General features: G+C 62.7%; 56 protein-coding genes and 1 tRNA gene (1 of these 57 cut by a window edge). 21 read left to right on the forward strand and 36 right to left on the reverse strand.

Annotation, left to right across the window (positions count from 1 at the left end; all coding sequences use genetic code 11):
• On the reverse strand, positions 1 to 462 hold a 462-nt coding region (locus VIM98_RS14275; RefSeq protein WP_331993775.1), incomplete at its 3' end, for a CcdC protein domain-containing protein.
• Between the two features lie 149 nt (positions 463 to 611).
• Complete coding sequence (gene gpmA / locus VIM98_RS14280) at positions 612 to 1358, reverse strand: 2,3-diphosphoglycerate-dependent phosphoglycerate mutase (RefSeq protein ID WP_331993776.1); 747 nt, start codon at positions 1356 to 1358, stop codon at positions 612 to 614.
• A 171-nt stretch (positions 1359 to 1529) separates the two neighbouring features.
• On the opposite strand from gpmA, the gene VIM98_RS14285 reads away from it, so the two are divergent.
• On the forward strand, positions 1530 to 2177 hold the full coding sequence (locus VIM98_RS14285) for a hypothetical protein (protein WP_331993777.1): 648 nt from the start codon (positions 1530 to 1532) through the stop codon (positions 2175 to 2177).
• A gap of 122 nt (positions 2178 to 2299) precedes the next feature.
• On the opposite strand, the gene hemF is transcribed toward VIM98_RS14285, so the two are convergent.
• A complete protein-coding gene (gene hemF, locus VIM98_RS14290) occupies positions 2300 to 3208 on the reverse strand; it encodes an oxygen-dependent coproporphyrinogen oxidase (protein ID WP_331993778.1) in 909 nt (302 codons plus the stop codon).
• A 196-nt stretch (positions 3209 to 3404) separates the two neighbouring features.
• On the opposite strand from hemF, the gene VIM98_RS14295 reads away from it, so the two are divergent.
• From VIM98_RS14295 to VIM98_RS14305, 3 genes are read left to right on the forward strand one after another with little or no spacing between them, the layout of a single operon-like run.
• Positions 3405 to 4610, forward strand: a complete 1206-nt coding sequence (locus VIM98_RS14295; protein WP_331993779.1) for a beta-ketoacyl-ACP synthase — start codon at positions 3405 to 3407, stop codon at positions 4608 to 4610.
• Complete coding sequence (locus tag VIM98_RS14300; RefSeq protein ID WP_331993780.1) at positions 4607 to 5404, forward strand: beta-ketoacyl synthase chain length factor; 798 nt, start codon at positions 4607 to 4609, stop codon at positions 5402 to 5404. The genes VIM98_RS14295 and VIM98_RS14300 overlap by 4 nt, the downstream gene beginning before the upstream one ends.
• Complete coding sequence (locus tag VIM98_RS14305) at positions 5401 to 6189, forward strand: glycosyltransferase family 2 protein (RefSeq protein ID WP_331993781.1); 789 nt, start codon at positions 5401 to 5403, stop codon at positions 6187 to 6189. Before VIM98_RS14300 ends, VIM98_RS14305 begins: the two co-directional genes overlap by 4 nt.
• On the opposite strand, the gene VIM98_RS14310 is transcribed toward VIM98_RS14305, so the two are convergent.
• The 19 genes from VIM98_RS14310 to queD all read right to left on the reverse strand — a co-directional run bounded on the left by VIM98_RS14310 (position 6170) and on the right by queD (position 25078).
• Entirely contained in the window at positions 6170 to 6610 is a 441-nt protein-coding gene (locus VIM98_RS14310) for a phosphotransferase (protein WP_331993782.1), read from the reverse strand. The genes VIM98_RS14305 and VIM98_RS14310 overlap by 20 nt on opposite strands.
• Positions 6603 to 7553: an acyltransferase gene (locus VIM98_RS14315; protein WP_331993783.1), complete on the reverse strand. Its 951-nt coding sequence runs from the start codon at positions 7551 to 7553 to the stop codon at positions 6603 to 6605. The genes VIM98_RS14310 and VIM98_RS14315 overlap by 8 nt, the downstream gene beginning before the upstream one ends.
• On the reverse strand, positions 7550 to 7849 hold the full coding sequence (locus tag VIM98_RS14320) for a hydroxymyristoyl-ACP dehydratase (RefSeq protein ID WP_331993784.1): 300 nt from the start codon (positions 7847 to 7849) through the stop codon (positions 7550 to 7552). The genes VIM98_RS14315 and VIM98_RS14320 overlap by 4 nt, the downstream gene beginning before the upstream one ends.
• Before the next feature lie 21 nt (positions 7850 to 7870).
• Positions 7871 to 8140, reverse strand: a complete 270-nt coding sequence (locus tag VIM98_RS14325) for a phosphopantetheine-binding protein (RefSeq protein ID WP_331993834.1) — start codon at positions 8138 to 8140, stop codon at positions 7871 to 7873.
• 553 nt (positions 8141 to 8693) lie between these two features.
• A complete protein-coding gene (locus VIM98_RS14330; RefSeq protein WP_331993785.1) occupies positions 8694 to 10010 on the reverse strand; it encodes a glycosyltransferase in 1317 nt (438 codons plus the stop codon).
• Complete coding sequence (locus VIM98_RS14335; RefSeq protein ID WP_331993786.1) at positions 10003 to 14004, reverse strand: amino acid adenylation domain-containing protein; 4002 nt, start codon at positions 14002 to 14004, stop codon at positions 10003 to 10005. Before VIM98_RS14335 ends, VIM98_RS14330 begins: the two co-directional genes overlap by 8 nt.
• A gap of 402 nt (positions 14005 to 14406) precedes the next feature.
• Entirely contained in the window at positions 14407 to 15774 is a 1368-nt protein-coding gene (gene glmU / locus VIM98_RS14340) for a bifunctional UDP-N-acetylglucosamine diphosphorylase/glucosamine-1-phosphate N-acetyltransferase GlmU (RefSeq protein WP_331993787.1), read from the reverse strand.
• 44 nt (positions 15775 to 15818) lie between these two features.
• Positions 15819 to 16355 (reverse strand): hypothetical protein, encoded by a 537-nt coding sequence (locus VIM98_RS14345; RefSeq protein ID WP_331993788.1) that lies wholly within the window; start codon positions 16353 to 16355, stop codon positions 15819 to 15821.
• Positions 16356 to 16621: 266 nt separating this feature from the next.
• The gene (locus VIM98_RS14350) at positions 16622 to 17047 is read right to left on the reverse strand and encodes a F0F1 ATP synthase subunit epsilon (RefSeq protein WP_331993789.1); all 426 of its coding nucleotides are present in this window, start codon (positions 17045 to 17047) and stop codon (positions 16622 to 16624) included.
• Positions 17048 to 17125: 78 nt separating this feature from the next.
• Positions 17126 to 18559, reverse strand: a complete 1434-nt coding sequence (gene atpD, locus VIM98_RS14355; RefSeq protein WP_331993790.1) for a F0F1 ATP synthase subunit beta — start codon at positions 18557 to 18559, stop codon at positions 17126 to 17128.
• Positions 18560 to 18642: 83 nt separating this feature from the next.
• Positions 18643 to 19572: a F0F1 ATP synthase subunit gamma gene (gene atpG, locus VIM98_RS14360; RefSeq protein WP_331993791.1), complete on the reverse strand. Its 930-nt coding sequence runs from the start codon at positions 19570 to 19572 to the stop codon at positions 18643 to 18645.
• Between the two features lie 132 nt (positions 19573 to 19704).
• Entirely contained in the window at positions 19705 to 21255 is a 1551-nt protein-coding gene (gene atpA / locus VIM98_RS14365; RefSeq protein ID WP_331993792.1) for a F0F1 ATP synthase subunit alpha, read from the reverse strand.
• Between the two features lie 59 nt (positions 21256 to 21314).
• A complete protein-coding gene (locus tag VIM98_RS14370) occupies positions 21315 to 21848 on the reverse strand; it encodes a F0F1 ATP synthase subunit delta (protein WP_331993793.1) in 534 nt (177 codons plus the stop codon).
• A gap of 3 nt (positions 21849 to 21851) precedes the next feature.
• The gene (locus tag VIM98_RS14375; protein ID WP_331993794.1) at positions 21852 to 22322 is read right to left on the reverse strand and encodes a F0F1 ATP synthase subunit B; all 471 of its coding nucleotides are present in this window, start codon (positions 22320 to 22322) and stop codon (positions 21852 to 21854) included.
• An 88-nt stretch (positions 22323 to 22410) separates the two neighbouring features.
• Entirely contained in the window at positions 22411 to 22698 is a 288-nt protein-coding gene (atpE, locus tag VIM98_RS14380; RefSeq protein WP_281850727.1) for a F0F1 ATP synthase subunit C, read from the reverse strand.
• A 68-nt stretch (positions 22699 to 22766) separates the two neighbouring features.
• Positions 22767 to 23600, reverse strand: coding sequence for a F0F1 ATP synthase subunit A (atpB, locus tag VIM98_RS14385; protein ID WP_331993795.1), 834 nt, complete (start codon positions 23598 to 23600; stop codon positions 22767 to 22769).
• 3 nt (positions 23601 to 23603) lie between these two features.
• The gene (locus VIM98_RS14390; protein ID WP_331993796.1) at positions 23604 to 23969 is read right to left on the reverse strand and encodes a hypothetical protein; all 366 of its coding nucleotides are present in this window, start codon (positions 23967 to 23969) and stop codon (positions 23604 to 23606) included.
• Between the two features lie 195 nt (positions 23970 to 24164).
• On the reverse strand, positions 24165 to 24563 hold the full coding sequence (locus VIM98_RS14395; protein WP_331993797.1) for a phasin family protein: 399 nt from the start codon (positions 24561 to 24563) through the stop codon (positions 24165 to 24167).
• Between the two features lie 152 nt (positions 24564 to 24715).
• Complete coding sequence (gene queD / locus VIM98_RS14400) at positions 24716 to 25078, reverse strand: 6-carboxytetrahydropterin synthase QueD (protein WP_331993798.1); 363 nt, start codon at positions 25076 to 25078, stop codon at positions 24716 to 24718.
• 114 nt (positions 25079 to 25192) lie between these two features.
• Here queD and VIM98_RS14405 point away from each other — a divergent pair, with 114 nt between their 5' ends.
• The gene (locus VIM98_RS14405) at positions 25193 to 25867 is read left to right on the forward strand and encodes a hypothetical protein (RefSeq protein WP_331993799.1); all 675 of its coding nucleotides are present in this window, start codon (positions 25193 to 25195) and stop codon (positions 25865 to 25867) included.
• Here VIM98_RS14405 and VIM98_RS14410 read toward each other — a convergent pair.
• Positions 25868 to 25944, reverse strand: a tRNA-Met gene (locus VIM98_RS14410). It abuts the gene before it with no gap.
• A gap of 178 nt (positions 25945 to 26122) precedes the next feature.
• Between VIM98_RS14410 and VIM98_RS14415 the strand changes: the two genes are divergently transcribed.
• The 8 genes from VIM98_RS14415 to ampE all read left to right on the forward strand — a co-directional run bounded on the left by VIM98_RS14415 (position 26123) and on the right by ampE (position 31211).
• Complete coding sequence (locus VIM98_RS14415) at positions 26123 to 26689, forward strand: RNA pyrophosphohydrolase (protein WP_331993800.1); 567 nt, start codon at positions 26123 to 26125, stop codon at positions 26687 to 26689.
• A gap of 68 nt (positions 26690 to 26757) precedes the next feature.
• Positions 26758 to 26967 carry a (2Fe-2S)-binding protein gene (locus VIM98_RS14420; RefSeq protein WP_414650223.1) on the forward strand — a complete coding sequence of 70 codons (210 nt, stop codon included), beginning with the start codon at positions 26758 to 26760 and terminating at the stop codon, positions 26965 to 26967.
• A gap of 151 nt (positions 26968 to 27118) precedes the next feature.
• Entirely contained in the window at positions 27119 to 27589 is a 471-nt protein-coding gene (gene bfr / locus VIM98_RS14425) for a bacterioferritin (protein ID WP_331993801.1), read from the forward strand.
• A gap of 124 nt (positions 27590 to 27713) precedes the next feature.
• The gene (locus VIM98_RS14430) at positions 27714 to 28469 is read left to right on the forward strand and encodes a DUF6776 family protein (RefSeq protein ID WP_331993802.1); all 756 of its coding nucleotides are present in this window, start codon (positions 27714 to 27716) and stop codon (positions 28467 to 28469) included.
• Positions 28456 to 28899 carry a polymer-forming cytoskeletal protein gene (locus VIM98_RS14435; RefSeq protein ID WP_331993803.1) on the forward strand — a complete coding sequence of 148 codons (444 nt, stop codon included), beginning with the start codon at positions 28456 to 28458 and terminating at the stop codon, positions 28897 to 28899. The genes VIM98_RS14430 and VIM98_RS14435 overlap by 14 nt, the downstream gene beginning before the upstream one ends.
• Positions 28900 to 28945: 46 nt before the next feature.
• Positions 28946 to 29314, forward strand: coding sequence for an iron-sulfur cluster insertion protein ErpA (gene erpA / locus VIM98_RS14440; RefSeq protein WP_331993804.1), 369 nt, complete (start codon positions 28946 to 28948; stop codon positions 29312 to 29314).
• A 17-nt stretch (positions 29315 to 29331) separates the two neighbouring features.
• A complete protein-coding gene (nudC, locus tag VIM98_RS14445) occupies positions 29332 to 30276 on the forward strand; it encodes an NAD(+) diphosphatase (RefSeq protein WP_331993805.1) in 945 nt (314 codons plus the stop codon).
• Positions 30277 to 30341: 65 nt separating this feature from the next.
• Positions 30342 to 31211, forward strand: a complete 870-nt coding sequence (gene ampE, locus VIM98_RS14450) for a regulatory signaling modulator protein AmpE (RefSeq protein ID WP_331993806.1) — start codon at positions 30342 to 30344, stop codon at positions 31209 to 31211.
• A 79-nt stretch (positions 31212 to 31290) separates the two neighbouring features.
• Here ampE and VIM98_RS14455 read toward each other — a convergent pair whose 3' ends face one another.
• Positions 31291 to 33153: an MFS transporter gene (locus tag VIM98_RS14455; RefSeq protein ID WP_331993807.1), complete on the reverse strand. Its 1863-nt coding sequence runs from the start codon at positions 33151 to 33153 to the stop codon at positions 31291 to 31293.
• Between the two features lie 106 nt (positions 33154 to 33259).
• Positions 33260 to 34546, reverse strand: a complete 1287-nt coding sequence (purD, locus tag VIM98_RS14460; RefSeq protein ID WP_331993808.1) for a phosphoribosylamine--glycine ligase — start codon at positions 34544 to 34546, stop codon at positions 33260 to 33262.
• A gap of 171 nt (positions 34547 to 34717) precedes the next feature.
• Between purD and VIM98_RS14465 the strand changes: the two genes are divergently transcribed.
• Complete coding sequence (locus tag VIM98_RS14465; protein ID WP_331993809.1) at positions 34718 to 35341, forward strand: homoserine/threonine efflux transporter; 624 nt, start codon at positions 34718 to 34720, stop codon at positions 35339 to 35341.
• A gap of 2 nt (positions 35342 to 35343) precedes the next feature.
• On the opposite strand, the gene VIM98_RS14470 is transcribed toward VIM98_RS14465, so the two are convergent.
• Positions 35344 to 36501 (reverse strand): murein transglycosylase A, encoded by a 1158-nt coding sequence (locus VIM98_RS14470; protein WP_414650224.1) that lies wholly within the window; start codon positions 36499 to 36501, stop codon positions 35344 to 35346.
• A 365-nt stretch (positions 36502 to 36866) separates the two neighbouring features.
• Here VIM98_RS14470 and VIM98_RS14475 point away from each other — a divergent pair, with 365 nt between their 5' ends.
• The gene (locus tag VIM98_RS14475; RefSeq protein WP_331993811.1) at positions 36867 to 37544 is read left to right on the forward strand and encodes a hypothetical protein; all 678 of its coding nucleotides are present in this window, start codon (positions 36867 to 36869) and stop codon (positions 37542 to 37544) included.
• Between the two features lie 132 nt (positions 37545 to 37676).
• On the opposite strand, the gene VIM98_RS14480 is transcribed toward VIM98_RS14475, so the two are convergent.
• The 6 genes from VIM98_RS14480 to VIM98_RS14505 all read right to left on the reverse strand — a co-directional run bounded on the left by VIM98_RS14480 (position 37677) and on the right by VIM98_RS14505 (position 46081).
• Complete coding sequence (locus VIM98_RS14480; RefSeq protein ID WP_331993812.1) at positions 37677 to 38672, reverse strand: hypothetical protein; 996 nt, start codon at positions 38670 to 38672, stop codon at positions 37677 to 37679.
• A 360-nt stretch (positions 38673 to 39032) separates the two neighbouring features.
• Entirely contained in the window at positions 39033 to 40400 is a 1368-nt protein-coding gene (locus tag VIM98_RS14485; protein ID WP_331993813.1) for an AMP-binding protein, read from the reverse strand.
• Between the two features lie 116 nt (positions 40401 to 40516).
• The gene (locus VIM98_RS14490) at positions 40517 to 41089 is read right to left on the reverse strand and encodes an L-threonylcarbamoyladenylate synthase (protein ID WP_331993814.1); all 573 of its coding nucleotides are present in this window, start codon (positions 41087 to 41089) and stop codon (positions 40517 to 40519) included.
• Positions 41086 to 43587 (reverse strand): DNA topoisomerase I, encoded by a 2502-nt coding sequence (locus VIM98_RS14495; protein WP_331993815.1) that lies wholly within the window; start codon positions 43585 to 43587, stop codon positions 41086 to 41088. The genes VIM98_RS14490 and VIM98_RS14495 overlap by 4 nt, the downstream gene beginning before the upstream one ends.
• A gap of 130 nt (positions 43588 to 43717) precedes the next feature.
• Positions 43718 to 44860 (reverse strand): DNA-processing protein DprA, encoded by a 1143-nt coding sequence (gene dprA, locus VIM98_RS14500; protein WP_331993816.1) that lies wholly within the window; start codon positions 44858 to 44860, stop codon positions 43718 to 43720.
• A 78-nt stretch (positions 44861 to 44938) separates the two neighbouring features.
• Positions 44939 to 46081 carry a LysM peptidoglycan-binding domain-containing protein gene (locus VIM98_RS14505; RefSeq protein ID WP_331993817.1) on the reverse strand — a complete coding sequence of 381 codons (1143 nt, stop codon included), beginning with the start codon at positions 46079 to 46081 and terminating at the stop codon, positions 44939 to 44941.
• A gap of 202 nt (positions 46082 to 46283) precedes the next feature.
• Here VIM98_RS14505 and def point away from each other — a divergent pair, with 202 nt between their 5' ends.
• The 5 genes from def (at position 46284) to VIM98_RS14530 (ending at position 51896) form a co-directional block, all read left to right on the forward strand.
• A complete protein-coding gene (gene def / locus VIM98_RS14510) occupies positions 46284 to 46793 on the forward strand; it encodes a peptide deformylase (RefSeq protein WP_331993818.1) in 510 nt (169 codons plus the stop codon).
• The gene (gene fmt, locus VIM98_RS14515; RefSeq protein ID WP_331993819.1) at positions 46790 to 47731 is read left to right on the forward strand and encodes a methionyl-tRNA formyltransferase; all 942 of its coding nucleotides are present in this window, start codon (positions 46790 to 46792) and stop codon (positions 47729 to 47731) included. Before def ends, fmt begins: the two co-directional genes overlap by 4 nt.
• A complete protein-coding gene (gene rsmB, locus VIM98_RS14520; RefSeq protein WP_331993820.1) occupies positions 47728 to 49023 on the forward strand; it encodes a 16S rRNA (cytosine(967)-C(5))-methyltransferase RsmB in 1296 nt (431 codons plus the stop codon). Before fmt ends, rsmB begins: the two co-directional genes overlap by 4 nt.
• Before the next feature lie 151 nt (positions 49024 to 49174).
• Positions 49175 to 50896: a glycosyltransferase family 39 protein gene (locus tag VIM98_RS14525; protein ID WP_331993821.1), complete on the forward strand. Its 1722-nt coding sequence runs from the start codon at positions 49175 to 49177 to the stop codon at positions 50894 to 50896.
• On the forward strand, positions 50883 to 51896 hold the full coding sequence (locus VIM98_RS14530; RefSeq protein ID WP_331993822.1) for a glycosyltransferase: 1014 nt from the start codon (positions 50883 to 50885) through the stop codon (positions 51894 to 51896). Before VIM98_RS14525 ends, VIM98_RS14530 begins: the two co-directional genes overlap by 14 nt.
• Before the next feature lie 130 nt (positions 51897 to 52026).
• Here VIM98_RS14530 and VIM98_RS14535 read toward each other — a convergent pair whose 3' ends face one another.
• Genes VIM98_RS14535 through VIM98_RS14550 form a run of 4 tightly spaced genes read right to left on the reverse strand, consistent with a single transcriptional unit; the run spans position 52027 to position 56086 of the window.
• Complete coding sequence (locus tag VIM98_RS14535) at positions 52027 to 52893, reverse strand: glycosyltransferase family 2 protein (RefSeq protein WP_331993823.1); 867 nt, start codon at positions 52891 to 52893, stop codon at positions 52027 to 52029.
• A gap of 5 nt (positions 52894 to 52898) precedes the next feature.
• On the reverse strand, positions 52899 to 53816 hold the full coding sequence (locus tag VIM98_RS14540) for a glycosyltransferase family 2 protein (RefSeq protein WP_331993824.1): 918 nt from the start codon (positions 53814 to 53816) through the stop codon (positions 52899 to 52901).
• A gap of 1 nt (position 53817) precedes the next feature.
• Positions 53818 to 54756: a UDP-glucuronic acid decarboxylase family protein gene (locus VIM98_RS14545; protein WP_331993825.1), complete on the reverse strand. Its 939-nt coding sequence runs from the start codon at positions 54754 to 54756 to the stop codon at positions 53818 to 53820.
• Positions 54757 to 54793: 37 nt separating this feature from the next.
• Positions 54794 to 56086: an O-antigen ligase family protein gene (locus VIM98_RS14550; protein WP_331993826.1), complete on the reverse strand. Its 1293-nt coding sequence runs from the start codon at positions 56084 to 56086 to the stop codon at positions 54794 to 54796.
• A gap of 185 nt (positions 56087 to 56271) precedes the next feature.
• Between VIM98_RS14550 and VIM98_RS14555 the strand changes: the two genes are divergently transcribed.
• Positions 56272 to 57073 carry the 5' portion of a glycosyltransferase family 2 protein gene (locus tag VIM98_RS14555; protein ID WP_331993827.1) on the forward strand. Its footprint extends 14 nt past the window's final position, so the window shows 802 of its 816 coding nt (coding positions 1-802); its start codon is at positions 56272 to 56274; the stop codon falls past the right edge of the window.

The raw sequence follows: 57073 nt of genomic DNA on the forward strand, positions 1-57073 counted from the left end.
GCCGACGTAGTAGCCGATGGTCAGACCGAAGATCAGCAGGGTCAGCGGACTATTGCCCCACTGCGGCGCATTAGGTGCGGCCGCAGCGCCCATCTGCGTTTCCACCGCCATGAAGCGCCAGACCAGTCGGCCTACCAGCAAGGCCGTTAACAGGCCTCCGATCCAGGGGCTGGGGATGTAGATATCCTCTCCCTTGGCGTTGCGGTCGAACCGGGTGAGCTTGAGGCCAACGGTCGCCAGCACTACGCCGATCAGGACTCCGCCCAACATGCCTTCCAGCACGCTCGGGTTATGCCAGCCGGTGGCTGCAATCAACAAGCCGAGCGCGCCAAGGACAACCATCCGCAAGATCATCCGATTGCGCTGAATCGGCTGCGGTCCGAATGTCCGGCGAATCCGCCGATAAACCAAGAACCCCATTACCGCCGCCATGATCATGGGAGTCAGCATTTGCGGGGTCATGGGAGTACTCGCCGTGGGAATCCAGCGAAGACTAGTGGCGGCGCGGTCACGCCGCCAGTGACGAGTGTCATTGGTAGAGGTGAGTGACGAGGAGCGAGTGCGGAGCAAGCCTTCTTTGACTCCTCACTCCTCTGCACTCACCTGGCCCCTCAGGCTTTCGCCTTGCCCTGATTGGCCACCGCGGCCATCTTCGCCTCGATCGCGGCGGCGTCGCCCAGGTAGTAGTGCTTTACCGGTTTGAGGTCGGCGTCGAATTCATAGACCAGCGGCACGCCGTTGGGAATATTGAGCTCGACGATCTCGTCGTCGGAAATGTTATCCAGGTATTTGACCAACGCACGCAACGAGTTGCCGTGTGCAGCCACAACGACGCGCTGACCCGCGCGGATGGCAGGCGCCAGCACTTCATGCCAGTACGGCAAAACGCGGGCAACCGTGTCCTTCAAGCATTCAGTGTCCGGGATGTCCTTCGGATCGAGTCCCGCATAACGGGGATCGTGCACCGATTCGTTCTTGTCGCGTTCCAGCGGCGGCGGTGGAATGTCGTAGCTACGCCGCCAGATCTTGACCTGGTCCTCGCCGTATCTGGCTGCTGTCTCGGCCTTGTTGAGGCCGGTGAGACCCCCATAGTGGCGTTCGTTGAGGCGCCAATCGGTGACCACCGGAATCCACATCAGATCCATCGCGTCCTGCACGTGCCACAGGGTACGTACTGCGCGCTTGAGCACCGACGTATGTGCGATGTCGAAACTGAAGCCGGCGTCCTTGAGCAGTTGCCCTGCCTCCTGCGCCTCGGCGATACCTTGGGCGGTAAGGTCCACGTCCGCCCAGCCGCTGAAGCGGTTGTCGAGATTCCACTGGGATTGGCCGTGACGGATAAGTACGAGTTTGTGCATGGGATGTCCGGGTGGTGAGGCGGCGGCCCGCTGGGTAAAGGGGGAAGTATACGGCGGCCGGCTGCCGCGTCCCCGCCCGATCCCGCGGGGACGGCTCCCCCATTAGTCATGCTAAACCCGAGGCCGCGTCCAGGCATCCTAGAGGGCACTCATCGAATCTGGAGCCCGCTCATGCGTCGTACCCTGCTTGTCCTCGCCCTTTCGTTCTCTCTGGTCGCGGCCGCCTACGCCAGCGACGACATCAGCAAGGTCAACGGCTCGGTCAACGTTGCCTCGGGTCAACATGCCGGCAACGTCAGCACGGTCAATGGCGAGGTCAATGTCGCCAGCGGCGCCACCGTGGACAAGGCCAGCACCGTGAACGGCAGCGTCGAGCTGGACGACCGCTCCACCGCTCGCGAAGTCGGTACCGTCAACGGCTCCATCACCCTGGGCGCGGGCGTCAAAGTGTCGGGGGCGATCGAGGCCACCAACGGCGCGATTTCGATCGGCCACAACAGCGAAGTGCTCGGCGGCGTCTCGAACGTCAACGGTTCGCTGGAGCTGAACCAGGCACATGTCGCAGGCGGCCTGCGCACGGTCAACGGCGACATCACCGTGGGCGCCGACTCGCATGTCGAAGGCGGCATCCTCGTCGAGAAGCCGAGCGGCTGGCACTTCGGCAGCAGCCGCGTGCCGCATATCGTTATCGGACCGCATGCCGTGGTGCAGGGCACCCTGGAGTTCCGCCGCGAAGTGGAGCTGCATGTGAGCGATTCGGCGCAAATCGGCCAGGTTGTCGGCGCGACGGCGCAGAAGTTCAGTGGCGCGAGACCGTAAGGTATGAGGGCGGCCGCAAAGCGGCCTGTGAGGAGAGGTGGAGCAAGCTCGCTTTGCTTGCTCTCCTGACGCCTTACAGCGAGCGTCGAGAGCGACCTCACAGACGCCGCAAGGCACCGGCCTTACTCAGATAGCCACTCGCGCGGTTGCAGGTAATCGGCTAACCGCGCCTCCGGCGAACCTGGCTCCGGCTGATAGGCATATTCGTAACGTACGCGAGGCGGCAGACTCATCAGAATCGATTCGGTGCGTCCGCCCGATTGCAAACCGAACAAAGTCCCGCGGTCGTAGACCAGGTTGAACTCGACATAGCGTCCTCGCCGATACAACTGGAACTCCCGCTCGCGCTCGCCATAAGGCATATCGCGACGACGCTCGGCAATCGGCAAGTACGCATCGAGGAAACCTTCGCCCACCGCGCGGGTGAAAGCGAAACATCGGTCGAAACCGCCTTCGTTCAGGTCATCGAAGAACAAGCCGCCGACGCCACGGGTTTCCTTGCGGTGCTTCAGGTAGAAGTACTCATCGCACCATTGCTTGTAGCGTGGATAAACGTCGGCGCCATAAGTCGCGCATAGGTCGCTCGCTACCCGGTGCCAGTGCTTGACATCCTCGTCGAATGGGTAAAAAGGTGTCAGGTCGAAGCCGCCGCCAAACCACCACACGGGCTCGATTCCGGGCTTGCTCGCTTCGAAATAGCGTACGTTGGCGTGCGTGGTCGGCAGATAGGGGTTGTGCGGGTGCAGCACCAGCGATACGCCCGTGGCGATGAAGCTGCCGCCCGCCAGCTCGGGCCGATGCGCGGTGGCGCTGGGTGGCAATGTGTGACCGTGCACCCGGGAGAAATTCACTCCGGCCTGTTCGAATACGCCACCGCCGCGCAGAACGCGCGTCCGGCCGCCTCCGCCGCCCTCGCGGACCCAGGCATCTTCCGCGAATGTCGCCTGGCCATCGACGCGCTCCACGGCAGCACAGATACGATCCTGCAGACTACGCAGGAAGTGTTCGACAAGATCGGCTTGTTGGCTCATGAAAAACCTGAGGTAGCAGGCGGGAGGATCGCTGCAGCTTAACAAGTCGTACCGACGACGCCGATGCGGCGCGGCGTCGCGACGCACTCCAAAAGTATTCACGGTTTCTAGGCAAGCCTACATGCAGGCTCAGCCATGTCACATCATCGACATAGAGGTCTGCCCTGGGCGGCCTAAACCTGTCAGGCTCATGGCCATGCTCCAACCCGTGCCACCCCTCGCCATCACTGCCTTTACCGTGACCTCGGCGCTGGGACCGGGCCTGGATGCGCATCGCTCCGCCCTGAACGCCATGCGCAGCGGCCTGCGACGGAACGATTTCAGTAGCCAGCCCCTGGATTGCTGGATCGGCCGCGTGGATCGGATCGAACGTACACCCTTGCCGGAGACACTAAGTTCCTGGGAATGCCGCAATAACCGGCTGGCTTGGCTCGGCCTGAGCCAGGACGATTTTCTTCAAGCGGTGGAAGCGGCCAGGACGCGCTACGGTCCGGGCAGGATCGCCCTGGTGCTGGGTACATCCACTGCCAGTGTCAACGCCACCGAAGAGGCGTACCGGCGGCTGGATGCTGACGGCCACATCCCGCCGGACTTGCGACGTGCCCAGATTCACTCGCCACATTCGCTCAGCGCTTTCGTCGCCGACGCGCTGGGATTGAACGGGCCGGCACTGACTGTTTCGACCGCATGTTCCTCCAGCGCCAAGGTTTTCGCACACGCCGAACGGATGATTCGCCTGGGTCTGGTCGATGCGGCCGTGGTCGGCGGCGTCGATAGCCTGTGCGACAGCACGCTGTTCGGCTTCAATGCGCTGGAATTGCTCTCCGTCGAGCCCTGCCGGCCTTTCGATCGCGCACGGCGTGGCATCTCCATCGGCGAAGCGGCCGGCTTCGCGATGCTTGAACGCATCGAGTGCGCGGCCGGTGCGCCTCGCCTGCTCGGCTATGGCGAATCCAGCGATGCGCACCATATGTCGGCGCCGCATCCCCAAGGGCTCGGCGCCGAACTGGCCATGCGCGATGCACTGGCGCGCGCAGGCTTGGTGCATGCCGATGTCGACTACATCCATTTGCATGGCACCGCATCGCTCAAGAACGACGAAGTCGAGGCACAGCTGATCGTCCGCAGCTTTCCCGTCACTACCCGAGTCAGCTCCACCAAGGCGCTGACCGGCCATACGCTCGGCGCGGCTGGCATCGTCGGCGCCGCGATAGCCCTGCTCGCCATCGTCGACGGTCGCGTGCCTGGCAATGCCGGCTGCAACGAACCGGATACCAGTTGCGGGCCCCAGTGGGCCTGGCGGACCGAACGGCAGCGTGTCGGAGTCGCACTGAGCAACGCCTTCGGTTTCGGCGGCAACAACAGCTGCCTGGCATTCGGCAGCGCGGAGCACACGGCATGAAGCCTTGGCACGCTTATGTCGAAGGTATCGGCCTATGGTCCGCGCACTGGCCCGATTTCGCAGCGCTGCGCACGCAGGTTCGCGGCGGCAACATCGAGGCATCCGCAACACGCCCACCCGCGAACCGCCTGCCGGCGAACGAGCGTCGACGCGCACCGGAAAGCGTGCTGCTCGCGGTGGAAGTCGCCGGTCAGGCCGTCGATATGAGCGCGGCCGATCCGGCACAACTGGTTTGCGTATTCGCGTCCGCGCATGGCGATCATGTCATCACCGACTACATGTGCACCACGCTGGCACGCGCGCCGACCGAACTTTCACCGACCCGCTTTCATAATTCGGTCCACAATGCACCCGCCGGTTATTGGACCATCGTCAGCGCATGCCACGCGCCCACCACTGCGATATGCGCCGGCGCCGCAAGTTTCGCTCACGCGCTATTGGAAGCGACCATGCAGGCTATGGCCGATCGCCGCAAGGTCTTGCTCGTGTGCAGCGATATCGCCGGTACGGGTCCCTTGAACGAACTGACCGACTGCAGGCAATCGTTCGGCACGGCACTGCTGTTGGCTCCGGCAGCCAGCGAACGAAGTCTGGCCAGATTGGACCTGTACGTGACTGCCGGCGAAATGCCCGCAGCGTCCGCTTCGCCGGCTTCACCGTGCAAGTGGTATACCGATAACGCAAGCGCAAACTCCCTGCCCTTGCTGGCCGCGTTGGCTGGCAGCGGTGGAAAGGTCGCGCTGGCATTGACGCCGTCGATGTATCTGGACGTGCATACGGAGATCATCCCTTGAACGCTTCCGCCTGCCGCTGGTGTGTACTCATTCCCTGTCTGAACGAGGAGGCGGCGATTGCCCGGGTGATCGCTTCGGTACTTGCCCTGCGTGTGCCGGTCATTGTGGTGGACGATGGCTCGGACGATCGAACCGTCGATATTGTCCGCTCCTATCCAGTCACCTTGTTGCGGCACGAACACCGCATGGGCAAGGGCGAAGCGTTGCGTACCGGTTTTCGCGAAGCCTTGCGGCAGGGCTTTGACGCAGTAGTAACAATGGATGGCGACGGCCAGCATCTGGCTGCGGATATCCCACGCATCGTGCGCGCAGCACAGCGCTATCCCGACCACATCGTAATCGGAGCACGCATGCTCGATCGCGAACAACAGCCCAAAGGACGGCGCTTCGCCAATGCATTCGCTGATTGGGGCATTTCCTGGGCATGTGCACAACCGGTGGCCGATACGCAGAGCGGGCAACGTTGGTATCCTCGCCGTGCGCTCGACCTAGTCGACCTGCCGGCGCAGAACTTCGTCTTCGAAGCGGCCATCCTCATCGCCGCATCACGGGACAAACACATCGGCGTGGTCTCCGTGCCCATCGCTTCGCGCTATGCCGGACAATTCCGCATCAGCCATTTCAGCCCGGTACGCGATGTCATGCGCATCACCAGCTACACCGTCGGCCAAGTGCTCCACTACGGTGGCATCAGGCATGCTTATCGTCGCTCGCGCGCGGCACCGACGATTGTGGGCGATGTATCCAGCGGCTTGCTCGGCAGCGCTAAAGCCGCGGGTGGATAACCGCCACGCGCCCGCTAGCCAGCGGTTGACCTCCGCACTCAACAGCAAACGTGTATTGCGCGCCGCTATCGTCGGCGTAGAGGCACTGGGCGGTCACGCATATCTCTCCGTGCAGGCGATCGACGGTTCCCACGTGCAGGGTGCAATCGCGCACGCTGACCAAGCGCCCGGCGCGCACCGTTTCATCGCCGCGCTCACGCGCCGTCAGCGCCGCATGGACAGCGGCGGCCTGTGCGCCATATTCGATCAGATGCACCGCATGCAGGCCGTGCTCGCCACGCAACGGATGATCGGCGCTGGCGTGCCGTGTACTCACAGCCCATATCGTTTCGGCGTCGAAACGACGCACGGCATCGAGCAGGCACATGGCTCCGGCATGCGGTATCAGGTGCGCCCAATCGCTGCGCAGCAGGTCAGGCATCGGCATGTTCCGGGCGAACGCTCGTCACCAGCGTCTCGCCGAGATTTTCTTCCTGCCAGAAATCGTAAAAGTTGAACCAGTTGTAAGGTTCGGTCCGCGCGTAATGCTCCACGCGCGCGGCATAACGCGCCAGTACGGCATCCAGATCGTTCGCGCGGCGATCGCGTGGAATATCGATGAACTCTGCGAAGGGCTCAAAGACCAGGCGATAGCGGTTGCCGCCCTGATATAAACCAAAACAAAGCACCACGGGCACCTTCAGACTGTGCGCAAGCAACCAAGGCCCAATAGGGAACCCGGCCGGCTGTCCGAGGAACGGCACATAGCGCGACGCTTCATTTGCGCGCGCCCGATCCGCAAGCAAGGCGACCATAGCGCCCTCGTTGCAGGCTTCGGCCGCGGCAAGCGTCACCGAGGTACCGCCACGCGCTGCATCGATAACGCAGGCGCCAACGTGTGGCGCAAGCTCTTCCAACAGTGCCGTCATCTCAGGCGTTTTCTGCTTGTCGAGCACCACACGCAAGGCCAGGTCCGGACGACGCGAACCAAGCACGCGTAAGGCCTCGAAGCTTCCCTGGTGCGATCCGATCAGCAACACGCCGCGGCCACGTTCGATATAACGCTCAAGCATGGGCAGGCCTTCGGCCTGGATGTCGAACCCTTGCTCGCCACGGGCAAGGAGAAAGATACGATCCAGCTGCGTGACACCATACATGCGCACATGTCGGAACACCTCTCCGAATCGTGCCGGGCGCCCAAATACTCTCGTCAGGAAATCCCGCGATGCACGCCGTTCCGGGCCTCGACGCAAAACGAAATACAGCGTGATCGGCCACAGCAGCACATGCACGAAGCTGCGCCCACCCCATAACGCAAGTGCGCGAATGGTCCATATCGCCGCGCGGCTACCGCCTTCGGGACGGCTTTGCCAATGCGCGCTCATGGTTCGCCTCGCACGGTACCGCGGGCGAGGCAGCGGTCCTCAAAGCGGATTTCGAAGAGCACACGCCCGCCGTGATCGGTCAACCGAAGTTCCGCTACTTGCTCGGGCAGCAATGGCGACAGGAATTTCGCTTCGACCACCTGTGTCAGCCGATGTCCGCGCGATGTGTACAATGCTTCGGCGACGGCATCGAGCAGCAGAACTCCAGGCACGATCGGCTGCCCCGGAAAATGCCCCGGCAAACTGGGATGATCCGCTGGGATCCTCAATGGGAAAACAGCATTGGCGATCGTCATCGCGACTCCCCCGACTTGCCGTCAGACCATGCGATATTGCTCGACATGCTCGGACAAACTGCGCAAAGACGCGAAGATACGGCCGTTGTCCGGGTTGTCCGAGCGCAATTGGAATCCATAACGCTTGGATACCGCCAATGCGATTTCCAAGGCATCGATCGAATCCAGTCCCAATTCCCCGCCGAATAGCGGCGCATCGGCCTCGATCTGCTCGGGCTTGATCGTCTCCAGATTGAGAGAATCGACGATCAAGGCTGCCAATTCGCGCTGCATCGGGTTCTGTACGATCATATGCTCGGGCACCGAAAGTCTGCTACGCCGTCAAGATGGCCGCGAAGTCTAGCATGGGGTTACCGCCTGCTAGGCGCTGTGAAGCCGCCGCCGTCGGAAGCATTGTCCAACGCGCAGGCTGAACGGAGGCGACTGCGAGTTCGCCATTGACGTGGCATCCACATCGGCTTCTCCCGAAAAGGAGCAAGACCACAAAGCCACTCATTCTTCTGCGGAAAAAGTAAAACTTTTTCTGCGGTGAGTCCCGGTTGCAAAGCCTGTCGTGGGTTATCGGTGGCGGCGGATTCGCCCGGATTTATATCGTGTTTACCCGGCCATGGCGCGCATGCCCCGTGCACGACTCGGCCTGGGCAGCCTTCGCGCTGTCGATTCATGGGCTCTGCTTCAGTAATGCAGGCTTACCGCCTCGTGCATGCTGCGGTACGGGTAAAATCGCATGCCCTCATGGAGGAAACTGTTCCTCAACTCGTATAGATAGCCCTGGCGTTTAGCAACCGGGGGTGTGGCTGCGGAGAGCCTGCCATTCCAGTGGGACGCCATCCGTATCGGGACTTTATGGCCCGGCTTCGGATCGCACCGGTTCGATCATGCCCCAGGCGCGCAATAGCGTCAGTGCCGTACCGATGCCATCCTCCGCGCGTACCGTGCGCCCCAACTGCGTGGCCGCCGCCTGCATCGAGGGCCGCTGAGTGGCGAGCAGTGCCTCGGCCAGTCGAACAGCGTCCAGATTCCTTCGTTGTAGCGCCGGGGGCGCAACGCCACGGTGCTGGAGGCAGCGCGCCCAGAACGGCTGATCGCCGTAGAACGGTATCACGACCGAAGGGATACCGGCCCGCACCGCTGCCGCTGTGGTGCCGGCGCCGCCATGATGCACCGCTGCGCACATATGCGGAAACAGGGCATCGTGGGGTGCGTCTCGCAAAAAAAAGGTACGTGCACTGCGTGCACCCACGGCACCATCGAGCCCACCCCAGCCGGTAGCGAGGACTGCACGCAGGCCGCTGCGCTCGACGGCGTCGAGCACCACCCTGGTGAAACCCGCGGCATCGCTGTTGACCATGCTACCGAAGCCGACGTAGACCGGCTTATCATCGTTATCGAGGAAACGCTGCAAGGCATCGCTGGGTTGCCACGAGCTCGGTCGCCCGAACCAGTAACCGGTGACCTGCGAACCCTCCGGCCAGTCGGCAGGCCTTGGCAGCAAGGCTGCGCTGTAGCCATGAATGATCTTCTCCTGTTGGGCTTCACGGCCCAGCGCTGGGCCGTACCAGGGATAGCGCCGCAGGCCCAGCTGCGGTCGTACTAGGTCGTTGATCGCTGGCTTCACGACGTACCAGATCAGCAGATGGATCAACTTGTACAGGCCCAGGCTCATGACGACCGGCACGCGTTCCCGCGCACCAGCCAATACCATCGGAGGTAACACGCGCGAAGGTGTCAGCGGTTGCAGGCGAGCGATCACGAATGGCAGACCGCTTGCTTCGGACAAGGCTTTGGCTAGCTGGGTGGCGTTACTGGCACCGATCAGCAAGCCCGCGCCTTGGCAGGCGGACAGGCCTTCTGCGGCCCAACTGCCAGCCCATTGCGTGAAGCGTTTGCGGAAGATGCGCGCCATGGCAAGCAGGTTCAAGCCATGATTGGCGATGCCGCGATCCGCCTCGAGCATGGCTTGGAAATCCCCACTCAATGGCCGGTGCTCGAGTCCGGCATCGCGCACCCGTGCGGCAAAGTTGGAGCTTGTAGCGATGCGCACGGGATAGCCCGCGCGCTGCAAACCTTGGCCCAACGCAATGCAGGGCAATACGTCCCCGAGTGTGCCGATCGTGAAGATCACAATGGGGCGCGCGACCATCGGAAGCGGCTCAGGCATATGCCACCAGGCACGCCTGCATGTCGGTGTCAGGCATGCCTGGCGCTGGCTGTTGTGCGAGGTCCAGACGTTGGCTCAACACATGGCCGATGCGCGCTGCCGGCAAGGCATCGAGCACCTCCTCATGGTGGCAATCCAGCGCATGAAGTTCGAACCGACCGTCGATATAGGAACGCCAGACTTCCGGATCGTGCTGGACCACCGCAGAAGGATCGCCGAGGTGCCGGGTAGCGTGGAAATACACCAGATCCAAATCGAGCTTGCGTGGCACATGCCGGCGTGCCAGCGCAAGATTGTTGCGCATTACCTCAAAGACACGCTCCACGAAATGCGGCTGGTCGCGCGCAATTTCGTTTAGCAATGGCATCGAGCGTGTGTTGTATGCGAGTAGCGTCGGCGCCAGTTCGTCCAGGCTACCGGGCATCGCATCGCCTTCGGTAGCGATGCCGAGGAAATCCATCGCGGCACGCACTTCATCGGCTGGATCGTGTACGGAGTCCTGCACAAACAGATAGCTATCGATCATGGCCAGCAGTTCGACACGTTCGCCTTGCTCGCTCAACTGTGCGGCGATGGTGTGGGCAATCACCCCTCCTAGCGAACGGCCGAGCAAGCGGTAAGGTCCCTCGGGCTGAATACGACGCATCTGTGCAAGGTAGTCGGCCGCTATCTCATCGATGCCGTCGGGCAGCGGCTCATTGCCACGCAGCCCACGTGCCTGCAGGCCATAGACCGGCAGCGACGGGTCGAGGTGGCGCAACAGGCTTGAATATCCAAGGCTAAGCCCGGCGATGGGATGGATGCAGAACAACGGCCGCAGCGACAGCGCGTCCGAGCGTGTCGGCTTACGCAGCGGCAGAACTGCGGCCAATGGATCGCCCTGCTCGCGCGCGCCATGTTCGAACAGCGCAGCGAGGCCGGCAATGGTCGAGACCTCAAAGAGGCTCGCCACCGGCAAGCGTTTGCCATAGCGATCCGCCAAGCGCGCGATCAACTGGGCGGCGACGAGCGAATTTCCGCCGACTTCAAAGAAGTTATCGTGTATTCCGACGCGTGACAGGCCTAGCAGATCCTTCCAGATTGTCTCGATTTCACGCTCCGTCGCTGTGCCCGGTGCCACGTAATCGCCGCGCTCGCCGAGTTCCACCGCAGGCAATGCCTTGCGATCGAGCTTGCCGTTGGGCGTCAGCGGCAATGCGGGTACCGGCACCAGAGCGCTGGGAATCATGTAAGCGGGGAGCTTATCAGCCAAGTGGCGACGCACCGCCTCGACCTGCAGCACCGCCCCGTCGACAGGCACCAGGTAAGCACTGAGGCGCACATCGCCTTCACTGCCAGCGGGATTGGCTGTCACCGCGGCATCCGCAATGTCGGCGCACTCCAGCAGCCTGGCCTCGATCTCGCCAGGCTCGACCCGATGGCCACGAATCTTGATCTGTTGATCGGTGCGTCCGAGATATTCCAGCACACCGTCCTCGCGCCAACGCACTACGTCGCCCGTGCGATACATGCGGCCACCGCCGGGATAGAAAGGATCGGGCAGGAAGCGCTGCGCCGTCAGCTCGGGGCGTTGCAGATAGCCCTTGGCCACACACGCGCCAGCGATATAAAGCTCGCCTGGGCAACCTGTGGGAACCGGGCCACCGCTGGCATCGAGCACGTATACACGGGTATTGAGTAGGGGGCGTCCAATCGGCGGTGCCGGCAGGTCTACACGCGACAGCTCGATTGCCGTGGCATAGACGCTGGTTTCGGTCGGACCATAGAGATTGGTAACCTTGTCTGCCTGCTGTGCCAAGCGCAGGGCGAGTTCACCGGGCAGCGCTTCGCCCGCGGCCAATGCGTGCACCCCGGAGAGATCGGTTTCGCCATAAGACAGCAACATGCGCCACAGCGATGGGGTCGCCTGCATGTAATCGATACCCTGTTCGCAGACTAAGGTAGCCAGGCGTGACGGGTCGCGCACGATGTCGTCGCTGGCGATCACGGTCTGTGCGCCGACGATCAATGGCAGGAACAGCTCCAGTGCGGCGATGTCGAAGATCACAGTGGTCGTCGCCAGAAAGCGTTCGCTTGCGATCGGGACTAGCAAGCGGCGCGTCGCTTCGAGCATATTACTCAGATTGCTGTGGCTGACCTCAACCCCTTTGGGCAGGCCGGTCGAGCCGGAAGTGTAGAGCACGTATGCGGAAGTCTCCGGCGTAGATAAATCGAACGATTGCGGATCCGTCAGCGCTTGGACCGTGTCGGCCCGTGCGAGCATTGCCAATGGCGTGCCCAAGTGCTCCAGTCGCGGTGCGAATGCCTGCGACGTCAACAACAGCGTCGGCCCGGCATCCCCGAGCAGGTTCGCCAGACGTTCGTCGGGCGCACCCAGATCGAGTGGCAGATAGGCAGCGCCCGCCAGGCCAATAGCCAACATTGCAACCAGAAGGTTCTCGTCGCGTGGCAACGCCATGGCCATGATCTGACCAGGAGCAACACCGCGCTCGACCAGCCGGTGCGCCTCGTGCAGGCAACGCACGTACAGTTCGCGATAGCTCAGGCAACGATCGCCGCATCGGACTGCGATGGCTGAAGGACTGCGACGAGCCTGTTCGACAAACAACGCAGGCAAGGTCGCGTCGCGCACTGGCGCACAAGTATCGTTCCAATGTCGGAGCAGACGATGACGCTCGTCGTCGCCAAGCACATCGATGTCGCATAGGGTTGCCTCGGGGTTGGCGAGCACCGCTTCGATCAACTGCCGCAAGCGCCGGCAGTGCTCATCGAGTTCCTTCGCGTCGTATAGCGCGGGGTTGGCGTCGAAGTCGAAACGCAGGCCACTGTCATCGCCACGATCATAGACGAATACCGTAAGGTCTTCGGCCGAGCCGTTGGAAAGGTTGCGCCCGATGCCATTTGCACCGCCAAAATCCAGTGCATAGTCGAAGGGCTCGATGTTTACGCCGAGCCAAGCTGCGCGCTGACCACGACCGACCAGGCCGAGTTCGCGACGCAGATCTTCGTAGCGGTGACGCTGATGACGCAAAGCCTGCGTCACGATACGCGAGACATGGGCTATCAGTTCGCCGACAGTCTGGTCGGGTGCCAGCCGCAAACGCAGGAGCACCGCATTCGCGAGCATACCGGGCGTACGTCGCAGCTGAGGATTGACCCGGCCGCTGACGGGCATGCCCAGGACCAGATCGGTAGCGCCGGTGGCGCGGAAGTAGTAGGCCGCGATCAGTGCGATCAATACCTGGGGCAAGCTCGCCGAATGCTCTTTGCCAAGGGCGCGCAAGCGGCGCGTATGTTCGCTCGATAGCGTGCTGCTGCTGCGCTGGAGCCCAACTTCACCGCACGAGCGCCGACGCGACAGCGTCATCGGCTCGGGAAGTTCTGCCAGCTGTTTATGCCAGTATTCACGATCGCGTCGGCACCTATCCGAAGCACGGTAGGCATCCTCCGCTTCCAGCAACGAAGCCAATGTATGAAACGGGTTCGGCTCGGGTGTGCGATCGGATGCATAAGCGGAGTAGATTTCCGCGACACGACGCGCGACCAGGCCGCCCGCGTAACCATCGAGGACAATGTGATGCGCGCGGTGATACCAGATATAGCGTTCGTCACCGAGCTTGAACAAAGCGCAAGCCCATAGCTTGCTTTCGCCCAATTCGATTGGCCTGGACAGTTCGGCGATCATCCAACGCTCGGCCGCTGCCGCAGGATCGTCGTCCTCGCTGACGTCGAAATAGGGAAAAACATCTGTGCACACGTCGTCAATGCGCTGGTGCGGCACGCCGTCGATCTCGATCAAGCGCAGACGCACCGCGTCGGCTTCCGACGCCACCTGGCGCAGCGCACGCAGAAACAATCCCGGCTCGATCCGACCGTGGATCTCAATGGCTTCGGCGAGATTGAAGTTGGCACCCTTCCCGCCTATTTTCTGACTGAACCAGAAACCGAGTTGGGCCGCGCTCAGTGGCAGCGAAACTGCACGCACATCGTTCATGGCACCTCCTTGTGCACATTGGCGAAGACGTATTCAATGGAAGGAGCCCAACACTGGACTCACTCACAGAGTGCCTTGGCAAGCAAAGCAACTGCGAGGTCGATTATGGCATCGTCATATATAGGTGGCGCATCGGGCTGGCGCTCTTCATGGCTTACGAAATCAAGTGATGGCCTGAGAAAAACCGGGCCATGATCTGTAAATTCGTTGCAGCCTGGAATGGCAAGATGCGCCCACGCGATACCACGTCTCGACATCTCGAGCGACTATTCCAGCTTAAATCGCTTTCACCATGAAGTTGTTTATTCACTTCCGCATCTGGGCGATCCCGACTTTCAGGGATCGCCTTCAGGATGAACCAACGTTCTTCGATGTGGAACCTTCGCTTCAATTCGACACACGCTACTTCTTGGTGGGACGCGACCAACCGACAAGCGTCGCTTGCCTTGCCCGGGCGAGAGTCAGCTGTCCTTCGGGAGCGTCTTTGGTAATGACCGATCCCGCACCGATCGTCGCCATGGCACCTACGGTCACCGGCGCGACCAACGCGCTGTTGGATCCGATAAAAACACCGTCCTCGATGCGAGTGACGAACTTGTTCACTCCGTCGTAGTTGCAGGTAATCGTGCCCGCACCGACATTGACATGACGACCGATGACCGCGTCGCCGATGTAGCTGAGGTGATTGGCCTTGCTGTTTTCGCCGATGCTGGATTTCTTCACTTCGACGAAGTTGCCGACGTGGACGCCGCTGGCCAGTTCGGTACCGGGACGCAGGCGCGCGAATGGGCCGATGATGCAAGGACCGTGCGTCACCGCACCCTCGATATCGCAATGTGCCTGCACTACCGTACCGGCGGCGAGACGGACATTCTTCAGACGGCAGAATGGTCCGATACGGACATCGTCGCCCAGCTCGACATCGCCTTCCAGCACCACATCGATATCCAGCTCCACATCGCGACCGGCAGTCACCTTGCCGCGCACGTCCAGGCGCGCCGGATCGGCGATACGCACCCCCTCTTCGGCCAGCGTGCGAGCGGCGCGCTGGCGATGCTGCGCTTCCAGCTCCGCTAACTGCCAAGGGTTATTGGCACCCGCGGCCTCGACAGGATCGGCGCACTCCACGCTGAGAGCCGGGTGACCTTCCGCTGCGGCCATGGCGAAGATATCCGTCAGGTAATACTCGCCTTGGGCGTTATTTCGTTCCAGCCTGCCTAGCCAGCGTCGCAAGGACGCCGCATCGACGGCGAGAATGCCGGTGTTGATCAGGTTGACTGCCCGCTGGTTGTCGTTGGCGTCCTTCTCCTCCACGACAGCACGCACATGCCCGCTGTCGTCTCCCAGCACGCGACCGTAGCCATGCGGATTGGCCAGGCGCGTAGTGAGCAAGGCGAGCGAGACCGGGCTTTGCACCAATTGATGCAGGGTCTGCGCGCGGGTCAGCGGCACATCGCCATACAGCACCAGCACGCGCGCACGGTCGGGAATGGCTTCCATGGCTTGCTCGACCGCATGCCCGGTACCCAGCTGCTGGGCCTGCAGTGCCCAGTGCAGATCCGCCTGGCCGGCAAACGCACCGCGCACCTGCTCGCCATGGTGGCCATACACCACGTGGATGGCATCGGGCCGCAGGGTACGCGCCGCTTCGATCACATGTCCGAGCAAGGGGCGTCCGGCCAAGGGCATCAGCACCTTGGCCAGCTTCGACTTCATGCGCTTGCCTTCGCCGGCAGCGAGGATCACGACATGCAGCGGAGCAGAATTCATGATGGGCGTTCCCTATGCGGCGATGACGACATCATAGCGGACGCTCAGCCACCGGCTTCGCGGTCCTCGGTACGGGTGACGGCCCGGCCGTCACGGCATTCGAAGTGAAAGGAATAGTTGAGACTGAAGGGCCGGGTTTCGCTCTTGGCATCGTGCTGTTCGCCGTTGGCGTCGGCAGTCCAGTACCGGATCACCAGGGGGTTGAACTCCCATTGCTTCAACGCTTCGCGCACCGCCTGCATGAACAGCTTACGTTCGGCATCGGCCTGCGCTTCGCCGGCCATGCGCACCTCGCTGGTCTTGCCATCGGTGTCGACGATGACCTGGGCTTCGATATCGACCGGTGCGGGGCAGCTTGCCAAGAGACTGGACGGGTAGATCGCATCGACACGCTGGAACGGCGAGCCCCCGCTCCCCGTCTGTCCCATGGCGAGTTGGTAGTGCTCTACGCCCGCATCGGTCTTTTCTTGCCAACTGCTGCTGCCTTGGTGGCTAGGTGCTGGCGCGGTTGGCTTGGTGGGGGCCTGGGTGCAGCCGGCTGTCAGGAACAACAACAGGGCCACGTAGCAGAAGCGCTTCATGTGGATTCGGTATCGGGGTGGGGATAGTGCAGGATGCATGGGAGGGGCGGCTTGGAGCAAGAGCCCTCTCATTCCAACCCGCTCCCCCGGCGGCCAGGGGAGAGAGCCGTCCGCGCAGGAGGGAAACACTGCGGCGGCTCGCCCCGGTGCGCTCCCGCTCCCCTGGTTTCGCCGGGGGAGCGGGTTAGGGTGAAGGCTCTTGCCCGCAACAAACAAAAACGCCGGCACAGAGCCGGCGTCTTGGCAAGACATCGAATCTCAAGCCATCAATGCTTGAGGTTCTTGCGCAAACGCTCCAGCGCCTGCAACTGCGCCAGCGCCTGGGCCAGCTTGGCCTGGGCTTCGGCGATGTCTTCGGCGTCCGTGCGATTGGCCAGGGCGTCCTCGGCTTCCTTCTTGGCGCGCTGGGCTGCGGCTTCATCCAGGTCAGCAGCGCGCGCCGCGGTGTCGGCCAGCACGGTGACGACCTGCGGCTGCACTTCGAGGATGCCGCCCGATACCCAGAACTGCTGACGCTCGCCGTTAGCCAGCACCACGTCGACGTGACCAGGCTTCAAGCGGGTGATCAGGGGCGCGTGGCGCGGTGCAATGCCCAGCTCGCCCATCTCGCCGGTGGCGACGACGAGGGTCGCGTCGCCGTGAAAGATCTCGGCTTCGGCGCTGACGATGTCGACTCGCAGGGTATGGCTCATGAGGGTGTTCCGATACGTTTGAAGCAGTGGTGGTAGAGCAGTCGATGCTTATCGACTGCCCCGGGTGCCATCACAGGATCAGGCAGCCTTCTTGGCGCCCATTTCCTCGCCCTTCTTGATCGCTTCGTCGATGCCGCCGACCATGTAGAACGCCTGCTCCGGCAGGTGATCCACTTCGCCTTCCACGATCATCTTGAAGCCGCGAATGGTTTCCTTCAGCGTGACGTACTTGCCCGGCGCGCCGGTGAACACTTCGGCCACATGGAACGGCTGCGAGAAGAAGCGCTCGCACTTACGCGCGCGGTACACCACCTGCTTGTCTTCTTCGGACAGTTCGTCCATGCCGAGAATGGCAATGATGTCCTTCAATTCCTTGTAACGCTGCAGCATGCCCTGCACCTTGCGCGCCACTTCGTAGTGCTCGGTGCCGACCACGTTCGGGTCGAGCTGGCGGCTGGTGGAATCCAGCGGATCCACGGCCGGGTAGATACCCAGCGAAGCGATGTTACGTGACAGCGTAACGGTCGAATCCAAGTGCGCGAAGGTGGTCGCCGGCGACGGGTCGGTCAGGTCGTCCGCGGGCACGTACACGGCCTGGATCGAGGTGATCGAACCGGTCTTGGTCGAGGTGATGCGCTCTTGCAGCACGCCCATTTCCTCGGCCAACGTCGGCTGGTAACCCACTGCCGACGGCATACGGCCGAGCAGCGCGGACACTTCGGTACCGGCCAGCGTGTAGCGATAGATATTGTCGACGAAGAACAGCACGTCACGACCCTTGCCGTGCTCATCCTTTTCGTCACGGAAGTACTCGGCCATGGTCAGGCCGGTCAGGGCGACGCGCAGACGGTTGCCCGGCGGCTCGTTCATCTGGCCGTACACCATCGCGACCTTCGACTCCGGCAGGTTGTCCAGCTTCACGACGCCGGCATCCTGCATTTCATGATAGAAGTCGTTACCTTCGCGGGTACGCTCACCCACGCCAGCGAACACCGACAGGCCCGAATGCTGGGTCGCGATGTTGTTGATCAGCTCGAGCATGTTCACGGTCTTGCCAACGCCGGCACCGCCGAACAAGCCGACCTTGCCGCCCTTGGCGAACGGGCAAACCAGGTCGATCACCTTGATGCCGGTCTCCAGCAGCTCGTTGGCCAGCGCCTGGTCGTCGTACGACGGCGCTTCGCGGTGGATGACCCAATGGTCTTCGGCGTCGATCGGGCCGACTTCGTCGATCGGGCTGCCGAGCACGTCCATGATGCGGCCGAGGGTCGCCTTGCCGACCGGCACCTTGATGCCTTCGCCGGTATTGCGCGCGATGAGGCCACGCTTGAGGCCGTCGGTCGAGCCGAGGGCGATCGTACGGACGACGCCGTCACCCAGCACCTGCTGCACTTCCAGCGTGATCTGCGTGCCGTCGATCTTCAGCGCGTCGTAAACCTGCGGCACCTGGTCACGTGCGAATTCCACGTCGATTACCGCGCCGATGATCTGTACAACTTTGCCCTGGCTCATTTGAGAACTCCGGATTTATTTCGATTCTTTGGTCAGGCAGCGGTTGGGGATCGCGCCGTGACGAGTTAATTAGGGATCGCGGATCAAACCGCCGCCGCGCCGCCCACGATCTCAGAAATTTCCTGGGTGATCGCGGCCTGACGGGCCTTGTTGTAACTGAGCGTCAGCTCGCCGATCACCTTGCTGGCATTGTCCGACGCGGCCTTCATCGCCACCATGCGCGCGGCATGTTCGCTGGCAAGATTTTCCAGGACGCCCTGGTACACCACCGACTCGATATAGCGGCCAAGCACGTATTCCAGCACCGTGGCGGCATCGGGTTCGTAGATGTAATCCCAATCGTGGGCCTGCTCGAGCTTGAGTCCGGCAACGGGGTAATTCGGTGTGCTCTTATTGTCGCCTTCGGTTGCCTGCAGTTCGGCGGCAACCAGCGGCAGCGGCAGCAAGGCTTCGATCGACGGCTTCTGCGTCATGGTGTTGACGAAGTCGTTGTAAGCCAGGAACACACGATCGAGCTTGTTGGCCGAGTAGGCATCCAGCACGACTTTGATCACACCGATCAGTTGCTCGATCTTGGGTTTTTCGCCCAAGTGCGTTGCGCTGCCGATCAGGTTGATGCCACGAATGCGACGGAAGAACTGCACAGCCTTCTGGCCGATGGCCAGCACGTCGACTTCGGCACCCTTGCCCTGCCATTCGCGGATCGCCGGAATCAGGCGACGGAACAGGTTGGAGTTCAGGCCGCCGCACAGGCCGCGATCGGTGGAGACCACCACGAAGGCCACACGAGTGACCTTCTCGCGCTCGATCAGGAACGGATGGCTGAAGTCGGTACTGGCCTGGGCGATGTGCGCGATCACCTTGCGCATCTGGCGCGCGTAGGGCCGCGACGCCTTCATCAAATCCTGCGCCTTGCGGATCTTCGAGGCCGAGACCATTTCGAGCGCACGCGTCACCTTACGCATGTTCTGCGTGCTCTTGATCTTGGTTTTGATTTCGCGTCCGCCTGCCATTTCTTCTCGCTCGCTCGCTTGTTAGGTCGCGCCTTCGGCGCTGTGAGGAGTGAGGGGAGTGCCCGGCTTCGCCGGACCGGTGGAAAAAGCCGAGGCTTTTCTCCTGCCCCCTAACTCCTCACTGCTTTTGACTTACCAACTACCCGTCTTCTTGAACTCATCCAGACCCGACTTGAACACGCCTTCGATATCGTTGTTCCAGTCACCGGTGGCGACGATCTTCTTCATCAGTTCGCCCTGGGTCTGGTGGAAGAAGGCATGCATGCCCTTCTCGAACGCCAGCACCTTGTTCACCGGCAGATCGTCCAGGTAGCCCTTTTCAGCGGCATACACGGACAGCGCCAGCTCGGCGATGGACAGCGGCGCGTACTGCGACTGCTTCATCAGCTCGGTCACGCGCTGGCCGCGGTCCAGCTGGGCACGGGTGGCCGGGTCGAGGTCGGAGGCGAACTGCGCGAACGCGGCCAGCTCGCGGAACTGCGCCAGGGCCAGCTTCACGCCACCGGACAGCTTCTTGACGATCTTGGTCTGGGCCGAACCGCCCACGCGCGATACCGAGATACCGGCGTTCACGGCCGGACGGATACCGGCGTTGAAGAGGTCGGTTTCCAGGAAGATCTGGCCGTCGGTGATCGAGATCACATTGGTCGGAACGAACGCCGAGACGTCGCCGGCCTGGGTCTCGATAATCGGCAGTGCGGTCAGCGAACCGGTCTTGCCCTTCACTTCGCCGTTGGTGAACTTCTCGACGTACTCCTCGGACACGCGAGCGGCGCGCTCGAGCAGACGCGAGTGCAGGTAGAACACGTCGCCAGGATAGGCTTCGCGGCCCGGCGGGCGCTTGAGCAGCAGCGAGATCTGACGGTAGGCCACGGCCTGCTTGGACAGATCGTCATAGATGATCAGCGCGTCTTCGCCGCGGTCACGGAAGTATTCGCCCATGGCGCAACCGGCGTACGGCGCGATGTACTGCAGCGCAGCCGACTCGGAAGCCGAAGCCACGACGACGATGGTGTTGGCCAGCGCGCCGTTCTCTTCGAGCTTGCGCACGACGTTGGCGATCGACGAGCGCTTCTGGCCGATCGCGACGTAGATGCACTTAATGCCGGAATCTTTCTGGTTGATGATCGCATCGATGGCCAGCGCGGTCTTGCCGGTCTGACGGTCGCCGATGATCAGCTCGCGCTGACCGCGGCCGATCGGAATCATCGAGTCGACCGACTTGTAACCGGTCTGCACCGGCTGGTCGACCGACTTACGCCACACCACGCCCGGCGCGACCTTTTCGATCGGCGAGCTGGTCTTGGCATGGAGCGGCCCCTTGCCGTCGATCGGGTTACCCAGCGAGTCGACCACGCGGCCAAGCAGCTCCGGACCGGTCGGCACTTCGAGGATGCGGCCGGTCGTCTTGGCGATGTCGCCTTCCTTCAAATGCTGGTATTCGCCCAGCACCACGGCGCCGACGGAATCGCGCTCCAGGTTCAGGGCCAGCGCGAAGGCGCCGCCCGGCAGCTCGATCATTTCGCCCTGCATCACGTCGGCCAGGCCGTGGATGCGCACGATGCCGTCGGACACGCTGATGATCGTGCCCTCATTACGGGCTTCCGCGCCGAGCTTGAACTGCTCGATGCGGCTCTTGATCAGTTCGCTGATCTCGGACGGATTGAGGGTGGTGCTGGACATAGGTCGTTATCCCTTGGGTTTGCGCCGCATTTAACGGCACCCGCTGATTTGAATCTTGGTCAGTGCGTCAACGCGCTGGCGAGCCGCTCAAGGCGACCGCGCGCGGAGCCGTCGATCACTTCGCTGCCGGTGTCGATCACTACACCGCCCAGCAGCGAGGCATCGACCTGGGTTTCCAGTTCGATCTCGCGCTTGAAACGGCGCTTCAGCGAAGTTTTCAGTTGTTCGGTCTGCGTGGCATCCAGAGCCATGGCACTGGTCACCTTGACCAGTAGTTGCGACTCGGCGTCACGCTTGTAGGTTTCGTACAGCGCGTCGATTTCCGGCAGCAGCGCAAGGCGGCCGTTGTCGGCCAGCTCGCCCAGGAACGCGGCGAATGGAGACTTGGCGTCCATACCCTGCGGCAGGTGCAATGCCACGAGCTGTTCCGGCAGCACGCGCGGATCGTTGACGAGCTGGACCACGCGCGCGTCCTTCGCCACTTCGGCAGCGAAGGTCAACGCATGTGCCCACTCGCCAAGCGCGCCGGCAGCGCGCGCCACTTCGAAAGCGGCACGCGCATATGGACGGGCGAGAGTGATGGCCTGGGACATGGCTTAGATCTCGGCGGCGAGTTGGTCGAGCATGGCCTTGTGAGCCGACGCATCGATTTCGCGCTGCACGATCTTTTCCGCGCCCTGCACCGCCAGACGACCCACCCAGCCACGCAGCTCTTCGCGAGCGCGCTGCTGCATGCTGATGACTTCTTCGGCAGCCGCCGCTTTCACGCGAGCGGCTTCCGCCACTGCATCGGCATGAGCCTTCTCGACGATCTGATTCGCCTGCTGCTGCGCCTTCTCGATGATCTCCGAAGCCTGCAGGCGAGCCTGCTTGACCTCGGCGGCAGCCTTGGCGTCGGCATCCTTCAGCTCGGCGCGCGCGCGCTCGGCCGCGGCCAGACCCTCGGCAACCTTTTTCTGGCGCTCTTCAATCGCATGATTGAGCTGTGGCCAGATGAACTTGGTGGTGAACCAGACCAGGATGGCAAACGACACCATCTGGCCCAGGAAAGTCAGATTGATATTCATGACCTTTCCAAAAACTCCGTAACGCGTGGGACCGCCGGTTCGCCGCGGTCAACAGACCGCGGCGACATATCGCGCTCGCTACTAAAAATTAGTGAGCGAAGTTGGCGATGACCTGCGCGGTCAGCGGGTTCGAGAACGCAAACAGCAATGCCACGGCCAAGCCGATGATGAACGCCGCGTCGATCAGGCCAGCCAGCAGGAACATGCGACCCTGCAGCAGCGGAACCAGTTCCGGCTGACGGGCAGCGGACTCGAGGAACTTCGAACCCATGATGGCGATGCCCAAGCAAGCGCCCAGCGCACCCAGACCGATGATGACGCCGATGGCGATCGCGGTCATGCCCTGCACATGGGAAATGAGTTCGGCGAGGTTCATAGTGTTCTCCTGTGAATCGGTATTAGAGGTTGTTAGATGTAGATGAAGCGAAATCGGGGCAAAAATGCTTAGTGATGTTCACGCGCCGTCGCGATATAGACGATGGTGAGCATCATGAAGATGAACGCCTGCAGCAGGATGATCAGAATGTGGAAGATCGCCCACGCCGTGTTGAACAGCACGCCTGGCAGGAAGCTGATCCAGCCGGCGAACAGTCCGGCGATCAGCATGAACACCAGCTCGCCGCCGTACATATTGCCGAAGAGTCGCATGGCTAGCGATACCGGCTTAGACAAGTATTCGATGATGTTCAAGCCGAGATTGGCCGGAACCAGGATCAGCTTGACGATCGGGTTATGCGCATGGAACGGCGCAGTGACCAGCTCCTTGCCGAAACCTAACGTACCCTTCGCCTTCATTCCGTGCGCCAGCACGATGAAAAACACCGACAGAGCCAATCCGATCGTGGTGTTGATGTCGGCCGTGGGTACCCAGCGGAAGAAAGTCTGATGCATGACTTCTTCGCCGGCGACGGTCTTCACGGCAATGCCCGGAGCGTCCAGCGGCAGGAGGTCCATCGCATTCAGGAACGTGACCCACATGAAGATGGACAGTGCCAGCGGCGTCACCGTGCGGCGATCGCCGTGGAAGGTGTCCTTCACCTGGGTGTCCACGAACTCGACGATCAGCTCGACCAGGGCCTGGCCCTTCGACGGCACACCGGAAGTGGCCTTGCGGGCCTTGAGCCAGAACCACACGCAGAACAGCGCACCCAACACGAAAGACACCACCAGCGAATCGAGGTGGATCTTCATGAACGAGCTATCACCCAGGCTCACCACATTGTGGTGCAGGTGATGCTGGATGTATTCGGTTAGACCGCCTTGCGGCTCACTCGCCATGTCTCAACCCTTGAATCTAAACGCCAGCAGATTTATTGCGTACGCAGCCACCAGCCCCGTTATGGCGGCCAGTGGCGGCAGCTTGTATGGACCCAGGATGATGACCAGTCCCCCGATGATCGCCATCCATTTCAAAACCATGCCCGACAGCAGGCGTCCCATCGTCAAGCCGCCACCGCCCAACCCCGCGAAGGTTCGCGCTGCCAGCAGCGCGGTACCCAGCGCCACGATGCCGGCGCCCGCAGCGCCCGCCAGTGCATCGCGGAGCCCCTGCGTCAGAAAGGCGATTCCCACAAGAGCCGCCATCAGCAGCTGCAGCAACACGATGCGCAGCGCAAGACGACGTCCGGAGGCAAGACTGTTGAGCACGTGTGATTCCCGCGCGGCTTCGCTGTAAGCGGCACCGCTCCGGCTTTCGGGGCACGGTCCAATCTATAAAAGTATATCAGTCGGCTCTTTGGGCCGACAAGCCGACGACCGCCGAATCCTGTGTGCGAGCGCAAGAAAAAACCGGACCCTTGCGGGCCCGGTTTTTCGTAGCGCACAGCCGTGAGTGGGCGCGGCTTACTTGGTCGCGGCAGCTGCGGCCTTCTTGACGGCAGCCACCGGAGCGGCGACGGCGTCGTTCGCAGCTTGCTGCTGTTCTTGCACCAGGGCACCCAGGGACTCGGCGGTCTTCTGCGTCACGGCAAAGATCTCCTGGGTCACGGACACAGCACGCTCGGCGTTCTGACGACCCAGATTGGCGCCCTTTTCCCACAGGGTGCGCAGGCCTTCGGCGTCACGGGTTTCCAGTACGTCGGTGATGAATTCGCCGGTGGCCTGGGCGTGCTTTTCCAGCGCGGCCAGCTGCAGCTCGGCGACCTTCTCCAGCCCCTTCAGGGCCAGCGAATGCGCCTTGAAAGCGCTATCGGCCAGCTGCTTGGTGTAGGCAAAAATCTGGGTGTTGAGTTGCTGCGTCATAGCTTGGGTCCCTCGGCGGGAATTTTGGTAGTGCGCCTAGGCTACCCAAGCTTTTTGTGCAATGCAATATATTTTTTGTGAAGGCGCGGACCTGCGTCACATTACGCTTGTATTTCAATGCTTAGCGTCTTAGCACGTTTTACCGCGTCGCGTCAAAAGCTGTCGCGACTACAACTTGCCCCCGAGGTACAGGTCTCGTGCACTACAACCCTGTCCAGCCCCGGCAGATCGGGTTGCAGGCGCTGGAAAATCCAGCGGGCAAGCATTTCGCTGGTCGGGTTCTCCAGTCCCTCGACGTCGTTGAGATAGTGATGATCCAGCCGGTCGAACAAGGGCGCGAAGGCCGCCTTGACGTCGGCAAAGTCCATTACCCAGCCCAGGGTCGGGTCCGGCTCGCCACGGACATGGATCTCGATGCGGAAGGAGTGTCCGTGCAGACGGGCGCACTTGTGCCCCTCGGGCACGTTAGGCAGCCGATGCGCCGCCTCGATTTGAAAGACTTTGAAGATGTGCATAACCCGTCATTCTAATGCAGAGGTCCGTGCGACTCGCATCCAGGAGCGATTTCTGAAAGAAAGCCCGGTATCGGCAAAGCTAGCGTGGAGCCGCCCTCATACTCAGGAAAGCCCGTGCAACTCGTTGGACAGCCCACCGGGAGCGTCATCAGCCTCCATGCAATCGACCCCTCAACGACATGCAACCTGCCCGACTTCGGCCTGCTGTTCCCGCTTCGCTGCCATGCGCCATTCGAAACCGTCACGCATGCCATCAGCTATCCCCGATATCCCCAGGTCGGCACGATAGTCTGCGCAGAGCGGCTAGCCGAAGCCAAGGGCGCGATGCAGCGACTCGCCGAGCACGTCATGCCGTGCTTTTTCCACGAGCGAGACGGGATTGGCTACTCGGGCGAAACGATCCGGCTCAACCTGGCGCCGCACCAGTTAAGCGAGGCTTATGGCGAACTGCTGGCCGAGTTGTTCTCGCCCGTCTCGCCATTTCGCTTGTTCACGATGCTCAACCCGCTTCAGAACGGCCCCGACGTTAACGCCGCCCAGGGCGGGCAAATCGTCTTTTATGTCGACCAAGGTGCCGACGGCGTCGCCGCGCGCCAGTGGCTGGACCGAGTCTCCGAGCGCCTCGATCGCGCCGGGATCGGTGTCGGCGCTCCTTCGAAGGGCGATACACCTTTCGGTCGCTATGCGTCATACAGCAAGGGAGCAGGCAACGGCGCCAGGGACCAGACCCGGTTTCACGAAGATCTGATACGAACAGACGCAGCCATGGAAGCCGGCGGAGAGAAGTAATGGTGGCTAGAGGCGGGATCGAACCGCCGACCTCAGCATTATGAGTGCCGCGCTCTGACCAGCTGAGCTACCTAGCCACGAAGACCTGTGAACGCCGGATGCTGGAGGTTCCGGCGCGAGGGCGCGGCAGTTTAGTCGGATCGGCGATGGCGTTCAAGCCCGTTGCTTGCCGACGCTTCGGACGCTGTGGTTGAATCGGCCACGGGCCAGGCTCCATATAGCCTATGCAGGGCGCTCCGGTCCAAGGAGACGAACATGATTGATGTCGATGGCTACCGTCCGAATGTGGGGATCGTTCTGCTTAATGCAGACGGCCGCCTGTTCTGGGCGCGTCGCGTCAATCGCGATGGCTGGCAGTTCCCCCAGGGGGGCATGCGCAGCGACGAAACACCGCTCGAAGCGATGTATCGGGAGCTCAGGGAAGAAACCGGCCTGGACCCGCAACACGTCGAGGTCCTGGGCAGCACCCGCGGCTGGCTGCGCTACAAGCTGCCGCATCGCTATGTACGCCATCACCAGCACCCTACCTGCATCGGCCAGAAGCAGGTCTGGTTCTTGTTGCGCCTGGTCGGCGGCGAAGAGTCGCTCTGCCTGAACGCGTGCGACAAGCCCGAATTCGATATCTGGCGCTGGGTGGATTTCTGGTACCCCGCCGCCCATGTGGTGAACTTCAAGCGCGAGGTCTACGAGCGCGCTCTGCGGCAGTTCGCCCCCGTCGTGGAAACCCTGCTCAGCATCCATTTGGGCAATCAGCCACGGCGGCACGCAGAAGAGGAACTGCCCGGACAGCCGGCTAATGGCGGAGCGGCGCGCCGGGCCTGAACACATGCCCAGGGCACTGGCGGATCGTTCAGCAACTCTAGTTGACAATCATTCGCATTCGCGTTCTTATACGCGCCATGTACATATGCCTCTGCAATGCCGTCACCGACCATGACATCCGCCGCGCCGCGGCCGATGGCGTGCACAGCTTTGCCGAACTGCAGGCTCGCACGGGCTGCTCCGACTGCTGCGGCTGCTGTGAACAGGAAGCGCGCAGCACGCTCGATCACGCGGTAACCCAAGTGCTAAGCCAGCTACCTATCGTCGCCGTTGGCTAAGCCTGGCATCTGCGTCGATCGACAAGCCGCGCCCACGCGCGGCTTTTTTGTTTTCGCAGCAGCGAACCATTTCCATTTGCGTTCCGACATCAAAGCGCCCAAATGCGTATAGTCCGGCGCCGTACCCGCTCAACCCGCTAGGAGACTTGCCATGAAAGGCGACGCCAAGGTCATCGAGTTCCTCAATAAGGTGCTCTACAACGAACTGACCGCGATCAACCAATATTTCCTGCATTACCGGATGTTCAAGGACTGGGGCTACGGCGAGTTGGCCGAGCACGAGTACAAGGAATCGATCGAAGAGATGAAGCACGCCGATCACCTGATCGAGCGCATCTTGTTCCTCGATGGCCTGCCCAATCTGCAGCACCTGGGCAAGTTGCGTATCGGCGAGAACCCGCTGGAGTGCATCCAGGGCGATCTCGATCTCGAAATGGCAGCGGTCAAAGACTTGCGCGAAGCGATCGCCTACAGCGAGGGCATCGCGGACTACGTCAGTCGCGATCTGTTCAAAGGCATCCTGCACGATGAGGAAGAGCATATCGACTGGCTTGAGACGCAGCAGAGCCTGATCAAGGACATCGGCGCCGAGCGCTACTTGCAGAGCAAGATCGACAGCTAAAACTTCACGTCCGCTCCGCACGGACGTTGTGGACGGGCGCACGGCCCGTCCACGTTTACACCTCATTTCCTTGACGCTGGCATCACGCGGGGGCTATACCGGTGTTTTCTCCCGGGTAGTACGCATGGGCTCCAGACCCCCGCCGCGATTCGTGGTGCGCCAGCACGACGAAGCTCAGCAGCGCCGCCGCCTTTATTGGCTGGCCGGCGGCTGGGTGGCGAGCGTAGCCCTCACCGCACTCATTGCCGCCGCGTTGGCCGGCCACAGCACACCTGCCGCGGTGGACAAGCGCCAAGTGCGCGAGCTGACCGCGCAGAACGAAGACCTCAAGCAGCAATTGGCCAATGCGCAGCGCGCTCAGCAGGTCAACGAGATTGCGGCGAAATCGGTCCAGTCCACCCTCACCGAGCGCGAAGAAGAAATCAATGGCCTGCGCGCAGACCTCGGCTTTTACTCGCGGCTGATCGGCGGGGATGCCCAACGCCAAGGCTTGCGCGTGCAAGAGCTCAGGCTCAAGCCCGTCACCGACGCGCCGCACGCCTGGAACATTGCCCTCAGCCTGACCCAAAGCGCCAAACGCGGTGACGAAGTCACCGGCAAGCTCTTAATCAGCGTAGACGGCCTGCGTGGCGACAAGGTCGTGCAACTGGACTGGCCAGCCCTGGGCGATGCCGCTCAGAAAGACGGCATGCCTTTCCGCTTCAAATACTTTCAACAATTACATGCCACCTTTGTGTTGCCGGCCGACTTCAAGCCGACACGCCTGCATGTGAAGGTCCAGCCCGACGGAGATACCGCGATAAACCACACCGTGAGCTGGGCCGACGCTCTGGCCGGCAACCTGACCTCAGTCCAGGGAGACAAAGATGCTCAACCGTAACAAGCGCACCGAGCGCCCGGCTCATACGCCCCATACCGATACCAGCCTGATCGCCCGCGGTACGGTCATTCACGGCGACTTGCGCTTCAGCGGCGCACTGCACCTGGATGGGTGCATCGAGGGCGCGGTGCTGGCCGACGGTGCCGACGCGGTCTTCACCTTGAGCGAGCACGGCCAGGTCCGCGGCGAGATCCGTGTACCGCATGCGGTCATCAACGGCAGCGTCCAGGGCGACATCCATATCAGCGAGCGGCTGGAGCTGGCTCCCGAGGCACGTATCACCGGCGATGTGCATTACCGCAGCCTGGAAATGGCCGCCGGCGCGCAGGTCAACGGCCGCATGAGCCACCAGGAGACCGCCGCGCCGCGCCACGAACTGCCCGCACCCCAGGACACGCCGAATGAAAAGCGCGAGCCGGCATTGGCCTAATCGCGCTATGCTTGCGGGCGCCCAGTAGAAGCCCCATATCCTCCGTATGGAAACCCTCGTCTCTATCCCCGATTACCGCCAAGCCGTGGCACCGCTGGTCTTTACCGACGCGGCCGCGCGCAAGGTGCACGAGCTGATCCTCGAAGAAGGCAACCCCGAGCTCAAGCTCCGGGTGTACATCACCGGCGGCGGCTGCTCGGGCTTCCAGTACGGTTTTACCTTCGACGAGGCCCAGGCCGAAGACGACTTCGCGCTCAGCCGCGAAGGCGTCACCCTGCTGGTCGACCCGCTGTCGCTGCAATATCTCACCGGCGCCGAGATCGACTACGCAGAGAACCTCAGTGGCTCGCAGTTCGTGATACGCAACCCGAACGCGAAGACCACCTGCGGCTGCGGCTCCTCGTTCTCCACCTGACCGGCGCGGCAAGGACGATGACCCTGCCGCGTACCAACACCTTTGCCGGCCTGAGCCTGATCCTCGATCGGCTGGCCGAGCGGCGCGACGAACTCGACTGGATCGCCGAACAAGGTGCGTCGGCCGACGCCCGCTATCTCTTGCTCGACGCCCTGGGCGAAACCTACCTGCTGCCCGACCGCGACGCGTTGCGTTGGCTCAACGCCGACGAACGGCAACTGCTGGCGGATGCGCCGGCGAGTTTTCTCGGCCTTGCACAGGACAAACCGCATTTCCTGCTCGCCGTGGACGATGCCGACCTCGCCCGCGAGCTGGAAACCCAGCTCGGCGCACGCCGCCTGGGGCTGCGTGAAGCGGGGTTGTTGCTGCCGTCCGACGAAGCCGGGCTATTTGCCTACAGCAAAGGCCTGATTCACTGGCAGCGCGAAACGCGCTTCTGCAGCTACTGCGGCTCACCGGTGGTGCTGGTGTCCTCCGGCCATCGTGCCCAATGTACGAATGCCTCCTGCGGGCGCATGCATTTCCCGCGGACCGATGCGGCGATCATCGTCATCGTCGAACACGAAGGCGCCTGCCTGCTCGGCCGCCAAGCCGGCTGGCCGAAGGGCCGCTACTCCACCCTGGCCGGCTTCATCGAGCCGGGCGAATCGCTCGAAGATGCCGTACGCCGCGAAGTCGCCGAAGAATCGGGCGTGATCGTGGGTGAAGTGCACTATCACTCCTCCCAGCCCTGGCCGATGCCGCAATCGCTGATGGTCGGTTTCACCGCCAAGGCGATCGACCCGACCATCCGCCTGCGCGACCGCGAGCTCGAAGACGCGCGCTGGTTCACTCCGCAGCAGATCGCCGACGGCCTGGCCCACGGCAGCTTCGCGGTACCCACCCGATTGTCAGTTTCCTACCAGTTGCTCGCCAGCTGGCTGCGACTGCGCGCCAACATGGACCTGGACGCGATGGTCTGACGATCGTCGCAGCCTCCATGTCTTGATCGCCCGCTACAATGCAGGCGACACCAAGGGAACCTTCGATGGCCGTCAGCCTGCTTACCGCACTGCTTGCACTGGGACTACTGCATTTCGTGCCGCAATTGGCGCACTGGCGCGGCGCGGGCGGCTTGCGGCGCTGGGTTGCGCAACTTGGCGATACCAGCGGTGCCGCCCGGCTGGCCCTTACCCTCATCGTTCCCCTGATCGCCTGCCTGCTGGTCCAGTGGGTGCTCGATCTGTTGCCGCTCGGCGGCCTGCTGCGTCTCGCCTTCGCATGGGTAGTACTGCTGTACTGCATGGGGCCGCGCGCATTCGAAGCCGATCTGGAAACGATCCTGCGCGCACCCGACGGCCCGAGCCGCGAGGCCGCCGCGCAGTCGCTCAGCGATGACGGCGATCCAGTCGCGTGGAATGCACCGGCGTTGGGCGAAGCGGTGGTCTATGCCGCACTGCGCCGCCGGTTCGGCGTGCTGCTTTGGTTCTTCCTGCTCGGACCGACCGGCGCCTTGCTCTACCACCTGGCGCAGACGCTGGGCCGCGATCGCTCGCTGCCGCTGGATACCGATGCACGCGCCGCCGCGTTCTCGCTGGCCAATGTGCTCGACTGGTTGCCGGCGCAGCTGCTGGTGTTCACCCTGGCCCTGGTCGGCCATTGGGATGCCGTACTCGGCGCCTGGCGACGCTGGCACAACCAGGCTGCGCCGGCCAGTTGGTATCGCGAGGGTCCGGGGTTCCTCGGCGCTGCCGCGCGCGCGGACATCCTGATCGATATCGTCGGTGGCGAAGGCTACGCCGAGGACCGCAGCGATCCGATCGCCGAACTGCTGCGCTTGCGCGGCGCCCTGCTGCGCGCGCTCCTGGCCTGGCTCAGCGTCGTGGCGCTGATCGTGCTGGCAGGATGGCTAGGGTGAGATTCCAGGAGTGAGTGAAGAGGAGTGAGAGGTGAGTGCGCTCCGTTCCGATCTTCTCTCACTCCTTACGCCTCACTCGTCACGCCATATCCCCACGCAACACCCTGACTCGCGCTTCGAGCTCTGCCGCACTCGACGCCTCAGGCGAGCGCACGTTATCCACCACCAGCTCTACCCGCGCACGGAAGCGGCGCGGCAGACGCATCGCACGGCGGCGGCTCCACATGCTGCCCCATAGACCGCGCAAAGCCATCGGCACCACCGGCACCGGGCGGCGCGCGAGAACCTTTTCCACGCCGGGCCGGAATGCCGCGATGTCGCCATCGCGGGTCAATCCGCCTTCGGGAAAGATGCATACCGCCTCGCCATCGGCCAATGCGGCATCGATCGCTGCATACGCCGCTTCGAGTACCGCCGGATCTTCCTTGTGGCCGGCGATCGGAATCGCCTTGGCGGTACGGAAAACGAAACGCAGCACCGGAATATTGAAGATCTTGTAATACATCACGAAGCGCACTGGCCTGCGCAGATGCCCCATCAGGATCAGCGGGTCCATGAAGCTGATGTGGTTGCACACGAGCAACACCGGCCCCTCCTCCGGAATTTTCTCGGCCCCGTCCACGCGTGTGCGATACAGCGTGTTGGTCAACACCCAGGTAATGAAGCGCATGATGAATTCAGGCACCAGGGTGAAGATGTATGCCGCCACTGCGATATTCAGTAGCGCGGCGGCGAGGAAGATCTGCGGCGGGCTCAGCCCCAGCAACGACAGCCCGAGGCCAAAGCCGGCGGCCATGCAGATCAGCAAAGCGTTGATGATGTTGTTGCCGGCGATCACCCGCGACAACTGCGCACGCGGCGTACGCGCCTGCACATAAGCAAACAGCGGCACCACGTAGAAGCCCGAGAACATGCCGATCAGGGTTAGGTCCAGCATCACGCGCCAGTTGCCGGCACCTCCGGCGAAGACCTGCCAGCTCTGGTTCTGGATCGGGCTGATGCCATGCCGGGCAAGATAAAGATCGACACCGAAGACGGTCAGGCCGAACGCACCCACCGGCACCAGGCCGATCTCCACGCGTTTGCCCGACAATCGTTCGCACAACAGCGAGCCGATGCCCGTGCCTAGCGAGAACAACGTAAGCACCAGCGTGTTGACGGAACCGTCGCCACCCAGGGTGTAATGCGTGTAATTGGGCAGCTGCGCGACAAGCACGGTACCGAAGAACCAGAACCAGGAAATACCCAGCACTGCGTTGAACACCGCACGATCGGCATGCGTCAGCTTGAGTACGCGCGCGGTTTCGGTCCAGGGATTCCAGCTGAATTTCAGTTCCGGCGCGGTCGCCGGCGCCGGGGGTATCGCGCGGCTGATCGTGTAACCGATCGCCGCCACACCGATGGTCAGCAACGAGGCGGCGATCGGTCCGTAGCCGACAATCAGCATCAGCGCGCTGCCGGCAATCATGCCGATCAGGATCGCCAACTGAGTACCCATTTCCACCAGGCCGTTACCGCCGACCAGTTCTTCGGGTTTGAGCGCCTGCGGCAGGATCGCGTATTTGATCGGCCCGAAGGCAGTCGAGTGCAATCCCATGAGAAACAGCACCACCAGCAGCAAGCTGGTGTGATGCGTGTAAAAGCCGATTGCCGCCAATGCCATCGCGCCGATCTCGAACAGCTTTACATAGCGGATGATGCGCGTTTTCTCGTATTTCTCGGCCAGCTGCCCGGCCATCGCCGAAAACAGGAAAAACGGCAGGATGAACAATGCCGGGGCAAGATTGGTGTAGAGGCCGACCGTGTGCTCGTCCAGACCCATCTGGAAAGCCACCAACATGACCATCGCGTTACGGAACGCGTTGTCGTTGAACGCCCCCAGAGCCTGGGTCCAGAAGAAAGGCGCGAAGCGACGACGACCGAGCAGGGCGAACTGACTCATGCGGATCCTGGCGTGAGGCGACTGGGCTTAGCGTAGCCGGTTGAAGCGGCCTGTGCTTCTTAGCCTGTCGGGCTCCTCCCCTGTCTGATAGGAGGAGCGTCGTAGCTCAGCCGTTTCGCCGCAACGCCCGATGAGCGATATCGCGTCGATAGAACGCACCCTCGAAACGAAGCTTCGATGCGGCCGCATACGCATGCTCGCGTGCTGCGGCAATATCCTTGCCCAGGGCACACACCGTCAGCACTCGCCCACCGGCGGTTACCGCACGGCCTTGCTCGTCCAGCCGCGTGCCGGCATGGAACACCTTGGTGTCCGCGCCAAATGCCGTATCCAGCCCTTCGATGACATCGCCGCCGCGGACCTTGCCCGGATAGCCGCCAGCAGCCACCACCACGCCAAGCGACGGCCGTGGATCCCACTGCGCCTTGACGTCGCTCAAGCGTCCATCCAGCGCAGCCTCGATCAATTCGACGAAATCGGATTTCAGGCGCAGCATGATCGGCTGCGTTTCCGGATCGCCGAAACGCACATTGAATTCGATCACCTTCGGCGCGCCGCTCTTGTCGATCATCAGGCCCGCGTAAAGGAACCCGATAAACGGCGCACCTTCGGCCGCCATGCCACGCAAGGTCGGCTCGATCACTTCCTTGAGGATCCGCTTCTCGATCGCCGGCGTAACGACCGGCGCGGGTGAGTAAGCACCCATGCCACCGGTATTGGGCCCCAGATCGCCATCGTCGCGGCGCTTGTGATCCTGGCTGCTGGCCATCGGCAAGGCGTTCACGCCGTCGCTCATGACGATGTAGCTGGCCTCTTCGCCTTCGAGAAACTCCTCGATCACCACACGCGAGGATGCATCGCCGAACGCATGGGCACCGAGCATGTCATGCAAGGCCAGCTCCGCATCGGCCAGCGTCAACGCCACCACCACGCCCTTGCCCGCAGCCAGCCCATCGGCCTTGATCACGATCGGCGCGCCATGCTGACGCACATAGGCCAGCGCGGGGTTGAGTTCGGTGAAGACGGCATAGCGCGCCGTGGGAATGTTGTGGCGAAGCAGGAAATCCTTGGCGAACGCCTTGCTGCCTTCCAGCTGTGCCGCAATCGCGCGCGGGCCGAAAATACGCAGGTTCGCCTTGCGGAAGCGATCGACCACACCCGCCACCAGCGGCACTTCGGGGCCGACCACGGTCAGGACGATCTTCTCGTCCTTGGCCAGTTTGAGCAGGCCGTCGATATCGGTCACCGCCACATCGGCATTGCGCAAGCCGCGCTCGCGTGCCGTGCCGGCGTTGCCTGGCGCGACAATCACCTCGCTGACGCGCGGCGATTGCTTGAGCTTCCAGGCCAGCGCGTGCTCGCGCCCGCCGCTGCCGATGACCAGGATCTTCATGCTTGCTCCGGAGATAAAACCATTCGGGGGATTACCTATTGTAAGCCACCCGGCATCCCGGCTCCGCCATTTCCACCCACCGGGGCGACTGGTCTCAAATCATGGGGACACGTCAAGTTGCGGGAAGCCGGATCGATAGACTGGCCTCCCTCCCTTGTCGGAAGCGGTTCCATGAACTTGTTCCTGACCATAGCCCTCGTCCATATCGTCGCGTTGATCACGCCCGGACCGGATTTCTTTTTTGTCTCCCAGACCGCGGTCAGCCGCTCACGCCGACAGGCTTTCTTGGGGATCGTGGGCATCACCCTGGGTATAGCCATATGGGCCGCGCTGGCGTTGCTTGGCCTGCAACTGCTGCTGCAGCGGCTCTTCTGGCTGGAGCGCCTGATCACCTTGGCCGGCAGCCTGTATCTGCTATGGATGGGCTTGAAGATGCTGCTCCATACACGCAAGGCGCCAGCGTCCGATAAAGAACCCTGCCCAGCGATCCGGCAAGGCCGACTCCCGACCCTGTGCGCCGGTCTCTTTACCAACCTTGCCAATCCCAAGGCGGTCATTTACTTCGCCAGCGTGTTTTCCGCTTTCCTTGGCGACGGGGTCAGCGGTGTCGAGCGCTGGGGCATCTGGGCCCTGGTGGTGGCAGAAACCTTCCTATGGTTCTGCCTTGTAGCCGCGGTATTCGCCATGCCCGCCATGCGGCGGGGGTATCTGAAGGTGGAGCGCTGGATCGACGGGTTTGCCGGTGCCGTGTTTGTGGCATTTGGCCTGCATCTGCTGTTCGCACCGAAGCGGTGAGATTACTGCGGCAAAGGCTTGCCTTTCGGCCACAGCAACCACAAGCGGCCCGGCTGTTTCATAGCTCCGGCCAACTCGCCCGCCGCATGCCCGGTGCCGAAGAACATATCGGCGCGCACATTGCCCACGATCGCGCCCCCCGTATCCTGGGCGGCCACGGGACGCGCCAGCGCCTCGCCATTCGGCAGCGTGGTGGCTAGCCAGAGCAGGCTGCCCAGCGGCACCGCGCGCGGATCGATGGCGACGCTGTAACCGCCCGTAAGCGGCACGCCCAGGGAGCCCTCCGGACCGGCATCGCTGGCAGGCTTCTGCTTGAAGAACACATAGCTCGGGTTACTGGCGAGCAGCTCGCGCACGCGATCGGGATGAGCTACCGCCCAGGCGCGGATGCTCTGCATGCTTACATCGGCGGCCTTCAATGCCTTTTGCTCAATCAACCAGCGCCCCACCGGCCGATACGGATATCCATTCTGGTCCGCATAGCCAACGCGCAGCTCCTGGCCATCCGGCATGCTTACGCGTCCCGACCCCTGAATCTGCAGAAACTGCAGGTCCATCGGATCCTTCAGCCAGGCAAGCACGGGGGCGTCGACACCGCGATCGGCAATCGAAGCTGCATCGTCGTAGGGCTTCAACACCAAGTGCCCGTCGGCATCGTGAACGATGCGGCCGCGCAGTCGCTTGCGTTTGAGATCCGGGAACACCGAATCCAGTTCCACACGTACCAGATCGCTCGGCACACCATAAATGGGCACATCGGTAGATGCCGACCGCTTGCGACTGCCTGGATAGACAGGCTCGTAGTAACCGGTGATCAGACCGTCGGCCTGCTTGTCCGTACTCACCGCAAATACATCCATATGTGCCGACAGGAACTGGCGGATGTTCGCCGCAGTCATCGGCAGATCGGCGGCGGCCGCGCAAGATTCGCTCCAGACAGGATCTTTACCCAGCTTTGCACATCCGGCCCGCCACGCCGTGAAACCAGCAAGCCACTCCGCATCCGACGATGTCGGAAGCTTGTCCCAACTCACCTGCGTATAAGTGGCGCGCTTAGCCTCCGAAGACGGCTTACCAGGTACTGTTTGGCAGCCGGCAAGCCAGCTTGCTGCAAGTATCAACAGCAGCAGTCGATGCAGCGCTCCGCGTAGAAGCCGAATATCACATCGCGAAAAAAATGCATGTGATGTTTTCATCTTGAAGCCACACCGTAAAGCAGACGCATGTGTTTCGCTTCGACCTTTTTCCACTCTCTTGCCAAGGCTCATAGCTTTCTTCCTGAGTCGTAGGATTCGTCGCGCGAACAAACCATGTAAGCGCATCCGATAGCCGTTGGGTAAAACTATCTCCCAAGCTCATCGCGCGCCAGTGCGAAGCATTTAGAAGGTTATTTCATCGACTCCACAATGAGACAAATCGATGTATCGACCCTCGCATCGGCAGTCATAGCATCGAAGTCGCTCACTCGGCATGACCGATTCGGGCTGCAATTCCGCTCTACTTTGCGATAGGAAAGGAGATTTCGATGAAGACGCTCACGCGGTGCAAAATCAAAACATCCTTGTTCCTCACCCTTTTGGCGACATCCGCTTACAGCGGGTTGTCGCTTGCTCAGGACACGGACCCGGCTACGCCAGTCACACGGATGAGTTACCACGACAATGCCGTGAAGCTGGTCATCCAAAGTTCTGGCTACACGCTTCTGGGAGGATCCTACGAAACCATGAACCAAAGGATTTCCAGCGGCCAGGATCCCGATGGCAAGAACAGCCCGCCGCAGCGTTACGACGTCACCGGGCATGAAGGAAGAATCAGTTTCGAGGTAGGACGGAAAGGGTCGGAACAAGTCGCCGAATGGTTCGCCAAGCGCGTCGGCGGAAACCTCAACACGTTTGGCAAGAATCCCGACAGGTTGAACTTTGCATTCCAGGGCGATCTTTCGCTATCGATCGAGGGTCCAGGACTGGATCCCGACAAGCCCGTCGTCTTGCCGAATATTTTCCTGGCCCAAGGCCATTCGGGCTCCACCAACAACTGGTGGTTTGGCGGTCAAACCTGCATGAAAGTCATCGAATTCGACTCAAATAAAGTCCAGTGCACATCGACAAGCTACCCGTCGATGACGTTCACCTTCATCCGCGGCGATATCAATGCGTCCAAGCGAACACCCATCGATGAAGTCTATGTGTACATAAAGCAGTAATGTCATAAGACGAAAAAGCGCCCGCTCTTAACAGCGGGCATTTTTGTGAAAAACCTCGGCACGACGGCAGCACCTGTCAAGCAGAAAAAGCTCCCCGCCCCATAAGGCAAGGGAGCTAAGAAAGGTGCGCGACTAATAACTTAGAATGATGCTGCTGTCTGGCCCGGTCGACACGCCGAATTTACACGGGAGCGAAATCGATTTGGGAGGATTCAATGTCCACGGCAAGCTATAACGGTCGACGAGGTTGGGGGCAAAGGCCTCCACCTTCGAAAACACGAACGGCGAACCCGACGGAAACTGGTTGCAGTTCCGTACATCACGCACCCTGAGGACACCGCCGTATATTTTCTGCATTTCGTAGACGGTGGCTTCCCTGCCAACCGCCTCCCCGGTACGTTTGTCTGTTGCGCGGACCGACCAGGTGTTTCCACTCTTCTTGGTAATGTCGCCGACGATGACATCGCCCTCGTTCACCTCGACAGGGCCCGAATAGTAGAGCTTGCCCTCGGACTGAACCCAGACTGTTAATTCCCATGCACCGGGATTCGGGAAACCCATTTCGTAGGAAAGCTCCGATCTCAAGACGGTAGCCGAGTTCGATGGGCCGATACCCTCCGCCTCAATCGAGTAATACACGCTCTGCGTATCTATATCGGCGGGCGCTTTTGGAACCACCCACTCGGCTTGGAACTTGCCAATAGGGTCCTTCAACGTGAGATGGGCATCTTCTATCGGACCGCTGTAATAAGCGGCCGCCGATGCTTTAATTTTTCCAGGGAAAAAAGCGCCGTTCGGCTCAACGCGCGCACCGTCGTAACGGTAATGCGGCTGCGTGCAGCGTGCCGCACCGGGCGCTGTGTCGTCCTGCACACGCTTCACACAGGACGGCGAAAAAAAGCCGACCGGCGTCACCAGGTAATCGAGCGGAACGCCTTGAGGTCGAAGCTCTGGCGCGATTTGAGCAACCGTCTTCAGAGTATGCGCAGCATCCGCAGCATTTGCTGCAAGCGCTGTACCGGCCGTGGTGAAAGCAGCTATCCCCATAAGAACAATAGGACGCTTCCACAGGAATTGCCGATGAACGGGTTCCATGATGGTCTCCTTTTCTTGGGTATCGGTTTGCATCGGGCCTCGGTGCATTGACCGAGGCCTGGATGACCATAGTGCACAGACCGACCGATAAGCGTGCGTTCCGAGCAGCTACCGGGTAAATGAGAAAGATCGCCATAGCATTTGCATCGCAAGCGATTCCTACGTCACCTGCATTTGCGATGTCGTTTTCGTCTGCCGGGGCTAAAGACGCCCCACAACATCAAGCAATGCCAGCCCTACTCCCTGCAGGAGCGACTTCAGGGAACCTCTTAAAAAAACCTGTCAATGACTTGGACACAGCGAGAACGGATCCTATCGTTGTGGGAGCGACTTCAGTCGCGACAAGGCATGCCTCACGGCAAGTTCGTGTCGAGACCTACGTCTCGCAGAAAATCAGTGACCGAGCAGTGCAAGCAACGCCGCCCTGGGCAGCTTGCCGGTCTCGTTACGCGGCAGAACATCGACGAGCCGCAAGGGGCGTGGCAGGAACACCGGGTCGATCGCCTGGCGCAATTGATCGAGGATGACGTGCTCGTCCATCCCCGGCGCAACCGCCAACGCAGCAATACGCCGCACGCCGATAGGATCGGCATCGTCCAGTTGCAGCACCACGCCGTCGCGCACCCCGGGAATAGCAAGCAGGCGGCGGGTCAGATCGCCCAGCGAAGCGCGCTTGCCGGCAATTTCCAGCATGTCCGCATGACGCCCGCGCAGGCGAAAGCGGCGGCCTCCGTCTTCCAGCGCGACAATGTCCGCCAAGGTCATCGGCACATCCAGTTGCGGTGCCTGCACCACGGTGCCATCGGGCTGCGGCTGCAGCTCGATCCCATCGTACAAAGCCCAGGCCTCGTCCAATGAAGCGCGGCGCGTGGCCAGCACGCAGGTTTCGGTCGAGCCGAAGACTTCACGCAAAGGCGCGCCAAAGCTGCGCTCGGCCGCGGTGGCCAGATCCGGCGGCATCGGCGCGGTCGCAGACACGATTGCCGCGAGCTCGGGCAGCACGACACCGGATTCCACAAGCGCGCGCAAATGCACCGGCGTCGTCACCAGGACGCGCGGTACGGGCACTTCGCTCAGTGCACGCGCCACATCCAGCGGAAAGAACGGCCGGCCCGCATGCACCGCGACGGCATCGAACAGCGGCAACAGGATCGACATTTCCAGGCCGTACATATGCTGCGGCGGCACAGTGGCGACGACGGTGAAGCGTGCACCGACCTGTTCACGATACATACGCAGGTTGCCACCGGTGCTGGCACTGAATTGTGCCCAGGTCTTTGCATTGGCCTTGGGCATCCCGGTGGAGCCGGAGGTGTAATTTATCGCTACGATCTGGGCCGCGGGTATCGCTGGCACGTCCCAGGCCGCCGAAGTCGAACCATCGAGCGAGGGCAAACGAAGATATCCTTCCGGTGCCGGATCGAGCGCCTGCTCGCCAAGCGCGTAGCACCCCGGATGCGCGGCCATCGCATCGTCCACCGCCTGCGGCGCACGGGAAGACGGCAGCAAGTTGATCTGTCCGCGCAACACCAGTGCACAGAACGCCACCAGGAATGCGTAGCGGTCTTCGCACAAATTCACGGCGGCCGGCGCGGTCGGCAACAGCGCTGCCAGCTTACGCACATCGGCGAGAAAGCGCGCCGCACTTATCGCGACGCCATCGCGCCAGGCTATCGTGTGCGCAGCATCGTCAACGGCCAGCAACGGCAAAGACTGCGCCGGCGGCTTGGGCGAAAGCGAAGCGTCGTTGACGATGGACAAGCGTGGCTCCCTTGAGTGCCGATGCGTCGCACCGGCAGGCATCTGCGAAGCCCTACCCTCGGCATGGCTACCGATGCGCTTCCACACGAAGCGCCGGCTGGCTGTCGCGACAGATCTTACGGACGAATGATACAGCCCGTGAGGGCGTCGCGAATAACTGTCGGCGAGGCCAGACCGCCCACCGGCGCATCCAGTACCGCATCGAGCGCGTCACCGAAATACGCCGTGACGGCAGCAGACGAACGCGCTGGCGGCTCGCCGTGCGGATTGGCGCTGGTCGATACCAGCGGACCGCCGAACGCACGACACAACGCGGCGGCCGGCTCGTGCGCGGTCACCCGCAGAGCAATGCCGGTATGACCGCCGGTCACCCAGGCTGGTACGTCGGGACTGCGCGGAAAGATCCAGGTATTCGGGCCCGGCCATGTGGCGCGGATGCGATCGAGGGTGTCTTCCGGCACCTCGGCGTGGTCGATATAGCGCGCCACCTGCTGGAAACTCGCCCCGATCAGCAGCACGCCCTGGGTCGGCGGTCGCTGCTTGAGCGCAAACAACCGCTCGAAGGCCTCGCGGTTATGCGGATCGCAACCGAGGCCATAAACCGCCTCGGTCGGGTAAGCCAGCACGCCGCCGCGACGCAGCAACTCAGCGGCTGCGTCCACGTCGGCGAGGGTGAAGTGCGTCGTCACGCCTTGCTCCGCGCCGCGCTCTTCTTCGCGGCGGCCTTCTTTGCGGGGGTTTTCTTGGCCGCAGTTTTCTTGGTGGCCGCGGCCTTCTTGGTTGCCGTCTTGGCTGCGGTTTTCTTCGGCGCCGCGGCCTTCTTGACCGCTGTCTTCTTCGCGGCAGGCGCGGCTTTCTTCGCCGCCTTCTTGGCCGCGCCGCGTCCCTTCTTCACCGGCGCGGCAGCCAGCAGTTCCAGGCACTGCGCCTCGGTCAGCTCCTTGGGCTCCTGGTCCTTCGGAATGCGCGCGTTCTTTTCGCCATCGGTGATGTACGGCCCATAACGACCGTTGAGTACCTGCACGCCGTTGCCGAAATCCTTGATGACGCGGTTCGCCAGCATTTCCAGCTTTTCGCTGACGATCTGCAACGCACGCGGCAGCTCGATGGTATAGGGATCGTCCTCGGCTTTCAGCGAGGCGTAGGTGCCGCCCTGCTTCACGAACGGCCCGAAGCGGCCGATGCCGACGCTGACTTCATCGCCGTTCTCGGCCTGGCCGAGCTTGCGCGGCAGCTTGAACAACTCCAGCGCCTCATCCAGCGAAATCGTGTGCATGCTCTGGCCAGGACGCAAGCTGGCGAATTGCAGCTTCTCGTCGGTGTCCTTGTCGCCGATCTGCGCATACGGTCCGTAGCGGCCCAGACGCACCGACACCGGCTTGCCGGTCTTCGGATCGCTGCCCAGCTCACGCGCACCGGTGGCCTCGCTGCGATCGACCGATTCCGTCTTTTCGTCGACTTGCTGCTTGAACGGCTGCCAGAAACGCTCCATCAGCGGCACCCAGGCTTCCTCGCCGCGGCTGACCGCGTCGAGTTCGTCTTCCAGGCGCGCGGTGAATGCGTAATCGACGTATTGGGTGAAATGCTGGGCCAGGAACTTGCCTACCGCCCGCCCGACGTCCGTCGGACGGAAACGACGGCTGTCCAGGAATACGTATTCACGATTGAGCAGCACCTGGATGATGCTGGCGTAGGTCGACGGGCGGCCGATGCCGTATTCCTCGAGCGCCTTGACCAGGCTGGCTTCGGAGTAGCGCGGCGGCGGCTCGGTGAAATGCTGATCGGCGAGAATGTCGTTCAATGCCACCTGCTCGCCCACCTTCAACCGGGGCAGGCGACGGCCTTCATCCTCGTCCTCGGCATTCTTCTGATCGCGGCCTTCTTCGTAGACGGCAAGAAAGCCCGGATCGACGACGGTGGTGCCGGTCGCGCGGAATGCCGCATCCTTGCCGGCGACATTGGCCAGGGCGAAATCCACCGACACCGTATTCAGAGTGGCATGGATCATCTGGCAGGCCACGGTGCGCTTCCAGATCAGCTCGTAAAGCTTGCGCTGATCGTCGTTGAGGAACGAGGCCACCTCGCGCGGCGTACGCAGCGCCGACGTCGGGCGAATCGCCTCATGTGCTTCCTGCGCGTTCTTGGACTTGGTGCGGTACACCTGTGGGCCGTCCGGCAGCGCCTTGTCGCCGAAATCGCGCGCGATCAGCTGCCGCAGCTCGCCGACGGCATCGTCGGACAAGGCGGTCGAGTCGGTACGCATGTAGGTGATCAGGCCCACATTGCCTTCGCTGCCGATCGACACGCCTTCGTACAGCCCCTGCGCGATCTTCATCGTGCGGCTGGTGGAAAAACCGAGTTTGCGCGCGGCCTCCTGCTGCAGCGTGGAAGTGGTGAACGGCGGCGCGGGCCGGCGCTTGCGCTCCTTCGAACCGATGTCGCTGACCGTCAGGCGACCGGCGGCGGCCTGCTTGAGCGCATCGCGCGCAGCCAGCGCATCGCGTTCGTTGGTAAGGTCGAACTGCTCGAACTTCTTGCCGTACAGCTTGGTCAGCCTGGCGTTGAAATCGCCGTCCGGATGACGCAGCGCCGCTTCGACCGTCCAGTACTCGCGCGGCACGAAGGCTTCGATTTCCTCCTCGCGTTCGACGATCATGCGAAGCGCCGGGCTTTGCACGCGTCCGGCAGATAAACCGCGCTGCACCTTGCGCCACAGCACCGGCGAAAGATTGAAGCCGACCAGGTAGTCCAGCGCGCGGCGCGCCTGCTGGGCATCGACAAGGTCATGCGAGAGTCGGCGCGGTTGCGCCACGGCAGCTTTGATCGCCTTGGGCGTGATTTCGGAGAACACGACGCGATGCAGCTGTTTGCCGTCGGTCAGGCCGCGCTCCTTGAGGATCTCGCTGATATGCCAGGAGATCGCCTCGCCTTCGCGATCCAAGTCGGTCGCCAGATAGATGTCGTCGGCCACCCGCGCCGCCTTGGCGATGGCATCGACGTGTTTTTCGTTACGCTCGATCACCTCGTAGGCCATGGCGAAACCGTGATCGGTGTCGACCGCGCCTTCCTTGGGCTTCAGGTCGCGCACGTGGCCATAGGACGCCAGAACCTGGAAGTCCTTGCCAAGGTATTTGTTGATCGTCTTGGCCTTGGCGGGCGACTCGACGATAAGCAGGTTTTTCGCCATGAAACGGTATTTCCGCAAAACGGGCCACCGCCGTCGCGGACGGCGGGCTTCTTTATTTAGTCAGACCACGCCGACTCGACGGCTGTCAAGCTGGATCGTGTGAAACCCCGGCAGGCGGTCACAATCGGCCTCATGCCGGCAGCCGCTGGAAACGGTTCCCGGCCAGGCTTTCAACGACGCCTTCCAGTTCGAGCAGAAGCAGCATGGACGTCAGCTCGCCGACGCCGCAGCCTGTACGGTCGATCAGGTCGTCCATACCCACCGGAGCGTGCCCCAGGGCCGCAAGCAACCGCGCGCGGGCCGGATCGTCCGGGGCACGGTCGGCAACGGCCGAGGCAGGCGCGGTGGCTGCATCCTGGTGCAATCGCTGGGAAAGCTCCAGGCCCAACGCCCGGGCGGCGGGGGTGAGGATCTGGACGATCTCGTCCGGGTCCTCCACCAGCCGGGCGCCGTCGCGGATCAGCTTGTTGCAGCCGCGGGCACGGGGATTATGAATGGAACCGGGCACGGCGAATACCTCCCGCCCCTGTTCGGCCGCCAGCCGGGCGGTAATCAACGAACCTGAACAGAGGTCCGCCTCGACCACCAGGGTGCCCAAGGACAGTCCCGACAGGATGCGATTGCGCTGGGGAAAGTGCGCGGCGCGTGCGGGTGTCCCCAGCGGGAACTCGCTGACCACGGCGCCATGGCTCGCTACACGGCGCGCCAGCCCGGCATGCTTGCGCGGATAGACCAGATCCAGCCCGGTGCCTACGACGGCCACTGTAGGCAGTCCCGCGTCCAGGGCTGCCGCATGGGCGGCGCCGTCGATGCCATCGGCCAGACCGCTGGTAACGACGAAGCCTGCCTGCCCAAGGGCTCGGGCGAAACGGGCCGCCACCGCGCGTGCCGCGCCGTCGGCCGCGCGGGCGCCGACGATCGCCACCTGAGGGCACAGCAGCCAGTCGGCCCGGCCCTCGACGAACAAAGCCGCCGGAGGGCGATCGATATGCGTCAGCCATGGCGGAAAATCCGCTTCGTTGCAGCGCAGAAGGGTACGCCCGGGCTCCGCCAGCCAGGCGCGGTCGGCCGCCAGCCGCGCCAGGTCGGGGCGCCGTAGCCATGCCAGTGCGGCGGCGCCCAGAAGATCGCAATGCCGCGCGCGTTCCAGTGCCGCCCGAATATCCCAATCGTGCGTGGCCAGCAGGTCGTGCAAGCTTGCCCGGCCCATCCCCGGGGCACGCAACAGCACCAGCCATGCGCCCAACTCGTCCATGTCGTTTGCGCTATTCATGCCCGCAGTCTACGAGCGGCCCTAAACGACGACGGCGCGGAATGACCGCGCCGTCGTGTAGGAACTTTCTTAAAGCGATTACTCAGGCATTCTGAGGTTGTCGCGGATATGCACCGGGCGGATGCCATCCATGATCAGGCCGTAACTGACCCGATCGAACGTACGGAACACCATGACGTGGCCGACAAATTCTTCCGGCAGGTCCACGCGATGACCTGTGCCGCGGTCCCAACTGTCGCTGCGCACGTCGTCGGCGATCGTCTCGCCCGGTTCGAAAATCGAGAAGGTCTGGCCGTTTTCCACGCCGTCCTTCGCGCCGATCGACAATGCGATCACCTGAGTCGGTCCGGCCGCATCCAGCGCATCGGCGCCGGAGAAGGCCAGCACATGGGCATTCTGCGGCACCGACTTGGGCGCATGGGGGTAGTAGTAGGCGTCGTAAGGCTTGTCGTCGACCGGCATCAGGCGATCGCCCTTGCGGATTTCCTGAGTGGAATTGAGCAGCAGCACGGTGTCGGCGTCATGGCCCTTGCGCAGCACCTCGACCTCGCCGATCACGGTCACTTCCACGCCCAGGTCCTTACCGCGACCGTAGTGGCCGTCGTTACGGAAATCTTCGTGCCACGGGCCCTTGAACATGCTCACGTCGCTATCGAGCACGTGGCTGACCAGATCGTCGTCGTTGTTGGCGACTTTCTTGTCCGAGCCGAAATCGCGATAGACATGGGTCGGACGCACCACGGCCCAGTGCTGGCCCGGCTCGCTGTTGAGCTTGCGCACGTAGATGTTCTGGCCGACCGTACCGCGCAGCCGGGCTTCCTCGAAGCCGACCACATACGGCGCGTCGTTGACGGCATTGGAATCCATCACGCGCATGTCTTTCAGGAAGGTCTGCAACTGCGACAGCGGGATCGCCGGCACCGCTTCTTCCTCGGTACGCACGCGCGGCTGCAGGCTCAGGCGCGGACCGTTGTTCATGAAGGAAAGGTTGAGCACGTCGCCCGGGTAGATCAGGTGCGGGTTCTGCACTTGCGGGTTGGCCTGCCAGATTTCCGGCCACAGCCAGGGCTTGGAAAGGAAGCGGGCGGAAATCGACCAGAGCGTGTCGCCGCGGCGCACCGTGTAGGTGTCCGGGTGATCGGCACGAAGCTGGGCCCCAGCGGCATAGACGGCTACGGTGACCAGCATGCCGGCCAGCAGCCCAATGGACTTTCTGATCATCCCCCAACCCCCTGCATTTTTGCGCGAGTGTAACCGAACGAACTGCGGCCGCAACTGGAGCCAGTTGGCAAAATAGCCTGCCAGACCGTGGGTTACGGGCTACAATGGGAGCCTATTCTCATGTTGCCACGGGCCGATGGAGACGCCCCGGGCATTGGCTTTCCCGGCCGCTGCCCGCATGTTGAGGCGACAAGGTGACTTTATGACGACGCTGACTATCCTTGAATTCCCCGACCCGCGCCTGCGCACCGTCGCCGCGCCGGTTACTGTCTTCGACGCCGAGCTGAAAGCGCTTGTCGCCGACATGTACGAAACCATGTACGCCGCCAACGGCGTCGGCCTGGCCGCCACTCAGGTGAACGTGCACAAGCGCGTCCTGGTGGCCGACATGAGCGACGAGCGCAACGAGCCGCTGGCGTTGATCAACCCGGAAATCCTCGAAAAAGACGGCGCCCAGGTCTATCAGGAGGGCTGCCTGTCCTTCCCCGGCATCTACGCCGACGTAACGCGCGCCCTGCGTGTGAAGGTCAAGGCCAACGACGTCGACGGCAAGGAAATCGTAGTCGAAGCCGAAGGCCCGCTGGCAGTGTGCATCCAGCACGAAATGGATCATCTGGCCGGCAAGGTGTTCGTCGACTACCTGTCGCCGCTGAAGCGCTCGATGCTGCTCAAGCGGATGGAAAAGCAGCGCAAGCAGGCAGCCAGCGCTTGAGCCGGCTGCCGTTGCGGATCGTTTTTGCCGGTACGCCGGAGTTCTCTGTTCCCTGCCTCGAAGCCTGCCGCGCCAGCGGCGCCGAGGTCGTGGCCGTCTACACCCAGCCGGATCGCCCGGCCGGCCGCGGCCGGAAGCTGACGCCCAGCCCGGTCAAAGCGGCCGCTGCCGCCGACGGCCTGCCGGTCGAACAGCCCGAATCGCTCAAATCCGCCGAGGTGCAGCAGACACTTGCCGCCTACCGTGCCGATTTGATGGTGGTCGTCGCCTACGGCTTGATCCTGCCGCGCAAGGTGCTCGCGTTGCCGCGACTTGGATGCTGGAACGTTCACGCCAGCCTGTTGCCGCGATGGCGCGGTGCCGCGCCGATCCAGCGCGCGATCCTGGCCGGCGATGCCGAAAGCGGTGTGGATCTGATGCAAATGGAAGCCGGCCTCGATACCGGTCCTGTGCTGCTCGAACGCCGCACGCCCATTGCGCCGCATGACACTGGCGGCAGCCTGCACGATCGCCTGTCGCAGCTCGGCGCCGACGTGCTGGCCGAAGGATTGCAGCGCGTGCTCGCTGGCGAAACCCTCGCCGCGCGCACGCAGTCGGAAGAAGGCGTCACCTACGCGCACAAGCTGGACAAATCCGAAGCGCAGCTCGATTTCGCCCGCCCGGCAACGGCGCTGGAGCGCCAAGTGCGCGCCTTCGATCCCTGGCCCGTCGCCGAAGGCAGCATCGCTGGCGAAGCTCTGCGCATCTGGGCTGCCGAAGCCATCGACATGCCTCATACAGGCACGCCCGGCAGCGTGCTCGCCGCGAGTCGCGAGGGCATCGATCTTGCCTGCGGCCAGGGTGTACTGCGCGTCACCGCCGTACAACGCGCGGGCGGCAAGCGCATTACCGCCGCCGATTACCTCAACGCGCGGCCCGAGCTGCGCGGCAGCCGATGAACGACGTACGCGCTTTCGCCGCCCAGGCGCTGGCCGATGTCGCCTTACGCGGCGCTTCGCTGCGCGACGTGATGGAGCGCCAGGCGCCGCGCCTGGCCGACCCGCGCGACCGCGCGTTGTTGATGGCTCTGGTCAGCGATGGCGCACGTTGGTGGCTGCGCTTCGATGCGGCAATCAATCATTTGCTCGAACGCCCGCTACGCGATAAGGAGCCGCGCATCCATGCCCTGCTGGTGCTCGGCCTGGTGCAGTTGGAAATCCTGCGCATGCCGGATTACGCCGCGGTTGCCGCTACCGTGCAGGCTGCACGCTCGCTGAAGCGCCCGCAATTGGCCGGATTGGTCAATGCGGTGCTGCGACGCTGGCAGCGCGAGCGCGAAAAGCATCTGGCCACACTCGATGCACAGCCGCGCACGCGACACGCACATCCGGGCTGGCTGGCCAAAGCCATCGCCAAGGATTGGCCGGCGCAAGCCGAAGCAGTGATGGCAGCCAATAACAACGAGCCGCCGCTGATGCTGCGCGCCAATGCACGCCGCGTCACGCGCGAAGCGCTGATCGAACAGATGCTGGCCGCCGACTACGAAGCGCATCCGCATCCTTGGTTGCGTGACGGCATCGTGCTGCCGCACAGCAGCGACGTCACGCGCATGCCCGGTTTCGCCCAGGGTCTGTTCGCCGTCCAGGACGGTGCCGCGCAGATCGCCGCCGACCTGCTCGATGCATGCGACGGACAGCGCGTCCTCGATGCCTGTGCCGCACCCGGCGGCAAAGCCTGCCATGTACTCGAACGCGCCAAGGTCGCGCTGACCGCGGTCGAATACGATCCGGCGCGCGCCGAGCGCATCCGGCAAAACCTCGATCGCCTGGGCCTGAACGCGAATCTGGTCATCGGCGATGCGGGCGATCCGGAAGGGTGGTGGGACGGTATGCCCTTCGACCGGATCATGATCGATGCCCCCTGCTCGGCCACCGGTGTGTTGCGCCGCCGTCCGGATGTGCGCCTCCATCGCCGCGACACCGATATCGCGGCCATGGCCGAACAGCAACAGCGCATCCTGGCCAGCCTCTGGCCGATGCTGGCGATCGGCGGACGGTTGGTTTACGTCACCTGCTCGCTGTTGCGCGCAGAAAACGAATCGGTCGTGCAGACCTGGCTGGCGGGGCAACCGGATGCGCATGTCGTGCCGTTCGAACTGCCCGTCGGCCAAGCGGCCGCCGTAGGCTGGCAGGTCCTGCCCGGCGATGGCGACCTGGACGGCATGTATTACGCCGTCCTCGAAAAGCGCTGATACCCCTTCATCTCACCGAGCCGTCATCCCGGCTCGAGGTCGCCTTTTGCGGGGTTCGCCGAGGCGACGTAGGAAGATTGCGCTTTTTCCGGAAGCCAACGCTAAGCCGCTCCTGCGATAATCAGGGCCTTACGAAGACCATAGGCTCCGCATGTCCGAATCCGCCGACCGCCGTCTCTTCTGGCTCATGCTGCTGTTCGCCTTCGTGGTGATCGGTGCGGGCATCGGCTTACGCGATCCCTGGCCCTCGGACGAGCCGCGTTTCACCCTGGTTGCCAAGCACATGGTCGAAAGCGGCGACTGGCTGTTTCCACATCGCGGCTCGGAGCTGTATTCGGACAAGCCGCCGATGCTGATGTGGCTGGAAGCGGCCAGCTATTCCCTGCTGCGCAGCTGGCGCGTCGCCTTCCTGCTGCCCTCGCTGCTGGCGGCGCTGGGTTGCGTACTGCTGGTCTACGACCTTGGGCGGCGCCTGTGGAACCGGCGCGTTGGCATCTACGCCGGCATGGCGCTGCTGATGTGTTTCCAGTTCGTCTTCCAGGTCAAGCGCGCGCAGATCGACCCTCTGGTGGTGTTTTTCATCACCGCCGGTAACTACGGCCTGCTGCGGCATACCTTGCTCGGCCCGAACTGGCGCATGTACTGGCTGGGCTGTTTCTGCGCAGGCCTGGGCGTGATCACCAAGGGTGTGGGCGTGCTCGCCCTGCTGATGCTGGTGCCCTACGCCATCGCCGCCCGCTGGCGCTGGCAAGGCCTGCCGGCCATGGGCAAAGGAACCTGGTGGCGCTGGCTGCTCGGCCTGCCGGCAGCCCTGCTCGCCATCGCACTGTGGCTGGTGCCGATGCTGCTGGTTGCGCATGCCCGTGGTGAGAGCAACCCGGCTTATCTCGCCTACGTCAACGACATCCTCTTCCGTCAGACCGCCGGTCGCTACGCCAACGCCTGGCACCACGTACATTCGCCGGTCTATTACATCCCGATCCTGCTATTCAGCTGGTTACCGTTGTCGCTGACGTATCCCGGCACGCTGCCACGCTGGTGGCGTGCGCTCAAAGCCAAGGATGCGCGCGTATTGCTGCCGCTGGGATGGATCGTACTGCTGCTGATTTTCTTCAGCGCCTCGCCAGGTAAGCGCGATGTGTACATCCTGCCGGCGGTACCGATGCTGGCGCTCATCACGGCGCCTTATCTGGAAGAACTGCTCGCCTCAACCTGGCTACGCCGGCTGGGCCTGGCTTTCATCGCACTGATGGGCGCGATCGTCCTGCTGCTTGGCGCCTATGCCCTGGCTGCGCATCCGAAGTTCGCGATCGACCTTTCCGTATCGCGCGGCTTCGACGAGCAGGGCGATGCGCTGTGGTGGATGTGTATCGCGATCGGCGCTTTGCAGCTGACGATGGCGGCGATTTTCCGCGTGCGGCGCGCTGCCTGGGCCGTCGTCGGGGGAATGACTGCGTTGTGGCTGGTATGGAGTCTTTGGGCCTATCCCTTGCTCAACGATTCCAGCTCCTCGGCCGGATTGATGCGCGAAGTGCGCGTGCACCTGGCGCCCCAGGACGAGCTGGGCCTGATCGACTGGACCGAGCAGAATCTGCTGATGCTGGAACGCCCCGCGACCGATTTCGGCTTCAGGCAACCCACGCGCAAGCAATACGCCGCCGGTGTGCAATGGCAGGCGCAGGCACCGACGACACGCTGGCTGTTTGCGCAAGACACGGCGTTGGGCGATTGCGTGCAACGCCAGAAGGCCATTGACCTGGGTCATGCCAATCGCCGCCAGTGGTGGCTGTTCAAGGCCGATGCCGTGGTGCCTGGCTGCGTTCCGACGAAGGACGACAACCTGGTGGTGGACCCGGACAATGCCGAACAGTAAGCGTTGCCAGCTGATCGCCCGCGACAATGGCGCCGGCCTCAGCCGCGACCTGCTGCGGCTGGCCGACGCTCTGCGCGCCACGGGTCATACGGTAGATGTCCTGGGCCTGCCGCATCGCGGCCGTTTCGCCGAATGGCTGACCCGCATGCGCCTGCACGGGAAGCCGCCGGCATTCGATGCGAACCTGATGCTTGAGCGCATTCGCCCGGAGTTCGTTTCCGCTGCGCGGCGCAATGTACTGCTGCCCAACCCGGAGTATTTCCGCCCAGAAGATCGCGCGGCTCTGCCTCTGATGGACGAGGTATGGGTCAAGACGCGACACGCCGAGCGCCTGTTCGGCGAACTGGGCGCCGATACGCGGTTCATCGGGTTCGACAGCGAGGATCGTCTGCTAGCTGACATACCGCGCAAGCACGCGTTCTTTCATGGCCCGGGACGCAGCGGCAACAAGGGTACGGCAGCACTGCTGCGACTATGGGCGAAACATCCGGAATGGCCTGCGTTAACAGTCGCATGGCGGCGCAAGCGCGTGGACATCGAAACTTTGCCTGCGAACGTGGTGCTGCTGCGCGAACATATCGACGATGCGAGCTACCGTCGCATGCAGAACGAGCATCGCTTTCATCTCTGTCCGTCGCAGACCGAGGGTTATGGGCACTACATCGCCGAAGCGATGAGTTGCGGCGCCGTAGTCGTTACGCTCGATGCCGAACCGATGAATGAATTGGTGACGGCGGAGCGCGGAGTGCTGGTGAAGGCGCATCCTTCGGGGATGCAGGATCTGGCGACGCTTTATGCGTTCGATGAGAGTGCGATGGAGACGGCGATCGCGCGGTGTGCGGCGATGAGCGAAGCCGACGCGACGACGCTTGGGCAAACCGCACGGCAATGGTTCGAGAGCAACCGGGCGGAGTTTCCTGGAAGGTTGGCGGTTGCGTGGGAGGCCTTTCCCCTCACCCCAACCCTCTCCCCCGGCTTCGCCGGGGGAGAGGGAGCCTGACCGAGGCAGACCTCAGTTTGCGCACTTGCGCGGGATTGCGCGCTCTGCCCAACTGTGTCGGGGGGAGAAGGGTCTGACTGAGGTAAGCCTCACTATCCACGCTTGCGTAGACCCGCTCCCTCTCTCCTGGCTATGCCGGGGGAGAGGGCTGGGGTGAGGGGGTGGCACCTACGGCAGCGAACTCGCCCACATGCCGATCCATCCCCAACTCGCACCGCACAATCTTCTGGTCTACCGTCGCCTTGAACAACCGATTGTTCGGCAGGCTCATGTCGTCCACATCCGGTTGCGCACGCGACGTATGCTCCAAATGCACCGCAAGCGCCGCCCACTTCAACTGCCGTCGCTTCACTCCGGCGTTACCCAGTCGCGCGGCAAGCTCGCGATCTTCCGCGCCATAGCCTTCCATGCGCTCGTCGAAACCATTGACGCGCAGCAGGTCCTCGCGCCAGAAACTCATATTGCAGCTCATCACGCGCCCACCGTTACGCCCGCGTGCCTTCCAGCGCGCCAGCGCCGGCTGATGAAACGCATACAGGCGGCGCATCCCATCGAACACGTGAAAATCCGCGCGTGACCAAGGTGCGAACACCGGCTTGCCGCCATCGAGCAAGCGATCGGTTTCTGCCTGCGTCGATTTGATCCGTCCGCCCTGCAGGAAATACCCACGCTCGGCCAGCATCAGGTGATCGGCGACAAAATCCCGATGCAGGATCATGTCGCCGTCGATCAGCACGATGTAATCGCCATGCGAAGCCACGAACCCGCGATTACGCGCCCGTGCCGCACGAAAGCCATGGTCTTCTTGCCACACATGCCGCAACGGCACCGGAAACGCTGCCGCAAAACTCGCTACCAGCTCGGTCGTTTCCGCGGTCGAACCGTCGTCGGCCACGACCACCTCGTCGGGCAGGCGGCTCTGCGTCGCTACGCTCTCCAGCACTCGCCGCAATGCGGCCGGCCAGTTATAAGTGAGAACGACCAGACTGACCTTCATGCCATTCATTTGTGCTTGCCGCGCGCGCCACGCGAAAGAATCGCTACCGCACGCTCCAATCGCTTCCACCACACAGCCGGACCGCGCAGCGCGATATCGGCATACATACAGGCTTCTTTCCAGGTTGGACGGCTGCGCGACTTGAATTCGTGCTTGGCCAGATCCAACGCGTGGATATCGAGCTGCATGCGTTGGGCGTAGTAGTTGATCAGGCAACGCGAACGGAACTGCGCCAGGAATTCGCGCGCTTTTTTCTGATCGTGCCACCAGCCGTTGCGACCGTGAATGCGATAGTCCACCTGGCCGGTCGGCAGAAAGTATTTTTTGGCACCAAGCACACTGGCACCGAATACCAGGCAGTTGTCCGCCGAAATACGCCACTGCGCGACAAACTCAGGCGGCAGATCGAGCACACGCTCCGCCAAGCGCCGACGCAACGCCAACGCCGAGGTCGGCGCGCCGTACCAATGCGCTCGCACCCAGGTACCGAGCACGGTATAGCCCAGGTCCGTCGCATCGTCCGCGTAGCCTTGGCGACCCGATTCATTGCCGATCAATTGCACATCGGAAAACACGAAATCGATATCCGCACGCGCGTCGAACACTTCACCCAACGTGTGCAGATAATCCGCGCCCCAGCGATCGTCGGCGTCGAGAAAACACACCACCTCGCCCTTCGCCTGAGCCAAGCCGCGCTGGAAAGCAGTGAGCTGCCCGCCGTTAGGCCCCGTCACCAGCCTCACCCGCGCATCGCTACCGTAGCGCTCGCGCAACAGGTCGGCCGAGCCATCGGTGGAGCCGTCGTCCACTACGATCACTTCAAGGGGCTCCCGACTTTGCGCCAGCGCGCTATCCACCGCCTCGATCACGAAGTCGCGATAGTTGTAATTGGTGACCACCACCGAGAACGCCGGTGCGCTCATGTCACTGGCCCAGCAAGCGACGGAAGTACGCGATGGTCTCGCGCAAGCCGTCGTCGATATGCACCTTCGGCTCCCAGCCGAGCTTTTCCTTGGCCAGCGCGATATCCGGTTGGCGTTGACGCGGATCGTCCTGCGGCAACGGTTTGAAGATCAGTCTGGATGTGCCGCCGACCATCGTAATGACCTTCTCGGCCAGTTCGCGGATGGTGTGCTCGTGCGGGTTGCCGATGTTTACCGGACCGGTGAAATCCGGGCCGGTATCCATCGTGCGCACCATCGCCTCGATCAGGTCGTCGACGTAGCAGAAGCTGCGCGTCTGCTGACCATCGCCGTAAATGGTGATGTCCTCGCCCTTGAGCGCCTGCACGATGAAGTTGCTCACCACGCGGCCGTCGTTGGGATGCATGCGCGGGCCGTAGGTGTTGAAGATGCGTACGACCTTGATCTCCAGCGCATGCTGCCGGTAGTAATCGAAGAACAGCGTTTCGGCGCAGCGCTTGCCTTCGTCATAGCAGCTGCGGATGCCGATCGGGTTGACCCGACCCCAGTACTCCTCGCGCTGCGGGTGCACTTCAGGATCGCCATAGACCTCGCTGGTCGAGGCCTGCAGGATGCGTGCGCGCAACCGCTTGGCCAGGCCAAGCATGTTGATCGCACCATGCACGCTGGTCTTGGTGGTCTGCACCGGATCGTGCTGGTAATGCACCGGCGAGGCCGGGCAAGCCAGGTTGTAGATGCGATCCACTTCCACGTACAGCGGGAAGGTGACGTCGTGGCGCATCAGCTCGAAGTAGCGGTGATCGAGCAAGTGGACGATATTCTGCTTGCTGCCGGTATAGAAATTGTCCACGCACAACACATCGTGGCCGTCGCGGATCAGCCGATCGCACAAATGCGAGCCGAGAAATCCCGCGCCGCCAGTCACCAACACTCTGCTCATTCACCGTCCCCGTTGCCGCGCTTGAGCGGCAGTAAGATCAACGGCTCATGATATCCGGCCGGCTCGCGGCGCGCTCGCGCATCGCCATACCGATCGCCAGGGAGAACGGCAGCCAGATCAGGATCCAGCCCGGACGAGGGCTGTCGAGCAGCTGCGGCATGTCGAATTGCAACACCACCGACGCATACACCCAGAGTCCCAGCAAGATCCGACCGCGCAGCTCCTGGCGATGACGCCAGCCCTGCCAGCCGACCATCAGCCACATCGCCACGGTCAGCGCCAGGCCAGGCAGGCCCAGCTCCAGCGTCACCTGGGTCAACAGGTTATGGCTGTGCGTATAGGCCGCGCCCGCCACCCATAAGGTAATCGGTGCGCCCTGCCCCAAGCCGAGCCAGGGGCGCTGGACGATCTGCTGCAGCGATTGCGACAGCAGCTCGGGACGCAGCGACATACCGCGCTCGGTCAACAGGTGCAGCGGCAGCGCAACTGCCAGGGCGACCAGCATCGCGGCCATCGCCCATGCCCAGCGGCGTATCGGAGTGGATTGCCACATCGGCGCCGTGACGACACAGGCGCCCAGCGCCAACCACACGCCGCGTGTATGCGTCAGCACGATAAAGAACAGCAGCAGTGCGATCGCCGTCCAGCGCAGCACGACCAGACGACGCGTCCGCAAGCGCAACTGCGAAAGCCAGATCGTTACCGCGCCCATCAAGGCAGCTGCATAGTTGGTCGCAGCGATGGTTCCCTCACCGGCAATGCGCCCCATGTCCGCCGGATCCGGGTGCACCAGAAAGGTCACGCAGTAATAGCCGGCGCACAGCGCCACGGCAATGCCACCGACGAACAGCAGCATGCTCATATAGTCTTCGCCATCGGCATCCCACAGCTGCCAGGCCAGTACGAAGGTCATCACGCTGAGCAGGCGCCCCAGTTCGTCGCCGGGGCGATGCAGGTGCGCCCATAGCAGCGACAAGGTGGCCCAGGCCAGCAACAGCAGGAATACTCGGAACAGCGGCAGCCGCCAGAGCTCGCGCCACAGCCGTCCGCGCTCGGCGAAGGCCAGGCACAGTGCCGGCAGGTACATCAGCACGATCAGGCTGCCCTGATAGGCCTTGCCGGGGTTGAACGACACACCGGCTGGCATGATTACCATGCCGAGCAACAGCCAGAGGATGCCCAGGCCGACCAGATATCGCCGACCCTCGCGCCGCACAAGCAATCGCCATGCTGCCGACGCCCGCCATGCTTGCGGCATCGTGCCTGGGCCGACCGCCACATCCATTAGCTCGCGTGGGCGTCCTTGGGGCGAAAGGGCTTGCTCACTCATTACCTACTCACTTGGTTCCGACCCTGGCATCCTGCTGTTCAGTATCCCATTGATCGCGGTTAATTGACGGAAAATACTGCGTGAGCTGACCTGAAAATCAGCCGACCGCGAAATTTTGCTGGGTAAAGCACTCTTTTAACGCACGAGATCACCATCGGGCCGACCGGCCGGCTAGAATTCACACTATGCCCACGCTTCCGCTGACCCTCGTCGTCATTACCCACAACGAGGCCGAAAACATTGCCCGTTGCCTGGACAGCGTGCCGTTCGCGGCCGAAAAGCTGGTGATCGACAGCGGCAGCGAGGACGACACCCTTGCCGTGGCGCAGGCGCATGGCGCCCGCGTGCTGCATCAGGATTGGCTTGGCTTCGGCCCGCAGCGCAACGCCGCCGCGACACATGCCAGCCATGACTGGATCCTGGCACTGGATGCCGACGAGTACCTCTCGCCGGCACTGGCCAACGAACTGGCCGAGCAATTGCCGGCGCTGATGGCAGGCGCCAGCCCCGCCATCGTCCTTCGACGCAGCACCATCTATATGGGCCGTCCCATGCGCTGGTATCGACCGGCGATGGGCGAAAAGATGGCCCGCATCTATCACCGTCAGCGCGCCCGCTGGGCCGACGTACGCGTGCACGAGTCGTTGCGTTACGAAGGCACGGCGCCGATCATGCGCGCGCCATTCAATCATGCGAACAACCCGACCCTGGCGCATAAGCAGCTAAAGGTGCTGCGCTACGCCGAGCTCAAATGCCTGGACTGGCTGGACAAGCGCAAGCCCGTGCGGATGTGGCAGGCACCGTTCGTCTTCTGGCTGGCCTTTATCAAGGATTACCTGTTCCGCCTGGCCTTCCTCGACGGCTGGCGCGGCTTCATGATCGCCCAGACGGCGGCCAGCTATGCGCTATACAAGCGCATGCGCTACTACGAAATGCGCAATAACCCCGATTCGGTGGCGCTCGCCCGTGTCGCCCTCACCCGCCACA

Origin of the sequence: Dyella sp. (assembly GCF_036568765.1) — a bacterium.
GTDB lineage: Bacteria > Pseudomonadota > Gammaproteobacteria > Xanthomonadales > Rhodanobacteraceae > GSA-30.

Coding starts and splice junctions, on each gene's coding strand:
- gpmA (WP_331993776.1), bottom strand. CDS start 1,358: ATGCACAAACTCGTACTTATCCGTCACGGCCAATCCCAGTGGAATCTC.
- VIM98_RS14285 (WP_331993777.1), top strand. CDS start 1,530: ATGCGTCGTACCCTGCTTGTCCTCGCCCTTTCGTTCTCTCTGGTCGCG.
- hemF (WP_331993778.1), bottom strand. CDS start 3,208: ATGAGCCAACAAGCCGATCTTGTCGAACACTTCCTGCGTAGTCTGCAG.
- VIM98_RS14295 (WP_331993779.1), top strand. CDS start 3,405: ATGCTCCAACCCGTGCCACCCCTCGCCATCACTGCCTTTACCGTGACC.
- VIM98_RS14300 (WP_331993780.1), top strand. CDS start 4,607: ATGAAGCCTTGGCACGCTTATGTCGAAGGTATCGGCCTATGGTCCGCG.
- VIM98_RS14310 (WP_331993782.1), bottom strand. CDS start 6,610: ATGCCTGACCTGCTGCGCAGCGATTGGGCGCACCTGATACCGCATGCC.
- VIM98_RS14315 (WP_331993783.1), bottom strand. CDS start 7,553: ATGAGCGCGCATTGGCAAAGCCGTCCCGAAGGCGGTAGCCGCGCGGCG.
- VIM98_RS14320 (WP_331993784.1), bottom strand. CDS start 7,849: ATGACGATCGCCAATGCTGTTTTCCCATTGAGGATCCCAGCGGATCAT.
- VIM98_RS14325 (WP_331993834.1), bottom strand. CDS start 8,140: ATGATCGTACAGAACCCGATGCAGCGCGAATTGGCAGCCTTGATCGTC.
- VIM98_RS14330 (WP_331993785.1), bottom strand. CDS start 10,010: ATGCCTGAGCCGCTTCCGATGGTCGCGCGCCCCATTGTGATCTTCACG.
- VIM98_RS14335 (WP_331993786.1), bottom strand. CDS start 14,004: ATGAACGATGTGCGTGCAGTTTCGCTGCCACTGAGCGCGGCCCAACTC.
- glmU (WP_331993787.1), bottom strand. CDS start 15,774: ATGAATTCTGCTCCGCTGCATGTCGTGATCCTCGCTGCCGGCGAAGGC.
- VIM98_RS14345 (WP_331993788.1), bottom strand. CDS start 16,355: ATGAAGCGCTTCTGCTACGTGGCCCTGTTGTTGTTCCTGACAGCCGGC.
- VIM98_RS14350 (WP_331993789.1), bottom strand. CDS start 17,047: ATGAGCCATACCCTGCGAGTCGACATCGTCAGCGCCGAAGCCGAGATC.
- atpD (WP_331993790.1), bottom strand. CDS start 18,559: ATGAGCCAGGGCAAAGTTGTACAGATCATCGGCGCGGTAATCGACGTG.
- atpG (WP_331993791.1), bottom strand. CDS start 19,572: ATGGCAGGCGGACGCGAAATCAAAACCAAGATCAAGAGCACGCAGAAC.
- atpA (WP_331993792.1), bottom strand. CDS start 21,255: ATGTCCAGCACCACCCTCAATCCGTCCGAGATCAGCGAACTGATCAAG.
- VIM98_RS14370 (WP_331993793.1), bottom strand. CDS start 21,848: ATGTCCCAGGCCATCACTCTCGCCCGTCCATATGCGCGTGCCGCTTTC.
- VIM98_RS14375 (WP_331993794.1), bottom strand. CDS start 22,322: ATGAATATCAATCTGACTTTCCTGGGCCAGATGGTGTCGTTTGCCATC.
- atpE (WP_281850727.1), bottom strand. CDS start 22,698: ATGAACCTCGCCGAACTCATTTCCCATGTGCAGGGCATGACCGCGATC.
- atpB (WP_331993795.1), bottom strand. CDS start 23,600: ATGGCGAGTGAGCCGCAAGGCGGTCTAACCGAATACATCCAGCATCAC.
- VIM98_RS14395 (WP_331993797.1), bottom strand. CDS start 24,563: ATGACGCAGCAACTCAACACCCAGATTTTTGCCTACACCAAGCAGCTG.
- queD (WP_331993798.1), bottom strand. CDS start 25,078: ATGCACATCTTCAAAGTCTTTCAAATCGAGGCGGCGCATCGGCTGCCT.
- VIM98_RS14415 (WP_331993800.1), top strand. CDS start 26,123: ATGATTGATGTCGATGGCTACCGTCCGAATGTGGGGATCGTTCTGCTT.
- bfr (WP_331993801.1), top strand. CDS start 27,119: ATGAAAGGCGACGCCAAGGTCATCGAGTTCCTCAATAAGGTGCTCTAC.
- VIM98_RS14430 (WP_331993802.1), top strand. CDS start 27,714: ATGGGCTCCAGACCCCCGCCGCGATTCGTGGTGCGCCAGCACGACGAA.
- VIM98_RS14435 (WP_331993803.1), top strand. CDS start 28,456: ATGCTCAACCGTAACAAGCGCACCGAGCGCCCGGCTCATACGCCCCAT.
- erpA (WP_331993804.1), top strand. CDS start 28,946: ATGGAAACCCTCGTCTCTATCCCCGATTACCGCCAAGCCGTGGCACCG.
- nudC (WP_331993805.1), top strand. CDS start 29,332: ATGACCCTGCCGCGTACCAACACCTTTGCCGGCCTGAGCCTGATCCTC.
- ampE (WP_331993806.1), top strand. CDS start 30,342: ATGGCCGTCAGCCTGCTTACCGCACTGCTTGCACTGGGACTACTGCAT.
- VIM98_RS14455 (WP_331993807.1), bottom strand. CDS start 33,153: ATGAGTCAGTTCGCCCTGCTCGGTCGTCGTCGCTTCGCGCCTTTCTTC.
- purD (WP_331993808.1), bottom strand. CDS start 34,546: ATGAAGATCCTGGTCATCGGCAGCGGCGGGCGCGAGCACGCGCTGGCC.
- VIM98_RS14465 (WP_331993809.1), top strand. CDS start 34,718: ATGAACTTGTTCCTGACCATAGCCCTCGTCCATATCGTCGCGTTGATC.
- VIM98_RS14475 (WP_331993811.1), top strand. CDS start 36,867: ATGAAGACGCTCACGCGGTGCAAAATCAAAACATCCTTGTTCCTCACC.
- VIM98_RS14480 (WP_331993812.1), bottom strand. CDS start 38,672: ATGCAAACCGATACCCAAGAAAAGGAGACCATCATGGAACCCGTTCAT.
- VIM98_RS14495 (WP_331993815.1), bottom strand. CDS start 43,587: ATGGCGAAAAACCTGCTTATCGTCGAGTCGCCCGCCAAGGCCAAGACG.
- dprA (WP_331993816.1), bottom strand. CDS start 44,860: ATGAATAGCGCAAACGACATGGACGAGTTGGGCGCATGGCTGGTGCTG.
- VIM98_RS14505 (WP_331993817.1), bottom strand. CDS start 46,081: ATGATCAGAAAGTCCATTGGGCTGCTGGCCGGCATGCTGGTCACCGTA.
- def (WP_331993818.1), top strand. CDS start 46,284: ATGACGACGCTGACTATCCTTGAATTCCCCGACCCGCGCCTGCGCACC.
- rsmB (WP_331993820.1), top strand. CDS start 47,728: ATGAACGACGTACGCGCTTTCGCCGCCCAGGCGCTGGCCGATGTCGCC.
- VIM98_RS14525 (WP_331993821.1), top strand. CDS start 49,175: ATGTCCGAATCCGCCGACCGCCGTCTCTTCTGGCTCATGCTGCTGTTC.
- VIM98_RS14530 (WP_331993822.1), top strand. CDS start 50,883: ATGCCGAACAGTAAGCGTTGCCAGCTGATCGCCCGCGACAATGGCGCC.
- VIM98_RS14535 (WP_331993823.1), bottom strand. CDS start 52,893: ATGAAGGTCAGTCTGGTCGTTCTCACTTATAACTGGCCGGCCGCATTG.
- VIM98_RS14540 (WP_331993824.1), bottom strand. CDS start 53,816: ATGAGCGCACCGGCGTTCTCGGTGGTGGTCACCAATTACAACTATCGC.
- VIM98_RS14545 (WP_331993825.1), bottom strand. CDS start 54,756: ATGAGCAGAGTGTTGGTGACTGGCGGCGCGGGATTTCTCGGCTCGCAT.
- VIM98_RS14550 (WP_331993826.1), bottom strand. CDS start 56,086: ATGAGTGAGCAAGCCCTTTCGCCCCAAGGACGCCCACGCGAGCTAATG.